The 57,671-nt window shown below is 39.3% G+C and carries 41 protein-coding genes, 4 pseudogenes and 2 other annotated features (1 of these 47 only partly in view); of the genes and pseudogenes, 40 read left to right on the forward strand and 5 right to left on the reverse strand.

The window, feature by feature from the left end:
• The first annotated feature begins 615 nt into the window (after nt 1–615).
• The 12 genes from LI954_RS07855 (at nt 616) to ftsY (ending at nt 17,583) form a co-directional block, all read left to right on the forward strand.
• The gene (locus tag LI954_RS07855; RefSeq protein ID WP_229444114.1) at nt 616–1,230 is read left to right on the forward strand and encodes an accessory gene regulator AgrB; all 615 of its coding nucleotides are present in this window, start codon (nt 616–618) and stop codon (nt 1,228–1,230) included.
• Nucleotides 1,231–1,456: 226 nt separating this feature from the next.
• The gene (locus LI954_RS07860) at nt 1,457–2,764 is read left to right on the forward strand and encodes a sensor histidine kinase (protein WP_229444115.1); all 1,308 of its coding nucleotides are present in this window, start codon (nt 1,457–1,459) and stop codon (nt 2,762–2,764) included.
• 61 nt (nt 2,765–2,825) lie between these two features.
• Nucleotides 2,826–3,545 (forward strand): LytR/AlgR family response regulator transcription factor, encoded by a 720-nt coding sequence (locus LI954_RS07865; RefSeq protein WP_202065414.1) that lies wholly within the window; start codon nt 2,826–2,828, stop codon nt 3,543–3,545.
• Between the two features lie 226 nt (nt 3,546–3,771).
• Complete coding sequence (locus LI954_RS07870) at nt 3,772–4,134, forward strand: Asp23/Gls24 family envelope stress response protein (RefSeq protein ID WP_202065407.1); 363 nt, start codon at nt 3,772–3,774, stop codon at nt 4,132–4,134.
• 72 nt (nt 4,135–4,206) lie between these two features.
• Nucleotides 4,207–5,886 carry a DAK2 domain-containing protein gene (locus LI954_RS07875; protein ID WP_202065405.1) on the forward strand — a complete coding sequence of 560 codons (1,680 nt, stop codon included), beginning with the start codon at nt 4,207–4,209 and terminating at the stop codon, nt 5,884–5,886.
• A 455-nt stretch (nt 5,887–6,341) separates the two neighbouring features.
• Nucleotides 6,342–8,381 (forward strand): ATP-dependent DNA helicase RecG, encoded by a 2,040-nt coding sequence (gene recG, locus LI954_RS07880; RefSeq protein ID WP_229444116.1) that lies wholly within the window; start codon nt 6,342–6,344, stop codon nt 8,379–8,381.
• 263 nt (nt 8,382–8,644) lie between these two features.
• Nucleotides 8,645–9,640: a phosphate acyltransferase PlsX gene (gene plsX / locus LI954_RS07885; protein ID WP_229444117.1), complete on the forward strand. Its 996-nt coding sequence runs from the start codon at nt 8,645–8,647 to the stop codon at nt 9,638–9,640.
• Nucleotides 9,641–9,923: 283 nt separating this feature from the next.
• Complete coding sequence (acpP, locus tag LI954_RS07890) at nt 9,924–10,163, forward strand: acyl carrier protein (protein ID WP_202065398.1); 240 nt, start codon at nt 9,924–9,926, stop codon at nt 10,161–10,163.
• A 448-nt stretch (nt 10,164–10,611) separates the two neighbouring features.
• A complete protein-coding gene (rnc, locus tag LI954_RS07895; RefSeq protein ID WP_202065396.1) occupies nt 10,612–11,301 on the forward strand; it encodes a ribonuclease III in 690 nt (229 codons plus the stop codon).
• 677 nt (nt 11,302–11,978) lie between these two features.
• Nucleotides 11,979–15,557 carry a chromosome segregation protein SMC gene (gene smc / locus LI954_RS07900; protein WP_229444118.1) on the forward strand — a complete coding sequence of 1,193 codons (3,579 nt, stop codon included), beginning with the start codon at nt 11,979–11,981 and terminating at the stop codon, nt 15,555–15,557.
• A gap of 17 nt (nt 15,558–15,574) precedes the next feature.
• On the forward strand, nt 15,575–16,402 hold the full coding sequence (locus tag LI954_RS07905; RefSeq protein ID WP_229444119.1) for a Cof-type HAD-IIB family hydrolase: 828 nt from the start codon (nt 15,575–15,577) through the stop codon (nt 16,400–16,402).
• A complete protein-coding gene (gene ftsY / locus LI954_RS07910) occupies nt 16,402–17,583 on the forward strand; it encodes a signal recognition particle-docking protein FtsY (RefSeq protein ID WP_229444120.1) in 1,182 nt (393 codons plus the stop codon). The genes LI954_RS07905 and ftsY overlap by 1 nt, the downstream gene beginning before the upstream one ends.
• A gap of 741 nt (nt 17,584–18,324) precedes the next feature.
• On the opposite strand, the gene treP is transcribed toward ftsY, so the two are convergent.
• Entirely contained in the window at nt 18,325–20,322 is a 1,998-nt protein-coding gene (gene treP, locus LI954_RS07915; RefSeq protein WP_202065377.1) for a PTS system trehalose-specific EIIBC component, read from the reverse strand.
• Nucleotides 20,323–20,646: 324 nt separating this feature from the next.
• Between treP and LI954_RS07920 the strand changes: the two genes are divergently transcribed.
• The 4 genes from LI954_RS07920 to gshAB all read left to right on the forward strand — a co-directional run bounded on the left by LI954_RS07920 (nt 20,647) and on the right by gshAB (nt 27,836).
• Nucleotides 20,647–23,322: a glycoside hydrolase family 65 protein gene (locus tag LI954_RS07920; protein WP_229444121.1), complete on the forward strand. Its 2,676-nt coding sequence runs from the start codon at nt 20,647–20,649 to the stop codon at nt 23,320–23,322.
• Entirely contained in the window at nt 23,319–23,969 is a 651-nt protein-coding gene (pgmB, locus tag LI954_RS07925) for a beta-phosphoglucomutase (protein ID WP_229444122.1), read from the forward strand. The genes LI954_RS07920 and pgmB overlap by 4 nt, the downstream gene beginning before the upstream one ends.
• Nucleotides 23,970–24,164: 195 nt before the next feature.
• The gene (gene treR / locus LI954_RS07930) at nt 24,165–24,878 is read left to right on the forward strand and encodes a trehalose operon repressor (protein WP_202065364.1); all 714 of its coding nucleotides are present in this window, start codon (nt 24,165–24,167) and stop codon (nt 24,876–24,878) included.
• A gap of 687 nt (nt 24,879–25,565) precedes the next feature.
• Nucleotides 25,566–27,836 carry a bifunctional glutamate--cysteine ligase GshA/glutathione synthetase GshB gene (gene gshAB, locus LI954_RS07935; RefSeq protein WP_229444123.1) on the forward strand — a complete coding sequence of 757 codons (2,271 nt, stop codon included), beginning with the start codon at nt 25,566–25,568 and terminating at the stop codon, nt 27,834–27,836.
• 175 nt (nt 27,837–28,011) lie between these two features.
• Here gshAB and LI954_RS16215 read toward each other — a convergent pair.
• A pseudogene (locus tag LI954_RS16215) lies at nt 28,012–28,355 on the reverse strand (transposase); the annotation flags it as partial.
• A gap of 5 nt (nt 28,356–28,360) precedes the next feature.
• Here LI954_RS16215 and LI954_RS07945 point away from each other — a divergent pair.
• The 3 genes and pseudogenes from LI954_RS07945 to LI954_RS07955 form a co-directional block, all read left to right on the forward strand.
• Nucleotides 28,361–28,932 (forward strand): annotated as a pseudogene (locus LI954_RS07945) (IS30 family transposase); the annotation flags it as partial.
• Between the two features lie 81 nt (nt 28,933–29,013).
• Entirely contained in the window at nt 29,014–29,706 is a 693-nt protein-coding gene (locus LI954_RS07950) for a cell division ATP-binding protein FtsE (protein ID WP_229444124.1), read from the forward strand.
• Nucleotides 29,684–30,349, forward strand: a complete 666-nt coding sequence (locus LI954_RS07955; protein ID WP_202065346.1) for a hypothetical protein — start codon at nt 29,684–29,686, stop codon at nt 30,347–30,349. Before LI954_RS07950 ends, LI954_RS07955 begins: the two co-directional genes overlap by 23 nt.
• An 844-nt stretch (nt 30,350–31,193) precedes the next feature.
• Here the strand turns inward: LI954_RS07955 and LI954_RS07960 are convergent.
• Nucleotides 31,194–31,385: pseudogene (locus LI954_RS07960) on the reverse strand (transposase); the annotation flags it as partial.
• 266 nt (nt 31,386–31,651) lie between these two features.
• Here LI954_RS07960 and LI954_RS07965 point away from each other — a divergent pair.
• From LI954_RS07965 to LI954_RS07990, 6 genes are all read left to right on the forward strand, one after another.
• Entirely contained in the window at nt 31,652–32,458 is an 807-nt protein-coding gene (locus LI954_RS07965) for a carbonic anhydrase (RefSeq protein WP_229444125.1), read from the forward strand.
• A gap of 444 nt (nt 32,459–32,902) precedes the next feature.
• Entirely contained in the window at nt 32,903–33,580 is a 678-nt protein-coding gene (locus tag LI954_RS07970) for a response regulator transcription factor (protein WP_202065344.1), read from the forward strand.
• A gap of 1 nt (nt 33,581) precedes the next feature.
• On the forward strand, nt 33,582–34,574 hold the full coding sequence (locus LI954_RS07975) for a sensor histidine kinase (RefSeq protein ID WP_229444126.1): 993 nt from the start codon (nt 33,582–33,584) through the stop codon (nt 34,572–34,574).
• A 117-nt stretch (nt 34,575–34,691) separates the two neighbouring features.
• Nucleotides 34,692–35,447: an ABC transporter ATP-binding protein gene (locus LI954_RS07980; protein WP_202065342.1), complete on the forward strand. Its 756-nt coding sequence runs from the start codon at nt 34,692–34,694 to the stop codon at nt 35,445–35,447.
• A 5-nt stretch (nt 35,448–35,452) separates the two neighbouring features.
• Complete coding sequence (locus LI954_RS07985) at nt 35,453–37,438, forward strand: ABC transporter permease (protein ID WP_229444127.1); 1,986 nt, start codon at nt 35,453–35,455, stop codon at nt 37,436–37,438.
• A gap of 171 nt (nt 37,439–37,609) precedes the next feature.
• The gene (locus tag LI954_RS07990) at nt 37,610–38,302 is read left to right on the forward strand and encodes a glucosamine-6-phosphate deaminase (RefSeq protein WP_229444128.1); all 693 of its coding nucleotides are present in this window, start codon (nt 37,610–37,612) and stop codon (nt 38,300–38,302) included.
• A 377-nt stretch (nt 38,303–38,679) separates the two neighbouring features.
• Here the strand turns inward: LI954_RS07990 and LI954_RS07995 are convergent, their stop codons facing one another.
• Nucleotides 38,680–39,129: a YueI family protein gene (locus LI954_RS07995; protein WP_202065337.1), complete on the reverse strand. Its 450-nt coding sequence runs from the start codon at nt 39,127–39,129 to the stop codon at nt 38,680–38,682.
• A gap of 349 nt (nt 39,130–39,478) precedes the next feature.
• Here LI954_RS07995 and LI954_RS08000 point away from each other — a divergent pair, with 349 nt between their 5' ends.
• The 15 genes and pseudogenes from LI954_RS08000 (at nt 39,479) to LI954_RS08065 (ending at nt 57,060) form a co-directional block, all read left to right on the forward strand.
• Nucleotides 39,479–40,426, forward strand: coding sequence for an ABC transporter permease (locus LI954_RS08000; protein WP_229444129.1), 948 nt, complete (start codon nt 39,479–39,481; stop codon nt 40,424–40,426).
• Nucleotides 40,423–41,385, forward strand: coding sequence for an iron chelate uptake ABC transporter family permease subunit (locus LI954_RS08005; protein ID WP_229444130.1), 963 nt, complete (start codon nt 40,423–40,425; stop codon nt 41,383–41,385). Before LI954_RS08000 ends, LI954_RS08005 begins: the two co-directional genes overlap by 4 nt.
• Before the next feature lie 2 nt (nt 41,386–41,387).
• Nucleotides 41,388–42,146 carry an ABC transporter ATP-binding protein gene (locus tag LI954_RS08010; protein WP_202065314.1) on the forward strand — a complete coding sequence of 253 codons (759 nt, stop codon included), beginning with the start codon at nt 41,388–41,390 and terminating at the stop codon, nt 42,144–42,146.
• 283 nt (nt 42,147–42,429) lie between these two features.
• The gene (locus LI954_RS08015; protein ID WP_229444131.1) at nt 42,430–43,392 is read left to right on the forward strand and encodes a siderophore ABC transporter substrate-binding protein; all 963 of its coding nucleotides are present in this window, start codon (nt 42,430–42,432) and stop codon (nt 43,390–43,392) included.
• Between the two features lie 89 nt (nt 43,393–43,481).
• Nucleotides 43,482–43,711, forward strand: a binding site (T-box leader).
• A 112-nt stretch (nt 43,712–43,823) separates the two neighbouring features.
• Nucleotides 43,824–45,463 (forward strand): annotated as a pseudogene (locus tag LI954_RS08020) (peptide ABC transporter substrate-binding protein).
• Nucleotides 45,464–45,539: 76 nt separating this feature from the next.
• Entirely contained in the window at nt 45,540–46,778 is a 1,239-nt protein-coding gene (gene pepT / locus LI954_RS08025; protein ID WP_229441298.1) for a peptidase T, read from the forward strand.
• A gap of 106 nt (nt 46,779–46,884) precedes the next feature.
• Nucleotides 46,885–47,115: a binding site (T-box leader), on the forward strand.
• A 248-nt stretch (nt 47,116–47,363) separates the two neighbouring features.
• Nucleotides 47,364–48,731 carry an anthranilate synthase component I gene (gene trpE / locus LI954_RS08030; protein ID WP_229444132.1) on the forward strand — a complete coding sequence of 456 codons (1,368 nt, stop codon included), beginning with the start codon at nt 47,364–47,366 and terminating at the stop codon, nt 48,729–48,731.
• Nucleotides 48,728–49,318: an anthranilate synthase component II gene (locus LI954_RS08035; protein WP_229441296.1), complete on the forward strand. Its 591-nt coding sequence runs from the start codon at nt 48,728–48,730 to the stop codon at nt 49,316–49,318. The genes trpE and LI954_RS08035 overlap by 4 nt, the downstream gene beginning before the upstream one ends.
• Nucleotides 49,302–50,315 (forward strand): anthranilate phosphoribosyltransferase, encoded by a 1,014-nt coding sequence (gene trpD, locus LI954_RS08040; RefSeq protein ID WP_229441295.1) that lies wholly within the window; start codon nt 49,302–49,304, stop codon nt 50,313–50,315. The genes LI954_RS08035 and trpD overlap by 17 nt, the downstream gene beginning before the upstream one ends.
• Nucleotides 50,312–51,076: an indole-3-glycerol phosphate synthase TrpC gene (gene trpC, locus LI954_RS08045; RefSeq protein ID WP_229441403.1), complete on the forward strand. Its 765-nt coding sequence runs from the start codon at nt 50,312–50,314 to the stop codon at nt 51,074–51,076. The genes trpD and trpC overlap by 4 nt, the downstream gene beginning before the upstream one ends.
• Nucleotides 51,073–51,693, forward strand: a complete 621-nt coding sequence (locus tag LI954_RS08050) for a phosphoribosylanthranilate isomerase (RefSeq protein ID WP_229441294.1) — start codon at nt 51,073–51,075, stop codon at nt 51,691–51,693. The genes trpC and LI954_RS08050 overlap by 4 nt, the downstream gene beginning before the upstream one ends.
• Nucleotides 51,675–52,868 (forward strand): tryptophan synthase subunit beta, encoded by a 1,194-nt coding sequence (trpB, locus tag LI954_RS08055; RefSeq protein WP_229444133.1) that lies wholly within the window; start codon nt 51,675–51,677, stop codon nt 52,866–52,868. The genes LI954_RS08050 and trpB overlap by 19 nt, the downstream gene beginning before the upstream one ends.
• On the forward strand, nt 52,865–53,632 hold the full coding sequence (gene trpA, locus LI954_RS08060; RefSeq protein WP_229444134.1) for a tryptophan synthase subunit alpha: 768 nt from the start codon (nt 52,865–52,867) through the stop codon (nt 53,630–53,632). Before trpB ends, trpA begins: the two co-directional genes overlap by 4 nt.
• A gap of 568 nt (nt 53,633–54,200) precedes the next feature.
• The gene (locus LI954_RS16065) at nt 54,201–54,329 is read left to right on the forward strand and encodes a hypothetical protein (RefSeq protein WP_267491453.1); all 129 of its coding nucleotides are present in this window, start codon (nt 54,201–54,203) and stop codon (nt 54,327–54,329) included.
• Nucleotides 54,330–54,612: 283 nt separating this feature from the next.
• Nucleotides 54,613–57,060: a hypothetical protein gene (locus LI954_RS08065; protein WP_229444135.1), complete on the forward strand. Its 2,448-nt coding sequence runs from the start codon at nt 54,613–54,615 to the stop codon at nt 57,058–57,060.
• 31 nt (nt 57,061–57,091) lie between these two features.
• Here LI954_RS08065 and LI954_RS08070 read toward each other — a convergent pair whose 3' ends face one another.
• On the reverse strand, nt 57,092–57,671 hold the 3' portion of the coding sequence (locus LI954_RS08070; protein ID WP_229444136.1) for a hypothetical protein. Its footprint extends 494 nt past the window's final position; the window shows 580 of its 1,074 coding nt (coding positions 495–1,074); the start codon falls outside the window, past its right edge; its stop codon occupies nt 57,092–57,094.

A 57,671-nucleotide genomic window follows, 5' to 3' on the forward strand; every position in this document is an offset into this window, starting at 1 on the left:
AAATAATATGAAAAAACTAACAAAGGATCAACAGGAGAAAGTAAAAGGCGGCAAATTTTGCATAGTGGATGCGTGGGGCTTCAAGCTATTCTGTTGGTATTAAGCCGTAGATCAGAGAATGCCTAAATAAACTAAAAACAAAGGAAGAGGGAAAATAATATGAAAAAACTAACAAAGGATCAACAGGAGAAAGTAAAAGGCGGCAAATTTTGCATAGTGGATGCGTGGGGCTTCAAGCTATTCTGTTGGTATTAAGCCGTAGATCAGAGAATGCCCAAATAAACTAAAAACGAAGGAAGAGGGAAAATAGCATGAAAAAACTGACGAAGGATCAACAAGAGAAAGTAAAAGGTGGCAAATTTTGTATAGTGGATGCGTGGGGCTTTAAATTATTCTGCTGGTATTAAAAAGAAAAAAGATGAAATATGGAACAGGAGATCGTTTACGATGTCCTGTTTGTCTGTGTTTACGTTTGGGTATCAATAATGAACGGTTAGGAAAAAAATCGTGTATTTTAAGTCATTTTATGCATGGTATTTAACCATTCACGCAAGAAATACTTACAAATAGGATTTATTTGTTAAAGTTAATTCAAGGAAACGGAGGGAATAAGCGGTGGAAAAAACAATTTGGAATCTATGGAATGTGGAAAATTATCTTAGTAATAAAATTTTAGCATTTATTTTAGAGGGACAGAACGAGATAGATCGCATAAGCTATTTGAAATGTAAGCTGGGTGTGGAGTCAATCGTTGTCAACTTGTCCAAGCTCTTATTCATTTATACAACAGCCTTAATTCTGAATGTTGGCTTTGAAACCCTTATTTTACACCTTAGTTTTTTAACGGTTCGGGTGTTTGCGTATGGTGAGCATGCTGGCAGCAGCTTTGGTTGTATTATTAGTAGTATTTTATTGTTTGTCGGTTTTGCCGGCTTGCTAGTTGGAGGTCTGTTGATTCCAGAAAGTGGCTTGTTATTGCTGCAGCTGATCAATCTGTTGATCTTAAGCAAATATGCACCGGGCGTTACAAGCAAAAATCCAGTTGGCAGTGAGGAGAAGAGAAGGAGGCGAAGGATTCAGGCAATGTGTTCATGCATACTTGTGACTGCATTTGCTCTGTGTGTACCTGTCCTGCTTATCCAAAATCTACTCATTGTTGGAAACTTTTTATCAAGTGTAACCGTATTACCAGTACTATCAAAAAAGATGACAGAGGAGAATGAAAAATGAAAAATTTATTAATCGAATTATTTACTGCTTGGGGAGAAAGAAATCTCGTTGTATGTTGTTTTGGTTTTCAGGATGAAATAGAAATTCCTCAAGAATTATTAGAAGAATTGAAATAATCGTATCAAGGCATAGATGGTTGCTTTTTTATTTAGACAAATTTCAATTTGCTTTTCTCCCTTCTGTAAATGTATAATTTAAGTATCTTTATGGAAAGCTGGGGTTTTATATGGAAATTGGTAACTTAACAACTATGCTTGTAATTGGATTTCAAACAATTTTTAGTTATTTAAATTTAAAGTTACTTTTAAGCGATAAAAAGATAAACATGTTTGAAATCATTATTTTACTATTAGGTGCTTTTTTCATGGTAAATGTTTTTTTGATAACAGGAACCTATGGTGTGATTGTAATGCTTTTATTTGTATTCATTTTGGGCTGGTATTTTATAGATGCTAATAATTTATATATTGTTGGAGCATTATCTTATGTACAAATAATAATGGTTATCTCTGATCATCTTTCTAGTATGATGGATACATATTTATGGAAAACTACTGCTGGGACATCTATCTTTTCTACTATTTTACATATGACGGTCAGTATAGGTTTAGGATTTATTATTTGTATTTCAATAATGAAGATCAAACCTTCTGTCGAAAAGAAAGTCCCATTCTTATCCGAATTCTACCCAATTATCAGCATCATGGGGGTATTCATGATGCTGATCTATTACAGCAGTATTTTCCTTGGGAAGTATCTAGGCAACAATGTGGAGATCATTACCTTGAATTTGGTATTTTTTATTTTGTATTTCTTTATCTCAATTGTGGCGTTTCTAATGTACGCCAGTTCAACAAAGAATAAGTACGAGACCCAACAAAAAGAACTGGAGTATCTGTCCAATCAGCGATATATGGATGTTATGGAAAGCCAGTTCAAAGAAATCAGTAAGTTTCGTCATGATTATAAGAATATACTGACTTCGATGGAGAATTTTATTGTGGAACGAGATATGGATGGATTGGATGAGTATTATCGATCAATGCTTAAAACCTCTTCCAGAGTGATCGAACAAAATAATTACAAGCTGGAAAAGCTGAGTAATATTCAAGTTAGAGAATTGAAAAGTATTTTGGCATCAAAGCTGATAACAGCACAGGAAAAGGGCATTGATGTACGAATTGAAGTAACGGAAATGATCGATAACGTAAATCTGGATGCGGTCTCCTTGGTTCGGCTTATGGGCATATTTTTAGATAATGCCATTGAAGAGCTGGAGTATTTAGGTGAAGGAATACTTTCTGTTGCAGTCTATCAGGATAAGCAGGCTGTTCATTTGATTATTCAGAACAGCTGTCGAGAAGATCTACCAAAGCTGCATCAGCTGAAGACAAGAGGATTTTCAACAAAGGGGACGAATCGAGGGGACGGGCTGAGTAATGTACAGGAGATTGTGACAGAGGCAGTCAATATCCGTTTGGCTACCACGATTGAACACCAGCTGTTTACACAAAAAATGGTTATTGAATTTTAAAATATGAAAATACTGAATCATTTTAAGAGAAGTTATTGTAGTGTAGAAAGGAGTGGAAGTAATGCTGTCTATTATTATCTGCGAGGATGACTGGAAACAGCGTCAGATGCTTGAGCAGTACGTGAAGAATTTTATCATGATAGAAAACTTAGATATGGAATTGGCGTTTTCGACAGGCAATCCGACAGAGGTATTGGAATTTGTTAAGAGTAAGCCGAAGTTTGTAGGACTGTACTTTTTTGATGTTGATCTACAGCATGAGATGTCTGGATTGACACTTGCTGCTGAAATTCGAAAATACGACGATCTGGGGAAAATCGTATTTGTGACAACACATGGCGAGTTGTCCTATCTTACGTTCACTTATAAAGTGGAAGCAATGGATTATATTATCAAAGATACGCAGGAAAATATTCAAAAACGTGTGTGTGAGTGTATTCAGATTGCTCATGACCGAAGCTTGAATGATCGAAGCGGGAAAAAGCATTTCTTTAAATTTAAAGATGGAGATGCGATTCGATCAGTAGACATCAATGATATTATTTTCTTTGAGTCTTCCATTTCTTCTCATAAAGTAATTATGCACTTGGAAAATGGAGAAGAAGAGTTCTATGGTGCTTTAAAAGATATTGAAGATCAATACGAAGATTTTTACCGTTGCCATAAGTCATTTCTGATCAATAAAAATCATGTAGAGAAGATTCAGAAAAAAGAACGTATCGTTGAAATGAGTAATGGAGAGAGTTGTCTGGTTTCAGTTCGTGCAATGAAAAATTTATAATCAAAAGATGAGCTGTGGATGTCAAAATGAATCTCGGCTTTTTTTATTTAGGGCGGAGCGTCTTGGAGCAAGGAAATCTCAGCTCATGATAAAAACAGTCATTTATTAAGAAGTGTACAAAATTCATCGGCTACTTTGATTTCCTTTCTTTTCATTAATCCTCAGCTATGATAGAATATTAAGGAAGAAAATAGGGCAAATCTGCTCTTTAAGGAGGCTTTCATCAATGGCTGTAAAAATCAAAACGTCAGCAGGTACCATTGAGATTACCAATGAAGTCATTGCCACTGTAGTCGGCGGCGCTGCTACAGATATTTACGGAATCGTCGGCATGGCTAGCAAGAAGCAAATTAAAGATAATCTGAATGAGATTTTACGTAGAGAAAATTATTCAAAAGGTGTGGTGGTACGTCAAGAAGAGAATGGCGTAGCAGTAGATGTTTATACAATTGTCAGCTATGGAACAAAAATTTCTGAAGTTTCCCGTAATGTTCAGGAAAAAGTAATGTATAATCTTGAAACATTACTTGGTGTGACTGCAAATTCTGTCAATGTATTTGTACAAGGTGTTCGTGTGCTGCCTGATTAGAAGGACAGTCCGCTGTTGAAAAAGAGCAGGGCTCTGAATGAATCAGCAGTGATCTAAAGGAGGATATTTTAGGTGAATGTAACAGAAATCAGCGCAGGTCAGTTTCAGGAAATGGTCCAGGCCGGCGCCTCTCGTCTGCATGTAAATGCAGAGTATGTCAACTCGTTGAATGTTTTCCCTGTACCCGATGGGGATACAGGAACAAATATGAATTTATCCATGACCAGCGGAGCAAAAGCAGTAGCAGATTCTCGATCTGAAAAGGTGGGAGAGTTGGCAACAGCGTTGTCTAAAGGTTTATTAATGGGTGCCAGAGGAAATTCCGGCGTTATTCTTTCACAATTGTTCAGAGGTTTCTCCAAGCATATTCCTGATGTTGTGACACTAAATGCTGCAGACTTGGCAGCGGCATTTACTCACGGAGTGGAAACGGCTTATAAAGCAGTGATGAAGCCGGTAGAAGGAACCATTTTAACTGTTTCCCGTGAAGCGGCCCGTTCAGGTGAACGCAAAGCAAAAGAAACAGATGATTGTATTGAAGTAATGGAAGCTGTTGTAAAAGGAGCAAAACGTGCGTTGGCTAAAACACCTGATCTTCTTCCTGTCTTGAAAGAAGTCGGTGTGGTGGACAGCGGCGGTCAAGGGCTTCTGTTTATTTATGAAGGCTTTTTAGAGTCGCTATCTGGGAAATATGATCCGGAAGCAGTGTATGAGCCAACACCTGCTGAAATGGATGAAATGGTGAATGCTGAGCACCATCGAAGTGTGCAGGGACAAATGGCCACTGAAGACATTCACTTTGGCTACTGTACAGAAATCATGGTTCAAATCGGCGAAGGTCCGACCGTGGACAGCGACTTTGATTATGAAACATTCCGAAACTATCTAAATGAACTGGGTGATTCTCTGCTTGTCGTAAATGATGATGAGATTATCAAAGTTCACGTGCATACTGAACATCCTGGTGAAGTGATGAATTATGGACAGAAATTCGGTTCACTGGTTAAAGTAAAAGTGGATAATATGCGTTTGCAGCATGAAACCATTTTAGAGCATGATCAACAGGGTGTTGCAGCTCCTGCCAAGAAAGAACGTGTACCCTATGCAGTCATTGCGATTGCTGCTGGAAAAGGCGTGCAGGAGCTATTCAGAAGCTTGGGTGTCAGCTATATTATCAGCGGTGGGCAAACAATGAATCCGAGTACGGAAGATATTCTGAAAGCAGTCAAAGAGGTTAACGCAGATCAGGTTATCATTTTACCAAATAACAAAAATATCTTTATGGCAGCAGATCAGGCAGCAGAAGTAGCTGAGGTTCCTGTAGCAGTAGTGCCGTCTAAAACAATTTCACAGGGAATGACAGCGATGCTTGCATTCAATGATCAGCAGAAGCTGGAGGAAAATAAAGCCAGCATGACAGACATGTTGGAAAGTGTTGTCAGCGGTCAGGTGACAACAGCTGTTCGTGATACAACGATTGATAATGTGGAAATTAAAAAAGATGATTATCTTGGAATGATTGACGGAAAAATCGTCATTTCTGAACCAGATATGTTTAAGGCATCTTTAGATACATTGAATCGTATGATAGACGAAGACACAGAGATCATCACAATTATTGTCGGTGAAGACGGTACATTGGCAGAGGCGGAGAAACTGTCTGAAGCAATTACCTCTGAACATGAAGACTTGGAAACTGAGATTCATGAAGGCGATCAGCCGGTGTATCCGTATCTGTTTTCTGCTGAATAAATCAGCAGCAGGTAAAAGAAATAATTGTTGAAAGAACGGTTCTTTTAACTGACGCCATTTTATAAGAGTCTGAACAGTATTCTAACTGAATATTCGTCAGACTCTTTTCTTTAGATAGATTTATTATTTATTGCGTACATGTATATATGGACAGAAATATGGATAGGTAACTCAAAAGAATCTATGAAAAACTGACTGATCAAATAATCATCGCATTTTATAAAATGTCTCAAATATTAATCATTTCGGCGATAAAAGATGCAGAAAAAGCGCATCAGAACGACTATCGCAGTTTAAGACTGCTTGTTATAAAGTGTTTATTTCGTTATCTGTGATAACATAATTAAATGGTTGCAAGTGGGGAGAACACAGGTTATGAATCCTTGCATATCAAGGATTTGAAGGCTTTATGTGAATATATTTCGAATTACTCACGGTTGAAGGGAGGGAAATAAATGAAAAAATTGACAGACCCTTTATATACACTTTCCGGCGTGGGGCCAAAAAGGGCAGAGGTGTTTGGAGAACTGGGTATTGACACAGTAAAAGATTTACTGACCTATTATCCCTTCCGGTATGAGGATATTCAGGAAAAGGAAATAGAGGATATCCAGGATCAGGAAAAAGTTACATTAAAAGGAACAGTTGTTTCTGAGGCTGTTCTCAACAGATTTGGTTATAAAAAAAGCAGACTTAATTTCAGAATTATGCAAGGACATGCGGTCATCAATGTGTCTTTTTTTAATCAGCCTTATTTAAAGGATAAGGTTGTTTTATCTGAAGATATAGCGGTCTATGGAAAATGGGATGCAAAAAGAAAGTCCTTAAACGGAATGAAAATTCTGGGAGCCAAAAATGATGGCGAGGAATTCGCTCCTATTTATCATGTCAATAAACGGGTCCGACAAAGCAGTCTGGTTCAGCTGATCCGTACAGGATTTGAAGAATATGGTTGTTTGGTAGAGGAAAACCTGCCGCAGGAGCTTCTGGAAAAATATCGCCTGATGGATCGTCCGACGGCGATGTTTGCCATGCATTTTCCTAAAAACCCGGAGGAAAGCCATCAGGCAAAGCGCAGAGTTGTTTTTGAGGAATTTTTGTTTTTTCAGCTGAAAATACAAGGGCTGAAAAGACAGGAAAAAGCTGAAAAGAATGGGATAGCCATTCAGTACGATGTACAGAGATTGAAGGGATTTACCAAGAAACTGCCATTCGAGCTTACTCAGGCACAGAAGAAAGTCACTAATGAGATCTGTCGGGATCTTATGAGCCCGCAGCATATGCAGCGTCTGCTGCAGGGCGATGTTGGGAGCGGGAAGACAGTTGTGGCAGCAATTGCTTTGTATGCAGTAATGACTGCAGGATTTCAGGGCGCATTGATGGTGCCTACAGAAATACTGGCTCAGCAGCACATGGAAAGTTTGCAGCTGCTGTTCGATCCTCTGGAAGTACAAACAGCTCTTCTGACCGGATCAACGAAAGCTAAAGAACGTCGAGAAATATTGGAACAACTGGCCTCGGGTGAAATTGATGTGGTTATAGGAACCCATGCACTGATTCAGGAAGATGTTGTGTTTAAGCGGCTTGGACTTGTAATCACAGATGAGCAGCATCGCTTTGGTGTGAACCAGCGAAGGATTTTGAGAGAGAAGGGGCAGCATCCTGATGTACTTTTCATGACAGCTACACCCATTCCCAGAACATTGGCGATTACTGCTTTTGGAGAAATGGATGTATCCATTATTGATGAAATGCCAGCCGGAAGAATTCCAATAGAGACACGATGGATTCGACCGCCGCAGCTTGATACCGTATTGGAATGGATGCAGAAGGAGCTTGCACGAGGACATCAAGCCTATGTCATTTGTCCGCTGATTGAAGAATCAGAAGCACTGGATGTCAAGAATGCGACAGAAATTTTTGAGCATATGCAGGATGCTTTCAGTCCAGCTTACCAAGTGGGGCTGCTTCATGGAAAGATGAAAAATCAGGAAAAAGATGAGATTATGCAGCGCTTTAAAGAGAATGAGCTGCAGCTGCTGGTTTCTACAACTGTTATTGAGGTGGGTGTCAATGTTCCAAATGCAACAATTATGCTGATTATGGATGCAGATCGATTTGGTCTGGCTCAGCTGCACCAGCTTCGGGGACGTGTCGGTCGAGGCTCTGAAGCATCTTATTGTATATTAGTTGCCAATCCTAAAAATGAAATGGGGATTGAGCGAATGAAAATCATGACAGAGACTAATAATGGGTTTATTCTGAGCGAAAAAGACTTGGAGCTTCGAGGCTCGGGAGAGGTTTTTGGTGTTCGACAATCTGGACTTCCTGAATTTGTTGTTGGAGATATTATTACAGACTTCAATGTTCTGGAAGTTGCTCGGGAAGAGGCTTCCACAATTTGGAAGAAGAAGCAATGGTGGGTTCTCCCTGATTATCAGGGACTGGCGGAAGAAATTCAGCCGGAAGATGGGAAACATCAGTATTTTGATTAAGTAAAATATGCTATACTGATTCTTGTCTGGAAACTTCGGAGAGCTTGTAGGAATTCGATGCGGAGGATATGTACAGCGCTGACAAGTATAAAATTTTCAGAACTTATTCTGGTAGTAGAATAAGTTATACGAAAGTGCAATAAGTATTCCTTGAATGAGAGCAATCCAGTTAATTAAATGGAAAAATAACAAAAATATTATTTAATGGAGTTTCAGTCGTGTCTTAATTAAACGTTGATAAATTAAAATAGGAGGAAACATTTATGAGAATCGCCGTTGATGCCATGGGTGGCGATAATGCCCCGCAAGCTATAGTAGAAGGGGTCGTTCTGGCTAGAAACGATTTTTCGGATATTGAGTTTTTACTTTACGGAAAAGAGGAAGAGATCAGAGAATATATAACAGATGAAAAAAACATAAAGATTATTCATACAGATGAAAAAATAACAAGTAATGATGAGCCGGTAAAGGCTATTCGTCGAAAGAAAAATTCTTCTATGGTTCTCGCTGCTCAGGCAGTAAAAAATGGAGAAGCAGATGCTGTTTTTTCAGCAGGGAATACGGGAGCACTGTTGGCTGCAGGGTTATTCATTGTTGGCCGGATCAAACATGTTGAACGGCCGGGTCTGATGTCAACTATGCCGGTAATTGGTCAAAAGAATGGCGGATTTGATATGCTTGATTTAGGTGCAAATGCAGACAACAAGCCGGAACATCTTGTCCAATACGCAATCTTAGGTTCTTTTTATGCGAATCGAGTACGTGGAATTAACAAACCTAGAGTGGGCTTGTTGAATAACGGAACAGAAGAAAATAAAGGCAGCGAACTTACGAAGAAAACATTTGAGCTGCTGTCGGAAAATAAAACAGTGAACTTCATTGGGAACGTAGAAGCAAGAGAGCTGCTGAATGGACCTGCGGATGTTGTTGTAACAGATGGCTTTACTGGAAATGCAGTATTGAAATCCATTGAGGGAACGGCTATGAACATGATGTCATTGTTGAAATCCTCTATTTTAGCTGAAGGCTTCAAAGGTAAAATCGGTGCTGCCATGCTAAAAAATGCATTGAAGGGTATGAAATCAGAAATGGATTACTCAAAACATGGGGGGGCCGTACTATTCGGACTGAAAGCACCTGTTGTAAAAACTCATGGAGCTACTGGTCCTGAAGCAGTTCGTTATACGATTCGCCAGATTCGAACGATGTTGATTACTGATGTAGTGGGTCAATTGGTAGAATACTACGAAGGAAGATAAATGTGAATAGAGCATGAATTTCTTTCGTTTATATATTTTTCTAAAAACATAGGGCTTTTTCTTGAAAATTTAGTGCTGGAGTTCTCAGAAACAGCCTCAATAATTACTCTGATCTTTCTCATTTCTTCAATAAAAAACATAGCATTTTTGCCTGTTTGTTGCAGCTTGTCTGTAACAAATTTGAAAAAATTGTAGACAAATGACAGATTTCTGAGTAAAATGTACCATAGTGCTTAAGACTTTTGGTGATTAATGTTTTTAAAAGCAGTGGAGGTGAAGACAGTTGACTCGTGAAGAAGTATTAAAAAAAGTAGCGAATATTATCTCAAATCACTTTGAGGTTGATACTGAGAATGTGACTGATCAACTGAACATTAAAGATGACCTGAATGCTGATTCAATCAGCGTGATGGAATTTGTTTTAGAGTTGGAAGACGAATTTGGAACTGAGATTTCTGATGAAGATGCAGAGCAGATTGAAACTGTGGGTGCTGCTGTAGATTATATCGTAAATCATTTATAGTAGACAAAACATAGTAAAAATAAAGGGTGGATTTCTTTGAAAGAAGGGTCTGCTCTTTTTTATTTTGAAATTGAAGATATTTCACGTTGTCAATAATTACTGGGAAAATACATGACATGCTTAAAAATAAATTTTAACAGCTTTGGGCGTGTTAAGTACTTGAGGCGTAATACTATTTATTTCATTGATTTTCTTTATGAACAGAGCCCTGTCTAGTCGGTAAAAGGACTGCGGAATGAAATAATCTTAACTGCTTGAAACTATTTTTAGGATAATAAAACTGAATCTGTGAAAGAAATCTCAGTTTTGTGTCTGTAGGCCTGATGATTTCGAGAAAAGGAGTTCTTTTCTTATATTTGGCGCGACTTGTTCAGGTCAAACCTTTTAAAATCTCTGTAAAAAAAGTATAATGGAGAAGGTCGTAAATAAATCTAAAGGAATGTGGAGAATGAACAATCAGTTAACACTTGAACTGAAAGAACGCTACGGCATTGTTTTCCATGATGTCAATTTATTAGAACAGGCTTTTACGCATTCATCCTATGTGAATGAGCATCGGTATCTAAAACTGTCTGACAATGAACGTTTGGAATTTTTGGGAGATGCAGTGTTGGAACTGTTAGTTTCACGTTATCTGTATCGTCATTTTCCTGATTTATCAGAAGGAAAGCTGACTAAAATGCGGGCAGCAATTGTCAGAGAAGACAGTTTATCAAAATTTGCCAAAGAATGTCATTTTGATCAGTATATCCTTTTAGGAAAAGGGGAAGAAAATTCTAGTGGTCGGGAACGTCCGGCGCTGCTTTGTGATGTGTTTGAAGCATTTTTAGGCGCACTCTATCTGGATCAGCAATTAGAAACAGTCAGAGAATTTGTAGCAAAAGTAATCTTTCCGAAGATTGATGCAGGTGCTTTTTCACATGAGATGGATCATAAGACACGATTGCAGGAGGTTCTGCAGCGCCAAGGTGATGTGTCGATTGATTATCGGCTAGTGAAAGAAGAGGGACCGGCTCACGACCGGGTTTTCTATATAGAAGTATTTTTGAATGAGGAATTGATTGGAACAGGTCAAGGAAAGTCCAAAAAACTGGCAGAACAGGATGCAGCTGAAAAAGCCCTAAAGAAATTTTCATAGACCTGCATCTGTTATAATGCTTGGACGAAAAAGATCAAGTATTGTTGACTTGTTATTGGAATTGTGCTTATCAATAATAAGTAAAGCGAAGCTATGAGTCCAAGGGTGATTCATTAGTTCCCTCACTCTTATTGCTTATGAGCTACTCGGCTTTTACAGCTTTTATATTATCCAGCTTCACGAACCAGCCTTTTCGGTAAATAGATGAATTGGAATAAGTTGATTGTAAGCGACTCATCCAATTCTCTAATTTACTCAAAGCCTGATCAGGTTCGTTCAGCTTTTACACTTATCTAGCTTCAAAAGCCAGCTCACTACGGCAATAAGATAAACTGTCTCCTGCGACAAAAAACATCGCATGGTTAGTTTCTTATATTACTTATGAGCTGCCCGGCTTTTACAGCTTTTACACTTATCTAGCTTCAAAAGCTAGCTCACTACGGCAATAAGATAAACTGCCTCCTGCGACAAAAAACATCGCATGGTCAGTTTCCTATATTGCTTATGAGCTGCCCGGCTTTTACAGCTTTTACACTTATCTAGCTTCAAAAGCCAGCTCACTACGGCAATAAGATAAACTGTCTCCTGCGACAAAAAGCATCGCACGGTCAGTTTCCTATATTGCTTATGAGCTGCCTAGCTTTTTCAGCTTTTATTATCGGAAGGAGATTTTTTTCTTGTTTTTAAAACGTATTGAGATCGCAGGATTCAAGTCTTTTGCCGATCGAACAGTAATTGAATTTGAAAATGGTGTGACAGCTGTTGTTGGACCTAACGGCAGCGGTAAGAGCAACATTACTGAGGCTGTCCGCTGGGTATTGGGCGAACAGTCTGCCAAGAGTTTGCGTGGAGGCAAGATGCCGGACATTATTTTTGCCGGCTCAGAAGGGCGTAAACCGTTGAATATCGCGGAGGTAACTGTGGTGCTGGATAATAAAGACAATTATCTGCCGCTTGATTTTTCAGAGATCAGTGTCACGCGCCGCTATCGAAGAACTGGCGAGAGTGATTTCTTCATTAATAAACAAGCCTGCCGCCTAAAAGATATTCAGGATTTATTTATGGATTCCGGTTTGGGAAAAGAATCTTTTTCAATTATCTCACAGGGGAAAGTAGAAGCAATTTTCAATAGTAAACCGGAGGACCGCCGCGGGATCTTTGAAGAGGCTGCCGGCGTTTTAAAATATAAACAACGGAAGAAAAAAGCGGAACAGAAATTATTTGAAACAGAAGATAATTTAAATCGTGTACAGGATATTATTTACGAGCTGGAGGATCAGCTCACCCCTCTGGCAGCTCAGAGCGAAGCAGCTAAGCAATTTTTGAAATTGAAAGAGACATTAACAGAAATTGACGTGAGCCTGACTGTATCTGAAATAGAAGTAACCAAGCAGGTGTGGGAAGAGAAGTCGAAAGAACTGCAATCTGTGGAGGCGTTACTTACAGAACTTAGTCAGAAAATCTATCACTCGGAAGATCAGTTGCTTCAATTGAGAAGCCAGAGAAATAAACTGGATGAACAGCTTGATCAGCAGCAGCAGCAGTTACTGAAAATAACAGAAGCTCTGAAGCAGGCGGAAGGTCAGAAACAGGTGCTTATTGAGCGATCCAAGCATACACTGCAGACGACCTCTGAATATCAGGAAAATCTAAAAGAAACAGATGAAAAAATTCAACTGTATCGGACAGAGCTTCAAGAACTGCGAGAAAAGAACAGCTTGAAGCGTCAGGAGCAGGAACAGCTTGCAGTCGAAATAAAAAAAGCAGAGCAGGAAGTTGAAAAATACAGTAAATCTTCAAAAGAACTTTTGGAAGAGCTGCGCAGTGAGTATGTAGAAGTTATGCAGGAACAGGCGAATACAGCCAATGAACTGAAATATCTGGAGCGTCAGTATCAGCAGGAAACGGTAAAAAATCAACAGGCTGTGGAAAAGCATCAGACAATAGAAACACAGCTTGCTTCTGCTCAGCTTGAACAAGAAGAATTGACAGCTTTTTTGAAAGAGACAGAGTCTCAGTTGGAGCAACAGCGAATTGATTATACTGCTGCGAAACATACTTTGGATAAGCAACAGGAGGAACTTGCGGTCTCTCAGAAAAAAATGTATCAGATAATGAATCAGGTACAGCAGGTAAAAGCACGAAGTAAAAGTCTGCAGGAAATTCAGGAGAATTATTCAGGCTTCTATCAGGGAGTCAGAGCGGTTCTAAAACAGAAAAAACAGCTGAGCGGAATTGTGGGCGCAGTTGCTGAACTGATTGAAGTGCCCAAGGACTACACTTTAGCTGTAGAAACTGCACTGGGCGGCGCCGCACAGCATGTGATCGTAGAGAATGAATCAGATGGTCGGGCAGCAATCACATTTTTGAAACAGCAGCATAGTGGTCGGGCAACCTTTTTGCCTTTAACGGCGATTAAGCCCAGACAATTGTCTGCAGCAGTCAGGGAAAAAGTGAAAATAGTAGATGGTTATCTGGGTATAGCCAGCGAACTGGTTCGTTATCCGGAAAAAATCACAACAGTAGTACAAAACATTCTGGGTGTCACAATCATTGCAGCCAACCTGGAGAGCGCTAACCGTTTGGCAAAGACCATCAATTATCAATATCGGGTAGTATCTCTGGATGGAGACGTGATGAATCCCGGCGGTTCAATGACGGGCGGAGCTACAAAAAAAGGAAATCAGGGTAGTCTATTTTCTCAGACTCAAGAGCTTCAGACGCTGACAGACCAGTTAAAGCGATTGGAAACACAGCTGACAGATGATGAAAAACAGGTTCGATTTCTGACTGAACAGGTAAAAGAAACAACAGAGCAATTGGAACAGCTGCGTTCAAAAGGAGAACAAAGCCGTTTGAAGCAGCAGGAGTTGGAAAATAAATGTCTGAATAAAGAAGAAACAGTCAACCGCTTATTGAAAGAAAAAAGACTGTTTGAATATGAAAGTCAGGAGCTTCACCAATTCCTAGAAGAATATCAAAGTAAAAAGCTGGTACTTGAAGAACAGCAGCAGCAGCAGCAGCAGTCAAAAGACCGTCTGGATCAGGAAATGCGACAGATTGATCAAGAAGCCAGTCAGATGGAAACTTATAAAGATAAGGCCCAAGAAGAATTAAATCGAACTCGGGCAGAGCAGGGAGTTATTGCTGAGCAGCTGACACATCTTGAACAGCAGAGTAACAGCAAACAAGATCAGCTGGATGAAATGCTCTTGAAGGAAAGCGGACTAAAGCAGCAGCTGCAGCAGCTAAGCAATCATTCAAGTGATCATCAGGTAACAGAAGAGAGTCTTTCTATTCAGCTGGAACAGATGGCAGAGAAGAGAGCAGAGCTTGAAGAAGCCATCCAGCAGGGAAAGCGTAAACGACACAATCTGCAGGAACAGGTAGACATTCTGGATAACAATCTGGCGGAAGAGCACCGACAACAGAAACAGACCCAGACTGAACAAACTCAGATCGAAGTAATAAAAAATCGAGCAGAAATTAAACTGGACAATTCATTGCAGTATTTGCAGGAAGAATACAACTTAACTTACGAGAAGGCTGTAATGGATTATCAGAAGGAAGTTGAACCGGAGGAAGCAGGAACAGAAGTCAAACGTCTAAAACGAGAGATTGAACGTTTGGGACCGGTTAATATCAATGCAATTGAACAGTATGAACAAGTGAATGAACGGCATGAGTTTCTGACAACACAGCGTGATGATCTGCTGAATGCGAAAGATCAGCTATTTGAAACAATGGATGAAATGGATCAGGAAGTTAAATTACGTTTCAGCGAAGTATTTGAAGCAATTCGCGGGCAGTTTAAAACAGTATTTCCTAATATGTTTGGTGGCGGACGTGCAGAACTGATTTTGACAGATCCGGATGATTTACTGAATACGGGAATTGAGATTGAAGCACAGCCTCCAGGTAAAAAGCTTCAAAGTCTGAGTTTGCTTTCCGGCGGGGAACGAGCGTTAACAGCTATTGCCTTACTGTTTTCAATTATCCGGGTTCGTCCGGTACCATTCTGTATTCTTGATGAGGTGGAAGCTGCATTGGATGATGCGAATGTATCTCGCTTCGGTCACTACCTCAGTGATTTTGAAGATGAAACGCAGTTTATTGTTGTTACACATCGTAAAGGAACAATGGAGGCAGCAGATGTGCTGTATGGTGTTACCATGCAGGAATCCGGTGTATCCAAAATTGTTTCTGTTCGTTTGGATGATGTGAAGGAAGGCGGCGCTATTTCTACCAGTGCATAGATTATAGGAGGAGCGAAATGATAAAATTAATTGCCATAGATTTGGATGGAACCTTGCTGGACAGTCAAAAGCAAATTGGCAAGGAAGATCAGCGTGTACTGAGGCAGGCAAAAAAAGAAGGAATCAAAGTGGTTATTTGTACAGGTCGACCATTAGCTGCAATTCAAGGATACTTGGATGAATTGGATTTGAAAGAACCGGGAGATTATAGTATTACGTTTAATGGCGGATTAGTGCAGAAGAATGATACAGGTGAAATTATTGAAAAAGCACTGATGCCTGTTGAACATATTCATGAACTCTTTGGATTGGCGTCTTCTCTGGATGTACCTATGGATATTTTATCAGAGGGAACGGTGCTGCAGCTGCCGACTTCTCAAAATTATTTATCAATCTATGGACAGCTGAATAATCTTTTAACCTTTAAACGCGCGCAGTTGAATCATTTGTCTGTAGACCAAATTTATAATAAGGCAGTGGTAGCGATTGATGCGGACTATTTAGATGAACAGATAAAGAAGATACCTGCGGATTTTTATGAACGCTATGAGATTATTAAAACACGCAGCAATCTTTTGGAATTCATGCCTAAGGGAATTACAAAAGCTTACGGAATTTCCCTGTTGGCCGAAGACTTGGGCATCAGTCAGGAAGAAGTAATGGGCATCGGTGACGAAGAAAATGATCTGCCGATGATTCAATATGCCGGCATTGGTGTAGCCATGGCCAATGCTGTTCCCCTGGTTAAAGCAGCAGCAGATGTCGTGACAAAAAATAATGATCAAAATGGTGTTGCCCATGCGGTAACAGAGTACGCACTGAAATCTTTGAAAGGGGCAAACTGATGGGATTTTTTGATAAGATAAAAAAGGCCTTTAGGGCAGATAAGGAAGCAGGAAAAGAAGAACTGCTGAATGAAGAACTTCCAGCAGAAGAAAATGAATCTGAAAAGCTGGAAGGACAGGACAACGAACAGCCGCAGGAAGAACTGAGTGCTGTAGATAATGAATTAGACGAGACATCAGCTGAAGATATTAAAATAGGTGAAGTTATTGAATCATCTGAAAATGAACTTGAAGAAGAGATTCAGACGCAACAAAAATACGAAAAAGGGCTGGAAAAAACCAGAAAAACTTTCTCACAGCGTTTCAATGAATTGATGGCCAACTTCCGAAGTGTAGATGAAGACTTTTTTGAAGAGCTGGAAGAAACATTGATTGGCGCTGATGTCGGCTTTGAAACAGCTATTAAAATCACGGAAGAGTTGAGACAGGAAGTGAAGCTGCGCAATGCCAAGAAAACAGCAGAAGTTCAAAATACCATCATTGAAAAAATGGTTAACTTGTACGAAGCAGAAGGAGTGGATGAAAATAATTCACTGAATATTCAGCCTGACGGACTGACAATCATGCTTTTCGTAGGCGTAAACGGCGTTGGAAAGACGACCAGTATTGGTAAGCTCGCACATGAGTTCAAACAAAATGGGAAGAAAGTGATGCTGGCAGCGGCAGATACGTTTAGAGCTGGAGCGATTGATCAGCTCGTTGTGTGGGGAGACCGTGCGGGAGTTGAAGTGGTTCGCGGCAATGCTGGAGGAGACCCGGCAGCAGTGGTATTTGATGCTGTTGAACGGGCAAAAATAGAACAGGCAGATATTTTGCTGGTAGACACTGCCGGACGTCTGCAGAATAAAGTAAATCTGATGAATGAACTGGAAAAAATCAAACGGGTCATTCAACGGGAAATTCCTGATGCGCCACATGAAGTTTTGTTGGTAGTGGATGCGACAACCGGACAAAACGCTATGTCACAGGCAAAACAATTTAAAGAAACCACAGATGTGACAGGACTGGTATTGACAAAGCTGGATGGAACAGCCAAGGGTGGAATTGTCCTGGCTATTCGGAATGAACTCCATTTGCCTGTGAAATTAGTTGGTCTGGGTGAAGGAATCAAGGACCTTGAACCATTCGATGCAAACGACTTTGCACTTGGATTGTTTAAAGGGCTGTTGAAGGAAGAGTAGAAAATAAAAGCGGCTAGAATGAAAATCCAGCTGCTTTTTTTTATCTGACATTAATGGCGGAGCTGCTAAATCATAAAACTTACTTTTGATTTGAAAATGGAAAAAGTAGGAGGTGGACAGCAAAGCTGCTATAAATCCTTTTGTATCAACGGTTAAATTAGCACGGCTTTTAATCTAAACAGACTGTAATGTGAATGCTGATTATACCCTATCGATTCTTTTTTAATGCTTCTAGATGAGCTGTCTGCAGCTGAACTTGGAGAGTACGGGGATAAAATTACCTTTACAGGTATTCTCGCAGATGGCTCCAATGAGAAAAATTTCAATACACCTCTATCTTATCCAGTAATTAAACTGTGAGCTTCATTTTCTTTACAGTTATTTTTTGTGATTTAGATCAATAAGAAATTATTGGAAAAGCTGTTTCTTTAGACAGTTCTATAAGCATCGGTATTTCTATTTACACCTCAAAGCCCTCTGATTACCATGGTATCTATTCGACCGAACAGAGAGATTCTCCCTATTTTCCTGCTTAATTACTACAATGGACAGTGACGGTAAATTTGTTATTCTCTGTGAAGAAGATTTTTCTTTTGTATTGTTACATGCAGTAACAGGTGATTATTCAACAGTTGAAAAGCTTAACAAGTGTAAGAAGTCCTTTTCAAAAGTAGAAAAAAGAGATGGTTCTCTGCTGACCGAGCAAAGAACCACCTCTTTTAATTTTCCCTTTAACAGCAATTATTTAACTGTAACGATGCCAATTTCTGTATTTTCTGAAACAGCGCCCTTTTTAGCCAAAGTGATGCCGGAGACAGCTTCTCTATTTGTCATGACAACAACGATATCTGTTCCTTTTCCAGCTGCTTTAATCTGGTCCCAATCGACGTCAGCCAGCAATGTGTCAGAAGTGACTCTTTGTCCTTCTCTAACGTGTACAGTAAAAGGTTCGCCGTTTAATTCAACTGTATCCAATCCGATGTGAACGAGTACTTCCAGACCGGTATCTGTTAATATTCCGATGGCATGTTTAGTTTCAAAAATAGTTGTAATTGTTCCTGCAACCGGTGCAAATATTTTCCCGTTTACAGGTTTTACTGCAAAGCCGTCACCCATCATTTTTTGTGAAAATACAGGATCATTTACTTCAGTAATAGCAATAACTTCTCCTTCAGCAGGAGAGAACAGTGTTTCTTCTTTCAGTACAGCAGTTGCAGTAGTTTCTGCAGCTGCTAAATCAGCAGCGAAGCTCTGCGGTACATTACCGGCCATAGCCAGTTCATCTACGTATAGTTCACCTGTTTCTTCATCTGCTGGCTCCACTTTATTAAAAATTCCCTGGCGACGGAAGAGAATAGTCAGAAAGAACGGAAGGACAATGGCAATTGCCATAGAAATAATGAATGGCAGCCAATCTTGAACACGGATAGCAAGTATACCTGGAAGCCCTCCGACACCAATCGCATTTGCCCGAACGCCCATAAGGGTAGCGAACATCCCCGCCAATCCTGAGCCAATCATTGCTGCAACAAATGGATATACATATTTTAAGTTAATCCCGAACATCGCCGGCTCTGTGACACCAAGGTAACAGGAAATCATAGATGGGATAGAAATTTGCTCTTCTTTTTTATTGCCGCGGTGCAGGAAGATAATTCCCAAAACCGCTGATCCTTGAGCGATATTTGACAATGCGATCATTGGCCAAAGGTTCGTTGACTGGAAGTCGGCAATCAGCTGTGTATCGATGGCATTACTCATATGGTGAAGTCCTGTAATAACCAAAGGCGCATATAAGAAGCCGAAGACTGCTCCGAACAGCCAGTTAAGGGCAGACGTCAGCCCCGTGTTCACGACATTTGAAATAACGTTACCGATAGCCCAGCCGATGGGTCCCAAGATAACATGGGCTGCCAGAATAGTTGGGACTAAGGCAAAGAGCGGTACGAAAATCATTGAAATAGCTTGCGGGATAACTTTCCGGAAGAAAATTTCCAGATAAGCAAGCATAAATCCTGCCAGCATTGCCGGAATAACCTGTGCCTGATAACCAATCATCTGTACTTGTGCAAAACCAAAGTCCCAAAATGGAATATCGGCAGCAGCAGCACCCGCTACGCCATACGCATTCAAAAGCTGCGGTGAAACCAGTGTAATCCCCAAAACAATTCCCAGTATCTGTGTAGTTCCCATTTTTTTCGCAATACTCCAGGTAATTCCTACAGGAAGAAAATGGAAGATTGCTTCACCGGGAAGCCATAAAAATGAGTTGACACCATTCCAGAATGTGGAAGCTTCAGCAATGGTTTGTCCGCCCAAACCGCTGAATTGAATGCCTTCCAAAACATTTCTGAATCCAAGAATTAATCCCCCAACGATAATTGCTGGAATAATTGGAGTGAAAATCTCAGCCAATACACCTATTGCACGTTGAATCGGATTTAGATTTTGTTTTGCCGCTGCTTTTCCCTGTTCCTTGGAAACACCGTCAATACCTGAAACTGCAGAAAAATCGTTAAAAAATAATGGCACATCGTTTCCAATAATGACTTGAAATTGTCCGGCATTGGTAAACATTCCTTTGACACTTGGAATATTTTCAATTGCTTTTTCATCTGCCAGCGAAGGATCGTTTAAAACGAAACGCATACGAGTGGCACAATGACTGACAGCTGCAATATTTTCTTTCCCGCCAATATCCTTTAATAGCTGTTCAGCATCTGCTGAGTATTTACCCATCAGAAAAACCCCTTTCGTTAACTTGTATACACAAGTTGATTTATTTCGTTTTAATCATAACTGCTTATACAGGAAAATGCAAGCGTTTTACTTTAAAAGGAATATAGATTTTTTTTGGAGGAAATATCCCTTTTCGGTAAGATTTGTGACAGATGAAATAAATAATATTGATAATACTGATATATCAAGGGGATTTGTAGTTGTATAAATGGATTGAAGAGCCTCAAGTACAAAAATAAATAAGATAATAACGCTTGAAAAAGAAAGAATGGAATTGTATAATTGTTGGTGAACATGTATAGACAAGTTTCGGAGGGGTATCTTATGAATTATATAGAAATACACAAAGAAAATGAACAGCTGATGGTGTTAGTCGAAGGAAGAACGTTGACATTTTCAGGTCAACTGACGGTAGAAAACGCAGCAAACATTCGTGAAGAATTGAAAGGCAGTATTTTTGATGGGGGTATAATTAATTGGTCTGAAACTGAGTCTTTCATGGAATTTCAAGAAGTAGATAAATTTCGCCTGATATTAGAAGAAACATTGAATAAACCGATTATTTTTGCGTCAGCAGTTAAGGATTCTGTAGAGGCTTCACTGAAAGAGGAAGCAGAATACTGCAGCTGGAATTTAGTCTATCATGATTTTCGTACGGGAAAAGATGAGTATGCTGCTGAATCCTTATTAACCACTGGAAACGGATTTATTGGGTTAAGAGGCACAGTACCGGAAATGCGAATTACAAAAGATACCTATCCGGCGACATATCTTGCAGGGCTGTATAATACAGCCGAGTCACAGATAGAGGGTCAGATAATTAAAAATGAGGATTTTGTCAATGCGCCAAATCTGCAGTATATTTCGCTGGAAATTGATGGAGAAATAGTGAACTTCACGCAGGAAACAGTGAAATTTTTTAAACGAAGTTTGGATTTGCGAACCGGTTTGTTTGAAGCAGTAAGTATTCTGGAAACCTCTGCCGGAAGTCAGCTAAAAGTCACGGTGAAGCGTGTAGTCAGTATGGCCAATATGCATGAATACAGCTTGTCTTATGAAGTCATGCCCCTTAATTTCAATGGAAAAGTAACAATTACTACTGAAGCAGATGGAACAGTTTTTAACTATAACGTGGCTCGTTACCGCAGTCTGACAAAGCAGCATTTAAAAGTTACTGAGACTGCAGCAGAGGCAATGAGGAGCCGTTTACAGGCAAAAACACTAGAGTCGGCATTTACAATTGTTCAGGAAGCACAGCTTTTCAGCTCAACAATGGACCTGTCTGAACTGATCTCTGAAACAACGGATGAAAAGGTGATCCAATCGATGTCCGTCGAAATGGCGGAGGGTCAAAAGTACACACTTGAAAAAAGTGTAGCTGTCCATCTTTATAAAAAAGGGGAAGAACAAAAAAGCCATGAGTTTGAGGCTTTCGAAATTTCTGATTTTAATAGTATGTATAAAGCGTCTTCTGAAGTGTGGAAAGACTATTGGCAGGAAACAGCCATTATGGTTGAAGGGGATATGATGTCTGAAAAAATGCTGCATCTTCACACCTACCATATATTAGTTTCAGGTTCTCCAACAGCTAATCCAACTTTGGATGCTTCAATTACTGCTCGCGGACTGCATGGAGAAGCCTATCGAGGACATATTTTCTGGGATGAACTGTTTATTCTTCCGTTCTATATTATTCATTTTCCGGAAACAGCACGGCAGTTGTTGATGTATCGCTACAATCGTTTGCCTGCTGCCAAAAGCAGTGCTGCCAAAGCCGGTTATCAGGGAGCGATGTTCCCGTGGCAGTCCGGTTTGGATGGAACAGAGCAGTCACAGGAGCTGCATCTAAATCCGATCAGCGGTGAATGGGGAGAAGATCACAGCCGTCTGCAGCGTCATGTATCTTTGGCAATTGCCTATAATGTCTGGCTGTATAATAACAATACTGAAGATAAAGAATTCATGATTCATCATGGTATTGAATTGCTGATGGAAATTGCAAAATTCTGGTTGAGTATTGCAGCATATAACAATAAGACTGGGCGCTATTCAATTTCTGGAGTGATGGGTCCGGATGAATTCCATGAAGCGTATCCAGGCAGTAAAAAGGGTGGTCTGACAGACAATGCTTATACTAACATGATGGTCGTTTGGCTGTTTGAAGAAATCGAAGCATTGTATCTGAATTATTCTGCTGATGATTTAGCAGCAGCGCAGAAAAAAGCGGAAATGACCAGAGAGGATCTGGCTCAAATGAATCGTATCCGACATGACTTGAATCTGGAAATTAATTCGGAAGGGGTTATTGCTCAATTTGCCGGTTATTTTGATTTGAAAGAAATAGACTGGACTTACTATAAAGAAAAGTATGGAAATATCTATCGAATGGATCGTATTTTAAGTGCGGAAGGATGTTCGGCTGATGAATATAAGGTAGCTAAACAAGCTGATTCGTTGATGATTTTCTATAATTTCCGCAAAGATAAGGTGGATCAGATTTTAGCGGATATGGGCTATCAGCTGCCGGAGGATTATCTTGAGAAGAACTTGAATTATTATCTGGCCAGAACTTCTCATGGCTCAACGTTATCCAGAATAGTGCATTCTCAACTGGCCTCCATTGTTGAGGATAAAGAGCTTGCCTGGAACTTGTATCAGGAGGCGCTGTATTCAGATTATCAGGATATACAGGGCGGAACGACAGCGGAAGGCATTCATGCCGGAGTGATGGCTGCCACATTGTTTATTACACTAACAACTTTTGCCGGGATTGATATTCGTCAAAAGGAAGTTGCAATCCAACCGCAGCTGCCGGAAACATGGGAGAAATTGAAGTTCCGTTTAAATATTCGCGGGGTCCATTATCAACTGGTCATAGATAAAGAGAAGATTCAAATTGAAGCGGATCAGTCGGTAAGAGTCACTATTAAAGGAGAAACTGTTTCTCTGGAAAGTGGGCAATCGCAGCAACTTTTTTATGAAGGAGTCAGTGCCAAATGAGAAGAGGATTCATTTTTGATCTTGACGGGGTCATCACCGATACAGCAAAATACCACTATATAGCCTGGAAGGATTTGGGGGCAACCTTGGGCATTACCATTGACCCAGTATTCAATGAACAGCTGAAGGGAATCAGCAGGATGGACTCACTGGATCGGATTCTAGCTTATGGCGGAAAAGAAACTGTCTATTCCAAAGAAGAGAAAGAGCAGCTGGCGGAAAAGAAAAACGACCACTATGTAGAGTTGTTACAAACGTTATCTCCGGCAGATTTATTGCCGGGAGTGAAGGAGTTTATCAGTCAGGCAAAGGAAAGAAAAATCCCTTGTGCGATTGCTTCAGCTTCGAAAAATGCCCCGGTAATTTTAGAAAAGCTGGGAGTAACCGGATATTTCAGCTATATTGTAGATCCAGATACTCTAAATCGTGGGAAGCCTGATCCAGAGATATTTCTAAAAGCAGCAGAAGCATTAGCTGTACAGCCTCAGGAAGCTGTTGGTTTTGAGGATGCTCAGGCAGGCATTGACGGAATCAATGCCGCAGGGATGTATGCGGTGGGTATTGTCGAAAATGAAAAACTTTTAGGCGCTGATCAGCTGGTTTATCGGCTGGATGAATTGGCTATCGATGAGTTGCTGAAGAAATAAGCTGGAGCTAATGATTTCAGACCTTTTACAATGACAAGATTTGGAAAATTCTATCATTGTGAAAGGTTTTTCTTTTTAAATTATTTGGGAAATATTTTTTGAAACGGCTCTCATAGCTGTAATAAAAGGATATACAAGGGTTGCAGTTTAATTTCAGAGACATTATAATAACTATCGACGGAGGTAGGAGATAGTATGAATAAGTTTAATGAGATTTTCCTTGATCTGGAAAAGAAAATTTTGGCAGATGAGTATCCTGCACATTCCCTTTTACCAAGTGAGAATCAGTTAATACAAATTTACGGTGTTTCGAGAGAGACGATTCGTAAAGCGTTGAATTTGTTATTGAATGCCGGATATATTCAAAAAAAACAGGGGAAAGGCTCTATTGTTTTGGACTTGAATCGTTTTGATTTTCCGATTGCCGGTCTGACTAGTTATAAAGAGCTGAAAGAAGCACAGCGAATCCCCAGTGAAACGATTGTTCGTGTGTTGGAAGAGGTTCCTGTGACGGAGAAGTTAAATGAAAAAACCGGCTGGCCGGTGGGAGATCCCGTTTGGAAATTGATTCGACAGCGAAAAATTGATGGTGAAGTAGTTATTTTGGATAAGGATTATTTGTTAAAATCTGTGATTCCGGATTTGCCTGAAGACAGAGCGGAAGATTCAATCTATGACTATTTTGAGAATGATCTGTCACTGGATATTTCCTATGCGCAAAAAGAGATCACTGCTGAACCGGTAACACAGGAAATGCAGGAGCTGATGACACTCCATGGCGACAGTCATGTGGTTGTTGTCCGCAGCCTAGTGTATCTGGAAAATACTAATTGTTTTGAGTATACTGAATCTATTCATCGACTGGATAAATTCCGTTTTATAGAATTTGCCCGACGCAGAAAAGGTTAGAATCTGTCTGAAAATTTTAGTGGCGACTCTGTTCAGAAAACTAGATATGGGCTGGTGTATGGATCGAATTAAAACTAAGTGATTCTTCTAATCCAAGAAATGTGAAGCATATCCAATAGTGTTACATATGAGAATGCTGAATATGCGATGAGCATTTGTCAAAAGTACAGGAGTAAGTTATGCAAACGAGCCTTAGATATGCGCCACTATAAATTAACAGTGATTGTCATGCATTTAGCATTCTGCTGGATCAAGGGTCAGATGCCGTTTAAAGGTTGAATGTTAACATATTCAAAGCTTGTCGTTCGCATACAGCTATCTCTTTACATATGGAATAAATTTTGACCAATTAATCCCTATCAGAGCTGCGTATACCATCTTACTAGATTATTTATCTTAGTGAGACTGGCAATTCTGCTAACTGACTTTCTACTACAGAAAAATCTTGTATCTACGAGTCTCACACTGCTTAATTCTTGATACAAACGTATTTTCTCAATAGTTTTCAGACAGACCGCCAACAAAGAGAGGCGAACTCCGAAACTTTTTTCGGAGTTTTTGTGCTGAATGAGTACAAAGAATTAATTATTTAATTCTATTTAAGGGGTCAGAAAGATTCTCTTTTAGATCAATTTTCTATATAATAGTAAGTAATGTAAAAAGTTATATAGACAGAAAGGCGAAAAGATGAATTTTAAAGAGATACTAAATAAAGACAGCGTTCGTCCTTATGCGCTGACAGCACGTTTTGGCATTGAAAAAGAGAGTCAGAGAGTGACATTGGACGGTCAGCTGGCTCAAACAGATCATCCTTCAGTACTAGGCAATCGTTCCTATCATCCGTATATTCAAACGGATTTCAGTGAAACACAGGTGGAACTGATTACCCCTGTTGCAGATTCGATTACTGAGGTTATGCGTTATCTTGCAGCGATTCATGATGTGACCATTCGTTCGATGAATAGAGAGGAAATGCTGTGGCCAATGAGTATGCCGCCGAAACTTCCGGAAAATGAGCGGGACATCAAAATTGCAAAGCTAGATCAGTATGAAGGGATTCTTTACAGACGCTATTTGGCTAGAGAGTATGGAAAAAGAAAACAAATGGTCAGCGGGATTCACTTTAATTTTGAATATGCAGAAAGCTTAATTTTTCAAATGTATCATGTACAGGAAGAGGCTAAGTCAATTGAAGAGTTTAAAAACATTCTTTATATGAAGGCGTCACGTAATTATCTTCGTTACCGCTGGCTGATTACGTATTTATTTGGTGCCTCGGTTGTTAGTGAGCCGGGGTACTTTACGGCTAAAGAAGAGCATCCCGCAGAGCCGGTAAGAAGTCTGCGCAACAGTTCTTTTGGCTATCGGAATAGGGAGAATGTCCGTGTGTCCTATGAAACGCTGGAAGGGTATATTGATGATATTCAAACGATGGTGGAAAATGGGATTCTGTCCGAAGAGAAGGAGTTTTACGCTCCAGTCCGGTTGAGAGGCGGAAAATCCATGGCAGATTTGCCGCAGACCGGCATTCGTTATATTGAATTGAGGAATATTGATTTAAATCCGTTCGCACCCTTTGGTATCGACGAAGAAATGCTTGAATTTATGCATTTATTTATGCTGTTTTTACTATGGACAGATGAAAAAGAAAGTGCAGATGAATGGGTAGCAACCGGTGAGTTGTTGAATGAACAGGTAGCGCTGGGGCATCCTTTTTCAACAGTGAATATATTGGCTGAGGGTGACAGGCTTTTCTCTGAAATGATTGAAATGGTTACTGAATTAGGAATTTACGGTAAAAAAGAAATGCTGACAACCTATCATGAACAGCTAAGAATGCCTGAAATGACTATTTCAGGTAAAATGTGGACAATCATTGAAGCAAATTCTAACCATGAACTGGGAATTGTTTATGGAAAAGAATACCATTTACTAGCTTTTGAGCGTCCCTATCAGCTTGCCGGGTTCAGAAATATGGAGTTATCCACACAGCTGTTTCTTTTTGATGCAATTCAGAAGGGGCTGGAAATAGATATTCTTGATGAGCAGGAACAGTTCCTGAAATTGAAGCATGGAAGGCATATTGAGTATGTGAAGAATGCGAATATGACCAGTAAAGACAGTTATATTGTTCCTTTGATTATGGAAAATAAAACAGTCACAAAAAAGGTGTTGGAACAGGCTGGCTTTCGTGTGCCAGGTGGGGAGGAGTTTTCTTCAATTGAAGAAGCAGAACGGGCATATTTAAGATATGAGAAGCAGGCATTTGTTGTAAAGCCAAAATCGACAAATTATGGGCTTGGGATATCTATCTTTAAAGACGGTGCTTCAGGGAAAGATTATGTGGAAGCCTTGAACATTGCGTTTAAGGAAGATGACTCTGTTCTCGTTGAAGAATTTATGCCGGGAACAGAATATCGATTTTTTGTGTTGGATAATGAAGTAAAAGCTATTTTGCTGCGCATTCCTGCTAATGTTGTGGGAGACGGTGTCCGGTCAATAGAAGAGCTGGTTGCAGAAAAGAACCTTCATCCTTTAAGAGGCAGCAACCATCGGGCGCCTTTAGAGCTGATCCAGCTAGGTGAATTGGAGCGGCTGATGCTGAAGGAACAGAATCTGGTGGTGAATGCTGTACCTGAAAAGGGAAGAGTGGTTTATCTGAGAGAAAATTCTAATATCAGTACCGGCGGCGATTCCATTGATGTGACGGATCAGTTTGATGAAAGTTATAAGAAGCTTGCTGTAGAAGCTGTGGCAGCATTAGGGGCTAAAATATGCGGAATTGATTTAATCATTCCCGATAAATCTATTCCGGCTGATAAAAAAAGCAATACTTATGGAATTATCGAAGCTAATTTCAATCCGGCAATGCATATGCATATATACCCTTATTCTGGAGTGGGTCGTCATTTGACAATGGATGTGTTGAAATTATTGTATCCAGAGTTGTTTGAGTGAATAAGTCAACCTCAAAAAAACAGAAATCTGTTTAAATAGGTCTTCAGTAAAATAGAAGGAGGTCGGGACAAACACTCATGAGGGCTAACGCCCTCACCAAACAGAATGAAAAGAAAAAAACGATCGACCTACACGCTATTTCCTGTCATACTAAAGAGGACAGAAGAGCGTGTAGGTCGATTTTTTTGAATCGCTTCATTATTTGAATTCTGTGTTGTAGCCCCATGTGTTGGCTGATATGAAAGTGATCTGCGACAATGGAAGCATTAGGAAACAGCTCCTTTACTAACGTACGATAGGGACTGTAAAAATCAGTAACGACTAAACAAACGTGTGCATGCTCTTTCCTAGAATAACGGGAAAAGTAAGTGCGTAATGAAAGCAATCCTTACAGAAAAAGCGCTGCTTTTTAAGAGAGAGCAGGGTTTTGCAGTTACTGGCATCATTGAGTAAGAGAGTGACTTTTTTTCAGCCCCATTTGATAATGGTCTGCTTGTTCTTCGCTTGACAGTGAGAGCAGCACTGATGGTTATCAAGAAAAACGAGGAGGACAAGCTTTCCGTCGCTCTATTCATGAACGTACCAATGACTATACCTTATTTGCAGAGGAGTTTGGTCACCTTGAATGTAATACTATCGTCGGTCAGAAACATAAAAGTACAGTCACTACCTCAGTTGAATGTCTATCAAAAGTGATTATCATATTAAAGCCATCTGAACGACAGGTAAAAGATATTGAAAACAGATTAGATTATTGGTTTCAGTTTGTACCTAAAAATCTATTCAAATCGATCACTTTTGATTGTAGAAAAGAATTTTCAAATTGGAAGAAAATTAGCAATAATAATGACAGTGATATTTATTTTGCAGATTCATGAACGTCTTCTCAACGAGGGTTGAATGAGAATTCTAACGGTTTATTGCGTAAAGATGGTTTATCAAAAGCTATGGACTTTAATTTAGTGGACGAAACCTTTATTCAATCAGTAACATCCAAGAGAAATAATATCCCAAGAAAATCGTTGAATTAATAAAACACCATTTAGAAGTATTCTTGAATTACGTTAGTAACAATGATTTGTCTATCTTAATTTGATATTTGAGATTTTTAAGTTATAAATAAAAAATATATTGATATTCAAAGTGATTTAAAGTAATCTAAAAGTTAGAAGGAGAGATGTTGATTATAATTGAATTAGTTGATGTTAATAAAATTATTGAGGATACATTAATTCTTAACAAAATAAATCTTTCAATTGCAGATGGAGAATTTGTTTTTGTTGTTGGGAAAAGTGGTTCTGGAAAAACAACACTTTTGAAAACATTATCTTTCGAAAAGAGGATTAGCAAAGGCGAGATTTTTTTCAATGAGAAACTGATGAATCAAAATAATCAATTGGAAATGAGGAATTATAAGAGAAATATCGGTTTTATTTTTCAAGATTTCCGATTAATTCAAAGCTTGAATGTGTTCGAAAATGTAGCGTATCCATTAGAAATACAAGGAATCTACACTGGGAAAGAAGTTAAAAAGCGAGTGTTGGATGCTTTGGAAGCGGTTGATTTAGTTGGTTTGAAAAAAAGATTTTCTAATCAATTGTCAGGTGGTGAAAAGCAGAGAGTAGCAATTGCTCGAGCATTAGTTGGAAATTTTAAAATACTCATTGCTGATGAACCCACAGCTAATTTAGATCCAAGTAATGCAAATGAGATAATGAATTATTTAAATAAGGTAAACGCATTAGGCCAAACAATTATTATGGCTACCCATAATTCAAGAATAGTTAATCAGCTAAATTCTAGGGTTATTGAATTAGATAACGGAAAAATAATAAGGGATGAAAAAAATGGACAATACTATAAAGAATAAACATTATGTTATCTATGTCAAAAATTTTTTTTATAGAAGCTTGAAAATTAGATGTAGGGCAGCTAAAGAAACATTCTATAGTGACATTGCAACATTGATTTTTTTCTTTTTTGAATTTCTACTGCTACACTTGTTCAATCTTTTTCGTGTCATTTCTAAAACAAGGGAAAAATCAACTAATAATTCACCAGTTAATGAGTTACAGGCTGTAAATAAAGAACCTGATTTAAATTTTTTATTGTTAACAGTAAAAACGAGCTTATTTATGTTTATCGTTGGATTATTAATTTTGGGAATTTTTCGATATTTTGTTTATCTGAGTCAAAAGATTATTATTCAAAAGGATGATATTGAGACAAAACTTCTATTAGGGGCTACTCCTGTTTACGTTTCTTTTGAAATGATAGTTGAAGTATTGTTTGGTCTACCTTTTTTGGGGACTATAGGGTATCTACTGTCTAGAATGGCTATAAATAAATTTGTCTTTTTACTAGGGAATATGTTTCCAATCGGACATTTATTTAAGGATAGCATTCCTATTTTTAGCATAGAAACAATACTCTGGTCTATCTCGGGAATGGTAGTAGTGTTCATAATTAGTGTATTTTTTGTTAATAAAAGCATATTAAGAGTTATTAACTAAATCAAAGATATTGTTGGATTTAAGAATACTAGATTGTCAAAAATTTTTAAATCTTTATCAATAAATAAATTTCAATCGCACTGAGTTCTTGCTTCAAGTCATGAAGTGTTGGAATTCGTCTGTTTAAGCACTGCTGGGTAATCACATTAATTTCAATTTCGGCAATATTCAGCCAGTTCCCGTGTTTGGGTGTATGATGAATTATCTAAGCGCTGTGCAAGTTCCAGTGCAAAGCCATTATACAAGGAACTGATACTATGGGTGTTCAAGTTATCTGTTACTAAGCGAATTCGTTTTGCCTTGGGATAGTATAGGGTTACCAGTTCCTTTATTTTTTCTGCCCAGACCTGTTTCTTTCGTGTTTGTTGAGCACTGACATGGCGCCAGCCAGTGAGGGGTAAAATATTGAATACTCCTTTGCGCTCGTATTCGTAGTCCTATTTTTGTATCTACCCACCCTTCATAGGTAACGGGTCAATGACATAATAACTGGTAGGGCTTCTCCGTCCATACAAATGAGTGGACAGTCCGGGTCATATGGACGAGCGTAGGCTTCCATGATGTTTTCCATGGCTGTGACAAAATGTCCGGACTCTTTTTTAGAAATACACCATTGCTTTTTTTAGTGAGGCTTAAGTTGTGTTTTTTACAGGACACGAATGGTTTTTCTGCTAACAGATTCTACGAGGTTCAATTTCACTCAGATTGACCTGATATTTTTGATTCATGGAATTACTCACTTTTTTTGGTTTTTATCCTAAAAAAACAAAAATATAATGTTGTCAAGATGCTAGTGTTGGTAAAAGAAATACGCTAGAGAAAGCAAACAGGGAGGAAATCTATGTCATCCTGCTTGCTTTTTCAGTGTTGCTTTTGGTTTCTTCTTGAGGAAATAGGTTCTTCTATACAAAAAGATCCGCTCTCTGAAATTGGTGAAGTTGTGAAACCCATAGGTCATTCGCTTCAATACTTTACTATGATTATTGAGACATTCTAAGGGACCGTTCGAATAAGGAAATCTTTGATAGGCTCGGATAGAGACATCTTGAAACACTTCTTTAGGTCGGTTTTGGTTGACTTTAATTCTAACGGATTTCAAGAGGTCTTTTCTGTTTTTTTCAAAAAGAAAAAGTACAGTGAATGGCACCTCACCAATACTAGATAGTATAGAGACTTTTTTTGATGTACTGCAATGTAACGAAGGAGTTTTCTTTTGCTTCTTTTGTCAATTTTTCCTAAAAGAAATAGTTGATAAAATCTAAAAAGTGCTTTATTTTTTTTAAAAAGAGAGTATAGTAAGCAATGGATAATTTACAGAAAGAAGATGAAATGATGAAGAAAAAGATTTTAGCAATGACCGTATTAATTGGAGTGAGTGTTTCTATCACAGGCTGCGGAACAGAAAAAACAACCGCTTCACAATCAGAATCAAGCACTGCAGCTGTTACAGAAAGCAGTGAGAAAAAGGAAGCCGAAGAGCACCTTGATTATGATGATCAGGAAAATTGGGAGTTTACAGCGGGAGATATGCAGTCCCCAATCGATATTCCAAGCAGCAAGGCAGAAGCAATAATGCCGGATAAAGGAACAATTGAGCTGGATTATGGAATAGATATCACCAAAGCAGAGAATAACGGTCACAGTATTCAATTTACTGCTGGTGGTGAAGCAGTGATAAATGGTCGTAATTTTACTCTGACACAATTTCATTTTCATGCAGAAAGTGAACATACAGTTGATGGAGAGCATTATCCTTTAGAAGCGCACTTTGTTAACATTGCCCAAGATGGGCGTATTGCTGTAATTGGCGTGTTCTTTAAAGAAGGAGCTGAAAACAAAGGATTTCAGGAAGCTCTTGACGATGTTAATAATGAAAAAACAGATCCTATCACTGATTTGGAGGATATGATTCCGGCAAATAAAAGCTACTACCATTACCTTGGTTCTTTAACTACTCCGCCATTAAATGAAAATGTAGAATGGTATGTAATGAAGAATCCTGTAGAAGTATCAGCAGAGCAGATTGAATCGTTTAAAAAATTGTATTCTCACAACAATAGAGAAACACAGCCGCTGAATGAACGGGTGATACTTGAATATACAGAATAAATAAGACAGCATTATTGAAACAGCTGGTTTCTCTGGGATTTTGTAAGAGGAACTAAGCTGTTTTTTTATTTTTAATGTTGATTAGAGTCTAAATCATCCATCTCTTTGAAGGTAAAAAAAGAAAGTATTAAAACAGATGGGGAACGATGAATACAAGGAAATTAGGCTGCAGGAAGAAAATTATTTGTGAGAGACATACACTTGAAAAGTGGGAAAAAAGCTAAAAGCGGCGTTTTCGTACCAACTGATTTCCTCCCTCGGTCCCATTATATTCTCTATAATTTATGGTACACTAAAAAAGATTTAGCTGATGAGCTGAAGAAAATTTTGTTGGCAGAGCTGCAGATTTAGAAGTAAGCTTGTGATAAGAACAGGCTGAAGAAACAGCTTTGGAAGAAACGTAAAGCTGAGACTATCGGATGCGTTGAGTGGAGGGAAAAGCTTATGAAAAAGATATTTATTGTTGAAGATGAAAGACAGATTGTTGAAACATTGTCTGCTTATCTGAAAAAATGGAACTTTGAGGTACTCGCAGTTGAAAATTTCCAATATGTACTGGCTGAGTTTGAGGCTTTCCAGCCGGATTTGGTAATTTTGGATATTTCATTGCCTTTTTATAATGGTTATCACTGGTGCACAGAAATTCGCAAACAGTCAGCTGTTCCAATCGTTTTCCTGTCTTCTGCCAGTGATAATATGAATATTGTTATGGCAATGAACATGGGTGGGGATGACTTTATTGCAAAACCCTTTGACCTGGAAGTGCTTGTCGCAAAAATTCAGGCAATTATGCGAAGAAATGTTGTGATGGTAGAAGTTCGGACATTGAACTATGGCGACTATATCCTGAATCTTGAGGATTTTGAAGTTTGCTGTAGAGAACAATGTGTTCCCGTGACAATGAATGAGACAAAAATTTTAGATATGCTGTTTCGACAGCCGGAAAAAGTAGTGCCGAAAGAGCTGATTATGGAGAAGCTTTGGGAAAATGAAGCGTTTGTCGACAGCAACACGCTTTCGGTGAACATAGCGCGACTTAGAAAGAAAGTCAGTGATATAGGACTGGATGTATTTATTCAAACGCAAAAGGGGAAAGGGTACTATCTCGGAAAGGAAGAATGACATGAGAGTGTTTATTCGTTATCTGTTGGATCAGAAGATTGCACTTTTGACATACATGGGATTTATTTTAATTTTTGGCGTAACGTTTTTCCTTCATGATATTCCTTTTGAAGCGTATAGTGATGCGCTGCTGTTTTCCTTTTTTCTGCTGGCAGTCATTGCCGCAGTACAATTCTATCGATATTATTCAAAACATCAGCAGCTGGACGGCAGAAAGAAAGCTGTAAAGCTTCATGTGCTGGATAGGAAACGCGGCAGTACATTGCTTGAAGAGGATTATGAAGAAATGCTGCACAGTCTAGATAAAGAATACCGGCAGGAGATTGGGGAATCTAAGCGAATTAACCACAAGCTGATGGACTATTACAGCATGTGGAGTCACCAGATTAAAACACCATTGGCTGTTTTGAATTTAAAAATGCAGGAAAATCAGCTGGATCATACAGTGCTAAAACAGGAATTGTTTAAAATTGATCAGTATTTGGACATGATGCTTCAGTATTTGCGTCTAAATCATACAGAGACTGATTTTGTTTTTGAGACGATAGACATTGATCGTCTCATTAAAGAGACGGTAAAAAAGTATGCAACGTTTTTTATTTATCAGAATCTATCGTTTTCTTTTCAGGAGACCAAGCAGTCGGTTATCAGTGATAAAAAGTGGCTGCAGTTTGTAGTGGAGCAGATTTTGATAAATGCAATTAAGTATACCAAACGCGGCGGTATTCGTATTTATGCCAATCCCGAGAATTCAAAGGAGCTTATTATTGCAGATAGCGGTATCGGAATTTTGCCTGAGGATAGACAGCGAATATTTGAAAAAGGGTATACAGGGTATAACGGACATAATCATCAAAAAGCATCGGGACTTGGATTGTATATGAGTGACGAAGTAATGAGAAGTCTGGGTCATACTATCCATATTACGTCGGAGGTTGGTAAAGGGACAAAGGTCTGGCTGGATTTGAGCCAGCATCTCTATCAAATTGAATGAACCTTACAGCATTGTAAGTATGGCAGCTAAAGTGTAAGTAGTCTTTGGCTGCTGTTTTGTTTAATATGGGAAATGAGAAACAGCCGATTACTCAAATGAGGCAGAGGAGGACATACTATGGCAATACTTGAAGTGACACACTTACAAAAAATTTATCAGACCCGCTTTGGCGGAAATCAGGTAACTGCGCTGAAAGATATTTCTTTTCAAGTAGAAGAAGGAGAATACATAGCAATTATGGGGGAATCAGGATCAGGGAAGAGTACCCTGCTTAACATCCTGGCAACATTGGATATACCGACACAAGGATCGGTATTATTGAAGGGAAAAGATATTACAGAAATTCCTGAAGGGAATTTGGCAGCGTTTCGGAGGGAGAACCTCGGCTTTGTTTTTCAAAACTTTAATTTGCTGGATAATTTTTCTGTGAAGGATAATATCTTTTTGCCGTTGGTACTGTCGAAAGCAGCAGTCAGTGAGATGGAGAGACGCTTATTTCCTTTAGCTGAGATTCTGGGAATTGGAGAGCTTCTGGAAAAATATCCCTATGAAATTTCAGGAGGACAGCAGCAGCGGGTGGCAGTAGCAAGGGCATTGATCACGAAGCCGCAGGTTGTTTTAGCAGATGAGCCTACAGGAGCCTTGGATTCTAAAAGTTCAGAAAACCTGCTGACGCTTTTTCAGGAGATTAACCAGCAGAATCAGACGATTTTAATGGTAACCCACAGTGCACTTGCTGCCAGTAGAGCAAATCGAATTCTATTTGTGAAAGACGGCCAGATTTTCCATCAGGTGTACAGAGGGCAGAAGACAAATGAACAATTGCTGGATGAAATATCTAAAACAATGACGACACTGTTGGCGAAGGGGTGATGGAGATGCTGTACCTACGTTTAGCATACAATAATTTAAAGAAGAACCGAACTGTCTATCTTCCTTTTATTCTGGCGACGGTGTTTACAGTTATTTTAAATATTATCATGCAGGTGATGCTTCATAATGAAGGAATGAATACTCTCCCGCAGGCAATGTCTGTAAAAATGATGTTTAGTCTGGGAAGCAAAATCATCATGATTTTTTCGGTGATTTTTACTTTCTACACGCATAGTTTTCTGATTAAACGAAGAAAGAAGGAACTGGGACTCTATAACATTCTGGGAATGGATAAAAAAAATCTGACAGTGATGATGCTGTTTGAAAATTTCTATGTATTTTTACTTGTTATGGTTGGGGGAATAGTCTCAGGAATTATTTTTTCTAAATTAACGTTTTTAATATTAAAAAAGATAACAGCATTTGGGGACGAATTTGACTTTGATTTATCTTTTTCCTCTGTACTAAGAGTTCTGCTGTTGTTTACCGGAATTTTCTTAAGTACCTTTCTTTATGATATGTGGCAGGTAAGGAAAACAAAGCCGATTGAATTGTTGGAGCAGGCGAAATCGGGAGAGAAGGAGCCGAAAGCTAAATGGCTGTTTGCTCTGATAGGGATTATTTGTTTAGGCAGCGGATATGCTATTTCGTTGACTATTCAATCCCCTTTGGAAGCGTTGACGCAATTTTTTATCGCAGTAATTCTGGTCATTATCGGGACATACAGCTTATTTGTAACCGGCAGTATTACTATTTTGAAATTGCTGAAGCGGAACAATTCGTTCTATTATAAACCGTCTAATTTTATTTCTGTTTCAGGAATGATTTTTCGAATGAAGCAAAATGGTGCAGGACTGGCAAGTATTTGTATCCTTTGTACAATGGCGCTGGTAACCATCTCTTCAACAGTTTCTCTTTATGTGGGGCGGGAGGACATCATTCGCAACAGAAATCCATTTCAAAATACAATAGAGACCGTACTGCCCATAGAGGAAGTAAAAGAATCATTGTATGCTGCTGCGGAAGCTCATAACCTTTCTGTGGAGGATTTGCAATATGTTCATTCATCACAGGGAATCATTATGTTCAAGGCTAAGGAAGATACATTTGTTCCGGCTAAAGAAACACTTAGCAACTATAAAGATATGAGAGGATTCCAATTACTTAAACTAAGCGAGTATAACCGCGTGGAAGGAGAGAACATTGAACTAACTGGAAAAGACATTCTGCTATATCCTCTCTACGGAGACTATACGTCACAAGAGTTTAAAATCGGAACGCAGGTCTTTCTTGTGAATGAGGTGTTGGATAATTTCAGTATGGCGCCTAAAACAGAGGATGAAAGCTCAAACTCTTTTCTAATGTTTGTTTCAGACGAAAGATATGACGAGATCCTCGCAAAAATTATTGAAGATTTTCAGGACAGTTCTTATACTGTTACTGCTGATTCAGAGAGTACTATTAGCTTTCAACTGGATGGTTCCTTGGAGCAGCGGCTGAAAATGACAGAGGCTTTAAGAACAGAGTTGAGAGCAAAAGCCGGAGAAGAAGAGGATGTGACTGTTTCTTCTATAGATGAGGACAGAGAAGAGAACCGCATTGTATTAGGGGGATTTCTGTTTATTGGAGTGATTTTTGGGCTGAGCTTTATCATCGCGACAACTCTGATTATCTTCTATAAACAAATTTCAGAAGGAAATGATGATCACAATCGTTTTGAAATTATGCAGAAGGTTGGGCTTAGCCGCAAAGAAGTTCATAAAACAATTCAGTATCAGATCTTGCTGGTTTTCTTCCTGCCAATTACAGTTGCAGTCATTCATCTGACTTTTGCTTTTCCGATGATCAGGAAACTGCTTGTTCTGTTTGGTCTGACGAATACGTCATTACTGCTGTTGACGACGGCAGTCTGTATTGCAGTCTTTGCTCTGAGCTACTTCATTATCTACTGGCGAACTTCTAAGGTTTATTATCGACTGGTAGAACGATGAGAGGCAGATTTAAATTGAGTTCGAAAGAAATCAAGGGGATTTCTTTCGGACTTTTTTGTATGCTAGCTATGGAGGGGGGATGCCATCTCCATTATCTAATTTTTCATCTTGACATGGGAACATTCCCATATTCTACAATTATCTTATAAAAGACAGAAATGGAGTGTTTACATGAAGATTATCGTTGAAAGCGATTTCAATTCGATGAGTGAAACAGCAAAAAATATTTTATTGGGTCATATGGCAAAAGCCGGGCGAGTGAATCTGTCTATTACTGGAGGAAATACACCAGTGAAGGTCTATAAAAAAATGGTTAAGGTGGTCAAGGGAAGTTCCAATTATGATAATGTTCACTACTATAATTTTGATGAGATTCCTGTAGAGGGTCAAAAAGAAGGAGTAACTATGAGTGATTTAAGAAGGCTGTACTTAACACCTGCAGGAATTGATGAAAAAAACATCCATCCTTTGACACTTGAAAATTACGAAACACAGGACCGCTCAATAGAAGAAGCTGGCGGATTGGACGCAATGCTGATTGGTTTGGGTAAAGATGGACATTTCTGCGGCAATATGCCGGGAACAACCACCTTTAACACTCTTACACACAAAGTAACTGTTACAGGAGAAGAGTCTTGGTTTGTTCCGGAGATGATGGAAAAAGGCTTGGAATTTGTAACGATGGGACCAGTCAGTGTCATGCGAGTGAAGCATCTTGTATTGATTGTTAATGGTGCAGAGAAAGCTGAGATGGTTAGCCAAGTACTAACAGGCCCGATAGGAGAAGATCGACCAGCTTCTATTTTGCAGCTGCATCCTAATTTAACTGTTATTCTGGATAAGGAGGCAGCAGGAGCATTGTAAGTGTTAATAAAAGAATCTATTACATAAATAACGAGGTTGTGACAGAAGTGTTCTGTCTCAAGAAATAAGTCGGACTATACGAAAATAGCTACTCATATTTTCAGTATAGTTCGACTTATTTCCAGAACTGCTGTCTCTACGAGTCTAACGATTCTCGAGACAAAACATTACGCTGTATCCGTTTTTCTGCGTCTACGGTTCTCACTTCGTTCCGATCCTCGAAGCATGGAGGGGCTTTGGAACACCGTTTATTCGGTTTTAGAGATCTCAGACATACTTATGTCACAGTCCCGTTATTTATGTATATGTTGCTAAGCTCTATTCTTTTTTTGGGAAGAATAGAGCTTTTGCCGGAAATCTTTCCTGACTGCTGCAGCCTATTTAAACAAATTCTTCCAAAAGCTTTTTTTCTGTTCGGCTTCTTTTGTATCCTGTTTGTCGTCAGACTGCGGATATTTCTTTTCAATATCGATTTCTTCTTCATCTACTGCTTCTGAGGCGGCAATAATCAGACCTAATGACTGATTTCCGCTGTTTTCTGCTTCACTCACAATTGTAAAGCGATTTCCCTGTGCTTTAATTAGTTTTATATAGGTAGTTTGTAGGGAGATGTCCATTTTTCCGTTCAACAGGACAGTACCGTCAGAATACTTTTTCAGCTCTGTCAGAAAGTTTTTTCTATCGGTTTGATTTTTCATTTGAGCGATAGTCATCGTGACATAGCAGCGTTCTTTAAAAGTTCCCATGTATTTTTTTTGTTCATCTGGCTTGATCCTGGGTGTGCCGTAAAGGGAACTGTCCAGGTGTTTTTGCAGTTCATCTGTCATAAAAAAGCTCCTTTCGTTTGTTACCCGTATTGGACTCTATTATGGAAGCAGAGTACACAAGTCCTCAATAAGCTTTTCTTTTTCGGTTTCTTTCAGTCCTTTTGTCATGGTTATACAAATAGTAAAATGATGAAAATACTTATGTAAAATCTACTCAAACATAGAATCATTCTCTTGAAGTATAGCATAAAAAGTTTATATATTGGGATTTATGTACTACTATCCGAAGTAGGTCAATTGATTACTAAAAATAAGAATATACCGAAAAATAGTTGCTTTTCCGAAAAATATCACATAAACTAGTTGTTAAGAATGAAAATCATTCTCAATTAGAAAAAGGAGCTCATGCATGAAAAAAGTAGGTCTATTTCTGTTTATACTCCTTTTAGCATTGCTATCGATTTTTGTTGGTGTGAAGGATATTTCTTTTACCCAGCTTTTCCAATGGGATTCTGAACAGAAGCTGGTGTTGCTGACCACTCGGATTCCCAGAACAGTCAGTTTAATGATTGCAGGAAGTACGATTAGTATTTCTGGATTGATTATGCAGCATTTAACGCAGAACAAATTTGTTTCGCCAAGTACAGCGGGAACAATGGATAGTGCACGACTCGGGATACTGGTTGTCATGATTTTCTTCCCCACGGCACCGCTGCTGTTTCGTTCATTAATCGCTTTTTTGTTTGCTTTTGGCGGTACATTGATTTTTCTTTCGCTGACACGGTTCTTACCATCGAAGAATCAGGTGATGATTCCGTTGATTGGTGTGATGTTCGGAAATATCGTCGGTTCGATTGCGACTTTTTTTGCCTATCAGTTTCAATTGGTTCAAAATATGTCTTCCTGGCTGCAGGGAAATTTTTCCACAGTTATGAAGGGCAGCTATGAGCTGATTTATCTAACCCTTCCGTTGTTAGTCATCGTATATTTTTTTGCCTATCGCTTTACGATTGCTGGTATGGGGGAAGACATGTCACATAGTGTTGGTTTGAATTATCGGCAGACACAGCTTCTAGGTTTGAGTATTGTGGCATTGTCAAGTGCAGTTGTTCTGATTATGGTGGGAAGCATTCCTTTTCTGGGTGTTATTATTCCGAATCTGGTATCGATGCGTTATGGAGATCATATGAAGAATACTTTGTGGATTACGGCAGTTGGCGGCAGTATTTTTCTGCTGATTTGTGACGTAGCAGCACGTATTGTTATTGCGCCTTATGAAATCCCAGTTAGTGTCGTTGTTGGTGTTATTGGCAGTCTGATCTTTATCTTCCTTTTATTAAGGAGGAGGACAGCTTGAAAAAAATAGTGAAGTCTCCCATTACGACATTCGTATTATTGGGAATCGGAGTCGTTCTTATCTGTTTCTTTTATTTAACCTATAAAACCTATGGGAACTGGTCGTTTGCGCTTGCCTTACGAGGGAAAAAACTAGCGGCATTTGCTTTGGTGGGTATCGGCTCAGCGTTTGGAACCATCAGCTTTCAGACAATGACACAGAATCATTTTCTGACTCCGAATATTTTAGGTCTGGATTCGTTGTATGTCTTCATTCAAACCACACTGTTTTTCTTTTTAGGAGGGCAGGCAATATTAGGGAAAGAATCATTGCCTCAATTTTTGGGAAATATTCTGTTGATGATGAGTATCAGCGTACTGCTTTCAAAATTTCTGCTTGGCAGAGGGAAAAATGATCTTTTTCTGTTGCTGATGATTGGGATGATTGCCGGAACGTTTTTCAGCAGTATCAGTACCTTTCTTCAAGTAGTGATGGACCCGAATGAATATGATTTGCTGCAGGGGAAACTTTTTGCCAGCTTCGGCAATGTAAATAGTCATTATCTGCTGATTGCAGTTGGTTTAATGGTCATTTTTGCGGGATTTTTGTGGAGTCAAAGTCATTCACTGGATGTTCTTCATCTGGGAAATGATCAGGCAACAAATCTGGGAATTGATATTTCAAGGTTTCAATTGCTGATTTTGATTGCAGTCAGCGGGATTGTGGGTCTTTCGACTGCTTTAGTTGGACCGGTGACTTTTTTAGGATTTATTGTTGCGAATATGAGCTATCAGCTGATGGGCACATATCGTCACAGAGAGCTGTTTATCTGCGGCAGCCTGCTGTCGATCTTCCTGCTGGTATCCGGTCAGTTTTTGGTTGAACAGGTTTTTGCATTAAATACAACACTGAGTATTGTCATTGAATTTGGCGGCGGTGTTTACTTTATCGGGAAAATAATTCATGAAAGGAAGCAGTAGAAATGATTGAAATAAAAAATGTTTCAAAGAAGTATGGCGATACGTTCGTTGTTTCAGAAATTAAATTGCCTGTTGAGGAGCAAAAACTGACGGCTTTTATTGGACCAAATGGAGCGGGCAAAAGTACATTGCTTTCCATGATGAGCCGATTGATTCCGAAAGATACAGGAGAAATTTACCTGGATCATAATGAAGTAAAGACATGGAAACAGAATGAACTGTCTCGAAAACTGTCGATCCTGAAACAGGCAAATAGTATCAATTTAAAGCTTTCAGTCAGAGAGCTGGTCAGTTTCGGGCGTTTTCCTTATTCAAAAGGACGGCTGAACAAAGAAGACCATCTAAAAGTGGATGAAGCAATGGCGCATCTCGGTCTGACTGATCTGGCGGATACGATGATTGATACATTATCCGGCGGTCAGCTGCAGCGAGCATACATTGCTATGGTGATTGCTCAGGATACCAACTATATTTTGCTGGATGAGCCGTTAAATAATTTGGATATGAATTATGCGGTGCAGATGATGCAGATTTTGCGGCGGCTGGTTGATGAGTTTGGGAAAACAGTTATCATCGTACTTCACGATATCAATTTTGCGGCCAGCTATGCAGATGAAATTGTCGCAATGAAAGACGGAAAGTTATTCGCTCACGGTACGACGGAGGAAATGATTCAATCGGAAACGCTCAATCAGTTATATGATATGACTATTCGTATCTGTGAAATAGAGGGAAAACGATTCTGTATGTATTTTAGCTAAGCAACGATTAATAACACTGTTTGATAGAGGGTCTGTGACAAAAGTCTGTTTGAGTCCCCTAAGACTGAATAAACGGTGTTCCAGAAGTAAGCACTAGGCAGGTATTGATCATCACTTATATGACCTAAACTGTGACGAGTGTCTCATGAGGAAACATCTATTTTATATAAAATAGTAATTCTCAATAATTTCGGCTTATTATCAAAGAAGCTGCTTTTGAAACACTGTGTATCAGGTTTTAAGAGACCGTAATAAAAGAAAATACAAAGTTGGAGGAAACGAAATGAAGAAGAGAATTTTAGCATTTGCAGTATTTTCAGTTGCTGCAGTATTGATATTAGGAGCATGCGGAAATGGCCAGGAATCAGGCTCGACAGATTCTTCAACAGCTGTGAGCAGTGAAAAAGCAACAACCCTTACTGTGAAAGATTCGGACGGCACTGTTGAAGTACCGAAAAATCCAACAAAAGTCGTTGTATTTGATAATGGTTCACTGGATACATTGGATGCGCTGGGTGTCGGTGATACGGTTATTGGTGCACCAACTTCAAGTCTTCCCAAATATCTTGATAAATATGCAGATGTAGAATCTGCAGGCGGCATCAAAGAACCTGATTTGGAAAAAATCAATGAACTACAGCCGGAGCTGATTATTATTTCCGGTCGCCAAAGTGATTTCAAAGAGGACCTGAGCAAAATTGCGCCAACGGTCTATCTTTCAGTAGATGCGTCTGATACATGGAATTCAACAAAACAAAATATCAAAACACTTGCAGAGATTTTTGATAAACAGGATGAAGCTGAAAAAGAAATCAGCTCATTGGAAACTGAGAGTGCAGAGTTGAAAGAAAAAGCGGAAGCATCCGGTGAGAAAGCACTGGTTGTTCTGTTGAATGAAGGTCAGTTGTCTGCATATGGTGAAGGATCTCGTTTTGGTATTGTTCATGATACATTTGGTTTTGCCCAGGCAGATGATGCGATCGAAGCTTCTACTCATGGTCAAAGCGTTTCTTATGAATATGTACTGGAAAAAAATCCTGATATTCTGTTTGTTGTGGATCGGACACAGGCGATTGGCGGAGATGAAACAAACAATAATATTACTGAAAATGAACTCATCAAGCAAACAAATGCAGGTAAAAACGGAAAAGTAATCACATTGCAGCCGGATGTCTGGTATCTAAGCGGCGGCGGACTTGAGTCTACGCATTTAATGATCGAAGATGTCACGAAAGCATTTGACTAATCCATTAAAATTTTTAATGAAATAATGGTTTAAAATGAATTGACTGTTAAAAAATTATCTGTTAATATTCTCAGTAACATGTTATCTATAGAAATGTGATGAGAAGGAAAGTATTTTTCAGACAGCTTAAAGAGAGTCTCGACTGGTGGAAAGAGATAGTGATGCTGAGGAAGAAAATGGCCTTTGAACAGATTGGTTGAATATTTAAGCCAATACAGGAGTGCCTGTTACAGCACCTCAGTATGTTTGTACTGATAGAGTGGACTTTTTTACAGTCAATGAAGGTGGTACCGCGATAGCTTAAGCTCTCGTCCTTTTTACAAGGATGAGGGCTTTTTTTGTTACATTTTTGGATGAAAATACGATTCGCATCGCAGCAGGGAACAGAATTTTAAGTATGGGTAGCATAGTTAATGAAGGAGGAAATAAGTATGAAAAAACGAGTGATTGCAACAGGGTTGGCTGCTTTAGCACTACTATTGAGTGCGTGCGGCGGAACAGCATCAGAATCAACAAAAGCGACAGATAAGGAAGCAAGCAGTGTGGAACAGAAAATTAAAATCAGTTCTCCTGCTCCGATTTCAACACTGGATACAACGCAGGCAATGGACAAAAATACATTTACAATGATTCAGCATCTGTTTGAAGGACTTTATCGTTTTGATGATGACAGCACACCAATTCCAGGATTGGCGGAAAAACTAGATATTAGTGAGGATGGTCTGATTTATACATTTACACTGAGAGACGATATTAAGTGGAGCAACGGGGAACCAATTACTGCTGAAGATTTTGAGTACTCCTGGAAACGTCTGGTCACTCCTGAAACAATCGGACCTAATGCGTATTTGCTGGATAACGTGAAGAACAGCAAAGCGATTCGTACAGGTGAAAAATCGGTTGATGAAATGGGTATTGAAGCGAAGGACAATCAATTTATTGTGACCTTGGATCAGGCACAGCCGTCATTCCTTTCAGTGGTCTCCATTGGCTGGCACCTCAAAATGAAGCATACGTTACAGAACAGGGCGAAGATTATGGGATTGACAGTGAGCATCTGATTTACAGCGGACCGTTTACAATTGCCGACTGGACAATTTCTTCTGATACCTGGACACTGAAAAAGAATCCTGAGTATTATGCAGCTGACGAAGTGAGGCTGGAAGAAGTAGATGTTACAACCGTTAAGGAAGAAAATACAGGGATTAATCTGTATCAGACCGGTGAGCTGGATCTAACCAGAATCAGTGGACAGTATGTTGCACAGTACAGCGATGATCCGGGCTATATCAGCTATTCAGATGTGGCCAATTATTTTCTTGATTTTAACAAAAAAGAAGGTACGCCTTTAGCGAATCTGCACTTGAGAAAAGCAATTGCACAGGCGATTGATAAAGAAGCACTGACAACCAATGTGTTAAATGACGGTTCAAAACCGTTAAATGGGTTAATCCCGGCGAACCTTTACACAAATCCGGATACTTCAGAAGATTTCAGAGCTTACAGCGGTGATCATCTGGTTTATGATGTAGAGAAAGCAAGAGAAGAATGGAAAAAGGCTCAGTCTGATCTTGGTAAAACAGTGAAATTAACATTACTAGCATCCGATGATGAACAGGGTAAGAAAATTTCTGAATATGTTCAAAGTCAGCTGCAGGAAAATCTTGAGGGCTTGGAAGTTACGATTTCTGCACAGCCCAAAAATAATGTTACTCAATCCCGTAAAGACAAAGAGTACGAATTGTCTCTATCAGGCTGGATTGCCGGCAGCAGTGATCTGGATTCGTATTTCAACTTGTATGAAGGCAGCTCTGCATACAATTACGGAGGATATAAAGATGCTGAGTATGACAAACTGGTGAATCAGGCGAAAACGACAGATGCTAATTCTCCAAATGTACAATTTGAGGATTATAAAAAAGCAGAAGATATTTTACTGGATGAAGATGCAGCGCAGGTTCCTATTTACCAAAGCGCCTCCAACTATCTGATCAATCCAACAGTGAAGGGGATCAGTTATCATTTATATGGAGATTATTTTAATCTGCGTACAGCCTACATTGAAGAATAGAAAATAATAAGCAGAGCATGTCTGGAAATTTCGTTTTTGGAGTTTTCAGACATGTTCTGATGAACGGAGGAAAACAGTGAGTCAATTAGTGGATCGTTTTATCAGATATGTAAAAGTAAATACACGTTCCGATGCAGCCAGTCAGACGATTCCGACAACACCGGGTCAGATCGAGCTGGCAAGGGTGATTGAAAAGGAACTGTCAGAGCTGGGCTTATCAGATATCCATTATAATGAGAAGAATGGTTTCTTGACTGCACGACTGCCTAAAAATACAACGACAGATATTCCGGCAATTGGGTTTATTGCGCATTTGGATACGGCAGATTTTGAAGCAGAGGGGATTACACCTCAGATTTTTCCTGAGTATGATGGTCAGGATGTGTTGTTGAACAGAGAATTGGGTCTTACAATGAAGGTGGAAGAATTCCCCAATTTAAAAGACTACAAGGGACAGACATTGATTACGACCGATGGTACAACACTGCTGGGTGCTGATGACAAGGCAGGAGTTGCGGAAATCATAGAAGCTGTGATCTATCTGCTTGAGCATCCTGAGATCAGTCGTGGAGATGTCTGGATTGCATTTGGTCCGGACGAAGAAATCGGCAGAGGGGCTGACCGCTTCGAGGTGGCTGCTTTCCCGGCAACGTTTGCTTATACGGTGGACAGCGGGAGAGTCGGCAGCTTTGAGTATGAAACATTTAATGCCGCTCAAGCTGTGATTGAAATTGAAGGAACCAGTGTGCATCCGGGAACAGCATACGGTCTTATGGTTAACGCAATTAAAGTTGGAGAACAGATCGATGCATTGCTGCCGGCTGATGAAGTACCTGAAAAAACAAGGGGTTATGAAGGATTTTACCTGTTGAATCGCTTCTCAGGAACCTTGGATCATGCAGAGCTGACCTATATTATTCGTGATCATGACAAGGAGAAATTTGCTGCACGGAAACAATTTCTTCAGGAAAGAGTCGAAGAAGTGAATGGGCAGCTGGATCGTCCAAGATGTACTATTACGTTTGTCGATCAGTACTACAACATGAAGGAGATTATTGAAAAGGACATGCGGCCTGTCGAGCTGGCTGTGAAAGCAATGAATAATCTGGGGATCAAACCGCTGATTGCTCCATTTCGCGGTGGAACGGACGGCTCGAAAATCTCTTATTTGGGCTTGCCTACGCCTAATTTATTTGCCGGAGGAGAAAATTTTCATGGACAGTATGAGTTTATCACAGCGGAGGCGATGGAGGCTGCTGTGAAAACAATTGTGGAAATCATCAAAGAGAATGCAGCAGGTGGGGTACACAGTTAATCTGTGGTCTTTCTAAAACCTGTTGTATCTGAGGTTTTTCCTGATTCATCTGTTTAATGGAAAAATGTTGACACAGCAGATAAATGAGAATATAATGAGGAACAATAGTGAAGCTTTGAGAAAGAGGAGTAGCAATATCCGGTACTTTACAGCGAGCTGATGGTGGTGAAAATCAGCAGGGAAGGAATTGTGAATGGACTTTCGAGCGAAATGTTGAACCAGAGTAGGCATTTCCGGGGACTCCCGTTACAGAGAAAGGTCGTTGATAGACGACTGATAGAGAGGAAAGAATGATTCTTTCAATATTGAGGTGGCACCGTGACTTTTCACCCTCAAACCATAGCTTTTTTATGGTTTGGGGGTTTTTTGTTTTTTTCGGGTCGTTCACAGGATTGATAAAATTCTTTTCAGTGAGGTGGTACCGTGGATGAATATTATTCGCCCTCAGAAAACAGCAGGTTTGTTTTCTGAGGGCTTTTTGCATTGTTCGGTACAGATACTGTGAAACCTTTGAAGCGATTGAATATCCCAGGAAGCATTCAGTTTGGATCGAATAGATGAACGGAAAGAAGGAGGAAAAAGAAGATGCAGAAAACTAAAAAATTACAGGCGGATCATTTAACAGCTGTTTCAGCGTTTCTACGAATTCAGGGAAAGAATAAGTGTATGCTGGAAAGTATTCCCAGAGATAAAGAGCAGGGGCGGCACACGATTATTGCGTGGAATCCGGTTAAAGAAATGACGGTCAGCGGTCAGCAATTTTCCATTACTGGTAGTTCTCCATATCAGGTGACGGACCCGCTGAAAGAATTAGAGAAGTACATTCTGATATCAGAGGATGAAGATGAAAAGCTTCCGTTCCACGGCGGTGGCTTGGGCTATGTCGGCTACGATGTCGTTACCAATTATGAGGAGTTGGGGCGAATTCCCACGGATGAACTAGGATTTCCAGATGTTCATTTTTATCTGTTTGATTCTTTTCTGATCTTTGATCATTTGAATGAGTGTCTGTGTCTAGTTGAGTCAGATAGTTACTCTCAAAGAACACCTGAGCAACTGGAGGCGGCACTTGAACAAATAGTGAAAGACCTGCAACTTCCGAGTGAGGCAGAAACGAAAGAAGTTCAATTACAGAAGATGAGCTATACTAGTAATTTTACAAAAGAGGCCTTTCAAGAGACGGTCAAAAAAGTCAAAGGATACATTACAAAAGGAGATATGTTTCAGATGGTTCCTTCTCAGCGGCTGACAGCAATGTGTCACAATGAACCCTTTGATTATTATCGGCGGCTGCGAGTTGAAAACCCCTCCTCGTATCTTTACTTTATTGATTTTGGGGAAACCTTTATTATCGGCTCTTCACCGGAACGGCTGGTCAGCGCCAGGAATGGTACAGCTACAACGAATCCGATTGCCGGAACACGCAAAAGAGGCGACACCGTCGAAGAAGACAAACGATTGGAAATGGAGCTTCTTCAAGATGAGAAGGAGCGGGCAGAGCATTTAATGCTGATTGATCTGGGCAGAAATGATATCGGCAAGATCAGCGAACAGGGAACGGTGGAAGTCCCTCTTTATATGACGGTTGAAAAATACCGGTTTGTGATGCATATCGTATCCGTAGTCACTGGAAAAATGAAGCAGGGTGTGACAGCGATGGATGCTTTGAAAGCGACACTGCCGGCTGGAACAGTCAGCGGGGCACCGAAGATCCGGGCTATGAAAAGGATTTATGAATTAGAGCCTGTCAAAAGAGGAATCTATGCCGGGGCAGTCGGTTATCTATCTAAAAATGATCAGGCTGATTTTGCCATAGCGATTCGAACTATGGTGATCCATAAGAGAAAGGCCTATGTACAAGCAGGAGCCGGAATTGTGTATGATTCGGAGCCGGAAAAAGAATATGAAGAAACACTGCAAAAAGCTAAAGCATTATTGGAGGTGGGCAAGTGATTTTACTGATTGACAACTATGACTCATTTACATACAACCTCGTTCAGTTGGCAGGGCAGTCGGCTGAGATAAAAATTCTCAGGAATGATCATCCAACCTTGATGGAAGAGGCAGCTCTTGCTGACGGTATTATTATTTCCCCGGGGCCGGGAACACCGGAGGAGGCTGGCGAAAGTGTCGCTGTAATTCAGCGTTTTTATAAAGAAAAACCGATCTTGGGTATTTGTTTGGGGCATCAGGCGATTGGCTTTGCTTTTGGTGAAACCATCCAGCAGGCTCAGGAAATCTATCATGGAAAAGCTTCTATAGTAAATCAAGAGGGCGGGCAGCTGTTTCGTGGATTATCCGACTCGTTTGAAGTGATTCGCTACCATTCGCTGGTTATCAAGCAGCAAATGGTTTCAGAAGCGTTTGAAATCACTGCTTATTCAGAGGAAGATGGAGAAATTATGGGCATTGAGCATAGAAAATATCCGGTGTTCGGACTTCAATTTCATCCGGAGTCGATAGGAACAAAAGAAGGCAGTCTCATGGTACAAAAATTTATTCAATTATGTGGAGGAAACGAAAATGAACGAATTATTTGAAAAAATATATCAGAAACAGCATTTAACAAAGAGTGAGATGAAAACTGTTGCAGAGGAAATTTTTGAAGGACGATTGACAGACAGCCAACTGGCGGCATTTTTAACTGCCTTGAAGTGTAAAGGTGAAACAGCAGAAGAAATGGCTGGGATCGCTGAAACAATTCAAAGCAAAGCACGTAAAATTCAAAGTCAGAAAGAAAATGTGATGGATAACTGCGGAACTGGCGGTGATCAGTCAGGGAGTTTTAATATCAGCACGACAGCTGCTTTCGTACTGGCTGCCGGAGGAGTAACCGTGGCGAAGCACGGCAATCGAAGTATTTCCAGTTGTTCGGGCAGTGCAGATATTTTTGAATGTCTGGGTGTGGATATTGCTCTTTCGTCGGAGAAAATTAGTTTTTTATTGGATGAAGTGGGACTGGCTTTCTTATTTGCACCGAATATGCATCCGAATATGCGCTATGTGATGAAGGTTCGTAAAGAGCTTGGAACACCAACTATTTTGAATTTAATCGGTCCATTAACAAATCCAGTGGCACTTGAGACACAGCTGATGGGAACGTATCGACTGGACCTGCTCGAAGAAACAGCAAAAACATTGGGTTCTCTGGGAAGAAAGCGGGCAGTGGTAGTGAATGGCGGCGGGCGGCTGGATGAAGCCTCATTGGCTGGGACCACTCATTATGCGCTGCTGGAAAATGGTCAGATTCAGCTTCGGAGAATTGAACCGGAGGAACTGGGGTTCAAGCGTGTTCCACTTGAAGGAATACAAGGCGGGGATGCTCAGAAAAATACAGAAATTCTATATAGGGTCTTGAAAAATCAGTCCAGTGCCTATCTGGATACAGTGATTCTAAATGCTGGACTGGGCTTTTTCAGCAATGGGAAAACAGGAACAATTGAAAAAGGAATCGAATTGGCAAAACAATGCATTCAGTCTGGTGCGGCAATGGACAAGCTGCAGGAATTTATTCGTGTACAGAAGGAGGTCGCATAAATATGGATTTTTTGGAAAAGATTTTGCTGGAAAAAGAGAAAGAAGTTTCCGGGATGGAGCTGGAAAATTTGCAGCCTCTTAGAGTGACAGAGTCGTTTGGTGCACGAGTCAAAAACCACCCGGAGCATATACATGTGATTGGCGAAATCAAACGGGCATCTCCATCTAAAGGTACAATCAATCTGAATGTAGATAGTGTGAAGCAGGCAAAAGACTATGAAAAAGCAGGAGTTTCAGCGATTTCTGTTCTGACGGATGAGGTATTTTTTAAGGGCTCAATTGATATATTGAGGGAAGTTGCCGAGGCAGTGAGCGTTCCTGTTCTCTGCAAGGATTTTATTATTGATGAAAAGCAGCTGATTCGAGCGAGAAATGCCGGAGCGACGATGGTGCTGTTGATTGTGGCAGCTTTAACGGAAGAGCATCTGAAGCAATTACTTGAAAAGGCACAGAAGTTGGGTCTGGAAGTGCTGGTGGAAGTACATAATTTGGAGGAGCTGGCGATTGCTGAAAAACTTGGGGTACCATTGATCGGTGTGAATAATCGGAATTTAAAAACCTTTGAGGTGTCTGTTGGGACCAGTATTGAGCTTGGAAAAAAGCAGACAACAAAAGCAGTTTATATCAGTGAATCCGGTTTTGAAACAGGTGAACAAGTAGAAAAAATCGCTCAGCATTATCAAGGGATTTTAGTTGGAGAAACATTAATGAAGGCAGCTGACTCTCAGGAGAAGGTCAGAGAACTGCAGGTGATAAGATGAAAGTAAAAATCTGCGGATTGAAAACAAAGGAAGCAGTGATGGCAGCAGTAGATGGAGGAGCAGATTATATCGGATTTGTATTTGCTGAAAGTAAGCGACGGGTCTCGGCTGAACAGGTGCGGCAGATAACAATGGGTGTGCCGCACAGGGTTCGAAAAGTCGGCGTTTTTGTTTCTCCGAAAATAGAAGAGGTAGAGGAAACAATTAAAACTGCCGGATTGGATATAATGCAAATTCATGGAGAGTATCCAGAAGGAACGTTTTCTGTTCCCTGTATTTTGGCGGGCTCTGTCGGCAGAGAAACAGAGCCGCAAGTCTTCGAGCAAATGTGTCGTGGCGATTACCTGCTGTTTGATGCACCGACAAAACAATATGCGGGGGGCAACGGTGAAACTTTTAACTGGGAAGAATTGGACCTTGCATTATTTTCAGATAAGAAGGTTTTTATTGCCGGCGGTCTGACAAGTGAGAATGTTCAGCAGGCAAAAGCCTATTTTAGTCCTTACGCGGTCGATGTTTCCAGCGGTGTGGAGACGGACGGGAAAAAGGATATAGCAAAAATTAGAGAATTTTTGAAAAAAGCGAAGGAGGATGCACTATGTATCAACAACCGGTAAAAGGATTTTATGGAAATTACGGCGGCCAGTTTGTGCCGGAAACGTTAATGTATGCAATGAATGAGCTGGAGGAAGTTTACGAAGCTTCAAAGAAAGATGAGGCGTTTCAGAAGGAGCTGGACTATTACTTAAAGCAGTATGTGGGCAGAGAGAATCCGCTCTATTATGCACAGCGGCTGACGGAGCATGTTGGGGGAGCCAAAATCTATTTAAAGCGTGAGGATCTAAATCATACGGGAGCGCATAAAATTAATAATACGATCGGGCAGATTTTGCTGGCGAAAAAGATGGGGAAAAATAGGATTGTGGCAGAGACCGGTGCCGGACAGCATGGGGTGGCGACTGCAACGGTTGCGGCATTGTTCGGTATGGAGTGTACGGTGTTTATGGGGGCAGTGGATGCAGCTCGTCAGTCATTAAATGTGTTTAGGATGGAGCTTCTGGGAACTAAAGTGGAGAGTGTAACCTCTGGAAGTAAGACGCTGAAGGATGCGGTGAATGAAGCGCTTCGCTACTGGGTGGCAAATGTGGAGGATACGCATTATGTGATGGGCTCGGTTCTGGGACCGCATCCGTTTCCGGAGATTGTCCGAGATTATCAAAGCGTGATTGGTCAGGAGGCCCGACGCCAGATTCTAGATGCGGAAGGAAAATTGCCGGATGCAGTGGTTGCTTGTGTCGGGGGCGGAAGTAATGCAATGGGGATTTTCTATCCGTTTATCAATGATGAGGTTCGGCTGATCGGTGTTGAAGCAGCTGGTCTGGGGCTGGAAACCGGCGCACATGCAGCGACGATTACAAGGGGACGGACAGGTATTCTTCATGGTGCGATGATGAAGCTTTTGCAGGATGAAGCTGGGCAGGTTCAAGAGGCTTTTTCAATTTCAGCTGGACTTGATTATCCGGGTCTGGGACCGGAGCATTGTTATCTTGATGAATCTGGTCGGGCAGAATATGCTTTTGCAACTGATGAAGAAGCGTTGGAGGCTTTCCATTTGCTTTGTCGTACCGAAGGAATTATTCCAGCACTGGAAAGCTCTCATGCAATCAGCCATGCGGTAAAGGTTGCGAAAGAACTTGGACCGGATAAGCAAATTATCGTCTGTCTGTCTGGACGGGGTGATAAGGATGTTCAGCAGATCAAGGAACTGATGGAGAAAGGGGCGGAACAATGAAAACGTTGACTAAAGTATTGAAAGAAAAGCAGGAGAACAATCAGATGATTGTCGTTCCCTATATAATGGCAGGCGCACAGGGACTGGAAAACCTGGCTGGGGAAATCAAAATGCTGGAGAAAGCAGGAGCCAGTGCAATTGAGTTGGGTATCCCATTTTCTGATCCGGTCGCAGATGGTCCGGTAATCCAGGAGGCAGGACTGGAAGCGTTGAGGCGGCAAGTAACGCTGCGGGACATTTTGCAGCTGCTTAAAATGGTTGAAACAGAGATTCCTTTAGTCATTATGAGTTATTTTAATCCATTGTATTCATTAGGATTGGAACAATTTGTTGAAGAGCTAAAGGAAACGCCTGTCAAAGGACTGATTATTCCTGATCTGCCATTTGAACATAGCGATTATCTGATGCCTTTACTGACAGACACTGACATTTCGCTGATTCCTCTGGTAGCCTTGACAACGCCGAGGGACCGCATTAAGTTGCTGACCGATGAAGGAGAAGGATTTATCTATGCTGTGGCAGTAAATGGTGTGACCGGAGTCGGCCGGAATTATCAGGAAGAGCTGGATGAGCATTTGGCCTATATTCAAAGTGTCAGCGATAAGCCGGTTCTGGCGGGTTTTGGTGTCTCTTCTGCAGAACATGTCCAACGCTTTAGAAAAAGCTGTGCGGGCGTGATTGTCGGCAGTAAAATTGTTAAGCTGCTGCAGGAAGGAAAACAGGCAGAAGTCTCTGCCTTTGTTGAAGAGCTTTCGACAGTTTAGGCTTACTCCGAATAAGTAAGGCAGAAATATTAGTCGGTTCTTTTGTATAGAAATGAAACTATTTTGATTTTAATGAAAGACTAAATATTATTTTAATTACAGGGAAAGGTTTTCCACTCCGAAATCTAAGCATTATAATACATTTAGTTAAACAACAGGATAGTGATCGTTTGAGACAAGCTAAACCTAACCTAATTACGCTGATTTTTCTGAAATCAGTGCAATTAGGTTTTTATTTTTTTGAAGGAAGACATAGGCCTACTTCATTGCCGGTTGTTGACAAAACAGTTGAGGTAGTTCAAAAGAATCTATGAAAAGAACCAGCTAAAGAACTGGTGCACTTGATAACGAACCTCCATCATTGAGCGTTCTGACGTTAAAAAGTGCAGGAAGAAAGCGTATCAGAACAGCAGCTTTAGCTCAATGATGCTCATTATAAAGTGTTCGCTTCACCCACTAAGATAACAGGGGAGAGAGACAAAAAGTGCCGAAAACCCCAGTAACATCAGGGAGTGGGTTCATTTTAGTTAGTAACTTTTGAACTACCACAGTTGAAGAGGGGAAAAAAATGAAATTGAAAAAATATTTTATAAGGATGGCAGCAGCAGCTTTATTTTTAACAGGGTATTCAGGAATAACTGATAAGGCAACGAAAGCAACAGATGAGAATGATATGACACAGAGGGAGAATGAGTGAGAAAGCGAAGTAATCCTGGGAGTTAGGAGGGGATAAAGTGAATAAAGCATCCATCCCAAGTTAAAGCGAAAATCTAACTTTTTGGCTAGGGGTTACTACAGAATAACCAGCTGTTTTTATCGAAAATTTATTCTAAAAGAAAGAGCATTTGTTTTTGTTGTAGATATGAATTTTTAAAAGGAGATTATTTTCTTATTATATGTTAAAAATTACTGTTTTTAAACTGCCGATTCTCAGGTATAATAATATACAAATAACTATAAATTATTTGGAGGTTGCAAGCATGAAATATTTATCCTCTCAAGTGGAATTAAAAGAAAAGATAGCTCTCTTGGTAAATAATGATGTTCGCTCACTATTTATAGAAGGAGAAGCAGAATGTGGGAAAAGTTATGCAGTTCATGGATTCATGAATGATTTAATTAGTGATGAATCTGATATATTAAACGTTGCATCACAAGTAGACTTAAAAGATATAGATTATTATCCATTCTCTCATGGATTAGAAAACAAAGATTTTATAGATAAGAATAAGTATCTCATAAGTACATTAGATACTTATTCAGATAGTAAAGAAGGAAATCGAAAACTTATCAGTGCTTTGATAAGTAACTTCCTTCGCAATTCAGATAGAAAAAAATTGAGGTTAGAAGGAATTTTTAATGAAAAAGAATTGGAAATCTTATCAAAGTTAGAGACTGGCTTGAAAAAAAGAAAAAAGGTCATTATCATTTGTTCTAATCTTCAATTCTGGGATAATAAATCGTTGCATCTTCTCTTTAAATTGTTAGAGGGTAGCAGCCAACGCTTTGATTTTCTGGATAAGAGTAAATTTATTATTGTAAATTCTTTAACGCTAGATCAAGAATGCAATCCTTTTATTGAGAAAATAAAGAATTGTTGTGATAAAGAACACACTATGAGTAAGTTTAAATCAAATGATTACAAGATTTTAGCTGAAAATTTTTTTTATAATTTGGCTTTGGAAGAGCAAACAATAGCTGTAGTTAGTAAACTGGCGAATGAAAATATCCCTTATATAAAAGAAATTTTTTCAGAATTATCAAATAATTTTATTAAAGATAAATTTTCATTTTCAAAACTAAAAAGAGTATTAGAAGAAAAATTTAGAGGGTTTGGAGCTTCTAGAAATCAAATCAATGAAGTTTTGGAGTACGCATCTGTTATCGGCTATTATTTTTCAACAGTAGAGTTAGAGAAGGTAACCAAAATACACAAAGATGATTTTATTAAAATTATTACTCAGGCAAATGAGCTATCTTTGATATCAGAAAAAGATGAAGATTATTATAGCTTTGGCTTAGAAGTCATAAAAAAAATATTTGACTCTCAAGCAGAAAACAAGAAATATAAGTATTATACGGATTTAGAAACTATTCTAAAAGAAATTCGACCATCCCAATATTTGAGAAGAGCAAGATACTTAAAAAAAATAGATGCAATGCAAGCAAGTGACTTATTTGTTTTAGCTTTTCTTAAACAATTAAGAGAGTATCGTTCAATAGATTCAGATAGCAGAGGAGAAATTGAATTATTTACATCTAGAGATCAACAAGTATATATTATCAATATGGAAAGAGCTTATAATGCATTTCATGAAGAAAAATATGATGAAGCAATTGCAATTCTAGAAAAAATAACTACAATAGCATCTGAAATATTGAAGGCCGAAATACAAATACTTCTATCCCAGTGTTATTGTAAAACGTTAGATCCCCAAAAGAGAAAAAAATCAGTTGAATGCTTATTACCCTATAGTGATTTGTCTACATTAGCTGAAGAAAAAGATGTATATGAAAGAGTTTTACAACGCTTATTGATTAGCTATGTACATATAAATGAAAATGATATGGCTTTAAGAATTGAAGGAATACTTAAAAAATCACTTGCAGGAAGAGCGAGTATAGATGAACAAGCAAGATATACAATAAACAATTTAAACAGAATTTCTAATTCCATTCACGAACCTGAAGCAGCTAGCCATATGATGCTTGGATCAGTTGAATTTTATCAACCCTCAGTTGAGGGGGACATTCCGTCCTCTCTAGCAGATTATTATAAAGCTTTATGTAATTATTCAGGCATTCAAATTATCTGTGGTGAGTTTAGGGAAGCCTTCGAAACAGCTGTAACAGCTACTGAAATCCAAGAGGAATATGACATTTTTCCATTTCCAAGATTATACCTGTTAGCAAATAACCTGATACTTTCTGGATACTTCAATCATAAATTTTCTATTGAGGAGTGTGTTGAGTTTTTTATTGATGTATTAAATGGATTACCGATTATTGCAGATCGCTTATTGATTGCATCTAATTTATCAATATTTTATGCTTTAAAAAATGAATATAAAAAAGCAAAAGAACTTTTATTAGAGGAAGCTGAAAAACAAAAGATGAAAAGAGATGAAGAAGGTATATATGACTATAGAGTTATTTTTAATACCGCAATCTATGAGTTTTTGTCAGGAAACAGAGAAAAGGGAATTCAGCAACTAAGCTCTTTAAAAAAAAGTGATAGCCCTACACAGAGTGATGAAATGTTAAAGAAACAATCACTACTTATTGAAAAAATGAAAGTACCTAATAAGAATTATTCTGGAATAGAATGGTTACATGTTCTAAAGGAGCACTATGATGCAAATTTTACAACGACAGATTATTTTTATTTAGGGTATACGTTTACAACATTATACAACTGGGATATGTAATGACCCAGTTGTATAATGAATAATATTAGTTTTATCTTTGCTGGTGCGTAATAATAAGACCGAACAATGATTTTAAAACCTCTTCATAAGAGTACCCTAGTTCTTTAAATGCATAATAATAGGACATACTTTTGGTAATATGAGGGTTTGTTGCTATATCTGTTATATAAAAATTATTATTATCATCTATTCTATAATCTATTCTACCATAACCGAATATTTCTAAATCTTGTGCTACAAGTTCTGTAGTTGTTTTTATTTTTTTTGATAAAATTGGATTTTTGTTGTCAAAATTATAGAAATTGAATTTATTATTTCCACGAATATTATAATCTAAAATAGTATTATCTAGACTTTCCTTATTATTAACAGAAATTCCAACAGGATTAAAGGACACAGTTTGCTCAGGAGTAGAAAGAACAGGTACTTCTACCTCTTTTCCTGAAATAAATTGCTGCACAATTACTTTTTGATTAAATTGTCTACTTAATTTATCAATAAAATTTTCTTTATCTTCTGAGAAGTGGAAAATATTTTTTTGTCCAAGTCCTATACTAGAAGATTCAGAGTTCAGTTTACAAATTACTTTTTCATTACTTTCAGGCTTTTTA

Origin of the sequence: Enterococcus sp. CWB-B31 (genome assembly GCF_020567645.1) — a bacterium.
Classification (GTDB): Bacteria; Bacillota; Bacilli; order Lactobacillales; family Enterococcaceae; genus Enterococcus_L.

Bases quoted from the DNA above. Each gene is read 5' to 3' on its own strand.
- LI954_RS07965 (WP_229444125.1), top strand. From the start codon at position 31,652: ATGGATAATTTACAGAAAGAAGATGAAATGATGAAGAAAAAGATTTTA.
- LI954_RS07950 (WP_229444124.1), top strand. From the start codon at position 29,014: ATGTTGATTATAATTGAATTAGTTGATGTTAATAAAATTATTGAGGAT.
- gshAB (WP_229444123.1), top strand. From the start codon at position 25,566: ATGAATTTTAAAGAGATACTAAATAAAGACAGCGTTCGTCCTTATGCG.
- trpA (WP_229444134.1), top strand. From the start codon at position 52,865: ATGAAAACGTTGACTAAAGTATTGAAAGAAAAGCAGGAGAACAATCAG.
- LI954_RS08050 (WP_229441294.1), top strand. From the start codon at position 51,073: ATGAAAGTAAAAATCTGCGGATTGAAAACAAAGGAAGCAGTGATGGCA.
- LI954_RS07920 (WP_229444121.1), top strand. From the start codon at position 20,647: ATGAATTATATAGAAATACACAAAGAAAATGAACAGCTGATGGTGTTA.
- plsX (WP_229444117.1), top strand. From the start codon at position 8,645: ATGAGAATCGCCGTTGATGCCATGGGTGGCGATAATGCCCCGCAAGCT.
- recG (WP_229444116.1), top strand. From the start codon at position 6,342: ATGAAAAAATTGACAGACCCTTTATATACACTTTCCGGCGTGGGGCCA.
- LI954_RS07865 (WP_202065414.1), top strand. From the start codon at position 2,826: ATGCTGTCTATTATTATCTGCGAGGATGACTGGAAACAGCGTCAGATG.
- LI954_RS07970 (WP_202065344.1), top strand. From the start codon at position 32,903: ATGAAAAAGATATTTATTGTTGAAGATGAAAGACAGATTGTTGAAACA.
- LI954_RS07870 (WP_202065407.1), top strand. From the start codon at position 3,772: ATGGCTGTAAAAATCAAAACGTCAGCAGGTACCATTGAGATTACCAAT.
- treP (WP_202065377.1), bottom strand. From the start codon at position 20,322: ATGGGTAAATACTCAGCAGATGCTGAACAGCTATTAAAGGATATTGGC.
- LI954_RS07860 (WP_229444115.1), top strand. From the start codon at position 1,457: ATGGAAATTGGTAACTTAACAACTATGCTTGTAATTGGATTTCAAACA.
- ftsY (WP_229444120.1), top strand. From the start codon at position 16,402: ATGGGATTTTTTGATAAGATAAAAAAGGCCTTTAGGGCAGATAAGGAA.
- LI954_RS08010 (WP_202065314.1), top strand. From the start codon at position 41,388: ATGATTGAAATAAAAAATGTTTCAAAGAAGTATGGCGATACGTTCGTT.
- LI954_RS07980 (WP_202065342.1), top strand. From the start codon at position 34,692: ATGGCAATACTTGAAGTGACACACTTACAAAAAATTTATCAGACCCGC.
- LI954_RS08000 (WP_229444129.1), top strand. From the start codon at position 39,479: ATGAAAAAAGTAGGTCTATTTCTGTTTATACTCCTTTTAGCATTGCTA.
- LI954_RS07995 (WP_202065337.1), bottom strand. From the start codon at position 39,129: ATGACAGATGAACTGCAAAAACACCTGGACAGTTCCCTTTACGGCACA.
- LI954_RS07955 (WP_202065346.1), top strand. From the start codon at position 29,684: ATGGACAATACTATAAAGAATAAACATTATGTTATCTATGTCAAAAAT.
- treR (WP_202065364.1), top strand. From the start codon at position 24,165: ATGAATAAGTTTAATGAGATTTTCCTTGATCTGGAAAAGAAAATTTTG.
- LI954_RS07905 (WP_229444119.1), top strand. From the start codon at position 15,575: ATGATAAAATTAATTGCCATAGATTTGGATGGAACCTTGCTGGACAGT.
- LI954_RS08065 (WP_229444135.1), top strand. From the start codon at position 54,613: ATGAAATATTTATCCTCTCAAGTGGAATTAAAAGAAAAGATAGCTCTC.
- LI954_RS07975 (WP_229444126.1), top strand. From the start codon at position 33,582: ATGAGAGTGTTTATTCGTTATCTGTTGGATCAGAAGATTGCACTTTTG.
- pgmB (WP_229444122.1), top strand. From the start codon at position 23,319: ATGAGAAGAGGATTCATTTTTGATCTTGACGGGGTCATCACCGATACA.
- LI954_RS16065 (WP_267491453.1), top strand. From the start codon at position 54,201: ATGAAATTGAAAAAATATTTTATAAGGATGGCAGCAGCAGCTTTATTT.
- LI954_RS08015 (WP_229444131.1), top strand. From the start codon at position 42,430: ATGAAGAAGAGAATTTTAGCATTTGCAGTATTTTCAGTTGCTGCAGTA.
- trpD (WP_229441295.1), top strand. From the start codon at position 49,302: ATGAACGAATTATTTGAAAAAATATATCAGAAACAGCATTTAACAAAG.
- trpE (WP_229444132.1), top strand. From the start codon at position 47,364: ATGCAGAAAACTAAAAAATTACAGGCGGATCATTTAACAGCTGTTTCA.
- rnc (WP_202065396.1), top strand. From the start codon at position 10,612: ATGAACAATCAGTTAACACTTGAACTGAAAGAACGCTACGGCATTGTT.
- LI954_RS07990 (WP_229444128.1), top strand. From the start codon at position 37,610: ATGAAGATTATCGTTGAAAGCGATTTCAATTCGATGAGTGAAACAGCA.
- trpB (WP_229444133.1), top strand. From the start codon at position 51,675: ATGTATCAACAACCGGTAAAAGGATTTTATGGAAATTACGGCGGCCAG.
- LI954_RS07985 (WP_229444127.1), top strand. From the start codon at position 35,453: ATGCTGTACCTACGTTTAGCATACAATAATTTAAAGAAGAACCGAACT.